This is a genomic window from Streptomyces sp. NPDC005931 (assembly GCF_042871235.1).
Taxonomy (GTDB): Bacteria; Actinomycetota; Actinomycetes; order Streptomycetales; family Streptomycetaceae; genus Streptomyces.
Map to the genome: position 1 here is coordinate 261,074 of NZ_JBIAIG010000002.1, position 56,059 is coordinate 317,132.

The window sequence follows — 56,059 nt, forward strand, 5'->3', positions numbered from 1 at the left end:
GGGGGAGACAGGGGCGACGCACCGGCGTGCGTCCCGGGCGCGGGACGCGCCGTACCAGTGCAGGCCCAGGGGACGACGAGGCGGCGCCGTACCGGGGGCACCCCGGGCGCGGGACACGGTGACGTACCGGCGCCGGTCCTGGGCACGGGGCCGTGGAGGCGGACGGCGTAGTGCCCGGCGCGTCGACCCGGGGGCGCTGGACGCACCGGCGCGCGCCGTGGGTGGGGACGCGCGATCATCGGGGCATGGACGTCACTCTTCACCTCGCCCAGGACCCCGAGGCCGACGCACTGCTGGGCCGCAGTCCGCTCGCCGCGCTGACCGGCATGCTGCTCGACCAGCAGATCCCGATGGAGTGGGCCTTCAAGGGCCCGGCGACGATCGCGCGGCGACTCGGCGCGGAGGACCTGGACGCCCACGAGATCGCCACGTACGACCCCGAGGCGTTCGCCGCCCTGCTGTCGGAGAAGCCGGCGGTGCACCGCTATCCGGGGTCGATGGCGGGGCGCATCCAGCAGTTGTGCCAGTACCTCGTCGAGCACTACGACGGTGACGCCGAGGCCGTCTGGCGGGGTGTCGACACGGGCCGGGAACTGTTGCGCCGCCTGGAGGAACTCCCCGGCTTCGGCCGCCAGAAGGCACAGATCTTCCTGGCCCTGCTCGGCAAGCAGCTCGGGGTACGCCCCACGGGCTGGCGCGAGGCGGCGGGCGCCTACGGCGAGGAGAAGTCCTTCCGCTCCGTCGCGGACATCACCGGACCCGAGTCCCTGGCCAAGGTACGGGCCCACAAGCAGGAGGTGAAGGCCGCGGCCAAGGCGGCGAAGGCCGCACAGTCGGGGACTGCGGGGAAGACGGCCGACGGCCGGAAGGGCAGGTGACCCGGCCGGGTCGAGGCATCACGGGGGTGGACGGCCCCTGCGGGCGGCCGTCCCGGTCACCGCAGCCGGTGTCCCCGTTCCCAGGAGCCGGCCGGTCCTGCGCCGGACGGGGCGGCTCCTCCCCTGCACGCGCCCGCCCCTGCGGCCCTGCACGAGGCCGGTCCTCCCCTGCGCCCGACCGGTGCGTCGTCTGCGCCAGACCGGTCCATCGTCGCGCGGGTGGTCCAAGTGGCGCCGTGGCCCCGGCGGGTTCCAGCATGGAGCATGACCGAGCCACCCACCGGCTCCCCCTGGGAACCCGAGCGCGGCTCCCGGGACGGCCACACCGCCGGCCCGCACGAGGCCAGGCCGCACGCCCCCCGTGCCCCGGGCTCCCCCGGCCCACCGGCCCCGCACGGCCGCGCCCCAGAACCGGGCAGCACCCCGCACGATCCGTACGAACACGCCCCGACGGACCCTCACGGCCCACGGGGCCCCCGCGGCCACGCACCGACCGAGCCCTCACGGGAGCCGGAACGGCCCCGGGACCCGGAGCACACGGAGGAGGCCGAGGACGAAGAGGAGCCCACGGACGAAGAGGAGGCCGAGGACATCGACGACCCGGCCGACTCCGAGGACCCCACGGACTCCGAGAGTCCCACGGACTCCTGAGCCTCAGGACACCGGAAACCCAAGGGCTCGGAAGATCCCTGGCCAGTGGCGGACTCGTCACCCGCCAGCACGCCATGCACGCCATGCACGCCAGAGAACGCACATCACGCGAGGCACGCGTACCACACACAGACTCGCAGTCTCCGATGACCCGTACGCCCACGCCGCCGCCGGAATGCCGATCGAGGCCCGCCCCGGCCCGATGACCGCATCCCACAGCCGCTCCGGTCATGCCCATGATCCGGTATGCCCTGCTTTCAGGCGTCTTTTTCAACGTCGTACTCCGGCGCCATGGCTGCGCCCGGAACGTCTTGACCGGTAGGCTTTCCGTGTGATCTTCAAGCGCATCGGAAACGGCCGGCCGTACCCCGACCACGGCCGGGAGAGCACCCGGCAGTGGGCGGACGTCGCGCCGCGCCCGGTCCGCCTCGATCAGCTCGTGACGACCAAGCAGCAGCTCGACCTCGAGACCCTCCTCGCCGAGGACTCGACCTTCTACGGCGACCTCTTCGCGCACGTCGTGAAGTGGCGGGGCGACCTGTACCTGGAGGACGGCCTGCACCGCGCCGTCCGCGCGGCACTCCAGCAGCGCCAGGTGCTGCACGCCCGCGTCCTCGAACTGGACTGACGGCCCGGGCCAGTCCCTCGACGCACCCCTGACGGGTCCGGTTTGACCCTTTCGGGTAGGACTGTGCGCAGTCGGATGATCATCTAGTAGGCAGAGCTGTCCGGGCGCACTACGCTGCGCTCATGAGCATGCTGACTCCTCCCGGCATGGGCGGCCAGTACCGGATCACGGGTGACAAGTACCCCCGGATGCGCCGGCCCCGGCGGCGCGGCAGGCTCGTGGTCCTCACCGTCACGTCCGTCGCCGTGCTCGGCGTGGCCGGGTGGGGGACGGTCCAGCTCGTCGACGTGTTCACCGGCGGCGGCGACCCCGCCGCGGCCGTCGGCACCAAGGCGGCCTGCGCCGCCGAGGCGAGCCCGTCGCCCCGCCCGAAGGCCCTGCCCGAGCCGGGACGGATCACCGTCAACGTCCTCAACGCCACGACCCGCGGCGGCCTGGCGAAGAAGACCGCCGACGAGCTGAAGAAGCGCGGCTTCTCCATCGGCGAGGTCGGCAACGCGAGCAAGCAGTACGACAAGAAGGTCAAGGGCACCGGCGTGCTGCTCGGTCCCGCGTCCGCCCGCGACACCTCGCTGGCCGTGCTCGGCACCCAGCTCACCGGCGCCGAGCGCCGCACCGACACCGTCCGCAAGGGCACCGAGGTCGACCTGATCATCGGCGAGCGCTTCACCCGGCTGACGGCGAAGGCGGACGCCGACCGGGCGCTGGCCGCACTGACCGAGCCGAAGCCGGCGCCCGCCGCGAAAAAGGGCTGCTGAACAAGGGCGCCGCGGGAGGCGCGGGGCGTGCCTACTCGGCCGCCCCGTACATCCGGTCGCCCGCGTCGCCGAGGCCGGGCACGATGTAGCCGTGCTCGTTCAGGCGCTCGTCCACCGAGGCCGTCACGACCGTCACCGGGGTGCCCGCCAGGTCGCGTTCCATGACCTCGACGCCCTCCGGGGCGGCCAGCAGCACCACGGCGGTCACGTCGTCCGCGCCGCGCTTGATCAGCTCCTGGATCGCCGCGACCAGCGTGCCGCCGGTGGCGAGCATCGGGTCCAGGACGTACACCTGGCGCCCGGAGAGGTCCTCCGGCATCCGGGTGGCGTACGTCGAGGCCTGGAGCGTCTCCTCGTTGCGGATCATGCCGAGGAAGCCCACCTCTGCGGTCGGCAGCAGCCGGACCATGCCGTCCAGCATGCCGAGGCCGGCCCGCAGGATCGGCACCACCAGCGGGCGCGGGTGGGAGAGCTTGACGCCCGTGGTCCGGGAGACCGGCGTCTGGATGTCGACCTGTTCGGTGCGCACGTCGCGCGTGGCCTCGTAGGCGAGCAGGGTGACCAGCTCGTCGGCGAGACGGCGGAAGGTCGCGGAGTCGGTGCGCCGGTCGCGCAGCGTGGTGAGCTTGTGGGCGACCAGGGGGTGGTCGACGACGTGGAGACGCATGTCCCCACAGTAACCGGGCCTGATGGGCCCGGCGTCCACGTGCCGGGCAAGCCCCCGGACCCGCCGCCACCCGATCGCTGGCGTCAAACGACCCGTCCGGGGGAAAGTGGGAGGGACGGACTGGGGTGGTGAACCGATGCCTGAGCAGGATTCCCGAGAAGATCCGTCGCCGCGCCGGATCTCCGACGCGGCCGACACGGAAGCGGAGACGGAAGCCGAGCGGCGGCGCCGCCGCGCCCGGTTCCTGCGCGAACTCGCCGAGGCGCGGGAGCTGCGCGCCCGTGTCCAGCCGCGCCGCGCCAAGGCGGCCCGGCTGCGCCATGCGATGCGCATGCGCACCTTCCGCTGGTAGACGGCCACGCGCGGGCGCTGCCGGGTGCGCGGATCGGCGGGACCGGGAAGATCGCGGCACGCGCGCGTGTTCACCGTGGTGGTCATGGGGGAACGGCGCCCGCGGCCGCGTACGATCCGCACGTGGCGGCAACGAGTGCGCTGGTGAGTCCTCACGGGCGTACTCGGCGGCGTGCGGTCGAAACTGCCGGACACAGGGAGCCGAAGACGTCCCCTGATGGCCTTGTTTCTGCCACGATTCCGAGTGGGTGGGACTCGCAAGCGGTATCAAGCACTTCCCGCCCGCAACCTCCGCCGGGGGGACCTCCAACCGGCACGCCTATGACCAGTGGGAGAGTCACGGTGTACTTCGCCGCACTGCTCGCGCGCACCGAAGACGGGTGGGAAGCGAGCGACACAGAGCTCGACGATGTGGAGACCCTGTCGGATCTGGCCGACCTGGCCCGGGAAGCCTCTCCCGACGAGGACACGGTGCTCGTACTGATCGAGCAGGAGGACGGCTGGTTCGGCGTCGTCCGCGTGGACGGCGAGGAGGACCCTCGTATCTACGTCTCCGACGCCGCCGCCGCCGCACGCAGCAGCTACGGCGAGATCCTGCTCACCGACGAGCTGCTCGGCCGGGAGCCCGGGGACGACGGCGCCGACCTGGACGCCCTCGACCTCGACGGCACGGAGGACGGTGAACCGGACGACGACGCCGACGACGGCGCCGCGGCCTCCGGCTCCGCCGACGCCGTGCCGCGCGGGCCGGTCGGTGACGCCCAGGTCCTGGAGGACCTGGGCGTGAGCGAGAAGGAGCTGCGTTCGATGTCCGAGGACGCCCTCACCGAGATCGCCGAGGCCCTGGGCGCCTCGGAGGTCCTGGAGACCGTCCGCTGACCGGGCGGACGGCCGCGCGGACCGTGCCGCAACCGCCGGACGCACCGGTGGCGCCCGATCCGGTGCGCGACCGCTGGCGGGGCGCCATGCGACTCGCCCTGGACGAGGCCGAACGGGCCGTCCGGGGCGGGGACGTGCCCGTCGGTGCGGTCGTGCTGGCACCGGACGGCACCACCGTGCTCGCCGCCGGGCACAACGAGCGCGAGGCCGTGGGCGACCCCACCGCGCACGCGGAGGTGCTCGCCGTGCGGCGGGCAGCCGCGAGGCTCGGGGAGTGGCGGCTGTCCGGCTGCACCCTCGTGGTCACGCTGGAGCCGTGCACCATGTGCGCGGGCGCGATCCAGCAGTCCCGGGTGGACCGGGTCGTCTACGGCGCACGTGACGAGAAGGCGGGCGCGGTCGGCTCCCTGTGGGACGTCGTGCGCGACCGGCGGCTCAACCACCGGCCCGAGGTGATCGAGGGCGTGCTCGCCGAGGAGTGCGCCCGGCTGCTCACGGAGTTCTTCCGGGACCGGTGAATACCGATTTCGAACCACGCCGCACCTTGCGGTAGGGTCTCCCTCGGTAGCGTGTCCGAGCGGCCGAAGGAGCTCGCCTCGAAAGCGAGTGTGGCGCAAGTCACCGAGGGTTCAAATCCCTCCGCTACCGCTCGTGAAGGGCCCCGTCGTCAGGCGGGGCCCTTCGTGCGATCATGGCCGCGCTCGAGGCGCGTGGGACATCGGCGCACATCGTGACAGGGGAAGCGACAGGGAGGCCGCGATGGCGGTGAACGCGAAGAAGGCCGCCGTCTACGTCCTTGCGGTCTTCGCGCTGTACGTGATCATCACGGACCCGGCCAAGGCGGCCGACTACGTCCAGATAGGCTTCGAAGGCATTTCGGACGCCGCGAACGCCATCGGCGACTTCATGACCTGGCTGGCCAACGGAGGAAAGTGATGATCCGCCACCTGGTGCTCTTCAAGCTGAACGAGGGCGTCGAGCGCGACGACCCGAGGGTCGCGAAGGGCGTGGAGGCCTTCCGCTCGCTCGAGGGCAAGATCCCGGAGATCCGGTTCTGGGAGTGTGCCTGGAACATCAGCGACCGGCCCATCGCCTACGACTTCGCCATCAACTCGGCCTTCGACGACCCGGCTGCGCTGCGCCGCTACGTCGAGCACCCCGAGCACCAGGCGGGGGTCGGGATGTGGCGCGAGTTCGCCACCTGGGTGATCGCCGACTACGAGTTCTGACCCTCCGCCTCCCGGAGCCCTCCGCCGTGACGGCGGGGGGCTTTCGTGTGTTTATGGCCAGATTTGCCTTCAACACGGAATATGCGGTGCTTGCACACAGTGAGCCTGTCTTGTGATGCTATGACCGCTTTTGACGGATGAGTTGACGGGCCGTCGACGAACGATTCGACCGATGAAGAGGTGGCGTTGACCGTGTCGGCCAGTACTGCGCCGCCCCAGGACGAGGTGTCCTCCGCCCCGTCCCCGGCCAAGCGCCGCGGCGCCGACACCCGGGCGCTCACCCAGGTGCTGTTCGGTCAGCTCAAGGAGCTGGAACCGGGCACGCCGGAGCACGCCCGAGTACGCGCGGCGCTCATCGAGGCCAACCTCCCGCTCGTGCGCTACGCCGCCGCGCGCTTCCGCTCCCGCAACGAGCCGATGGAGGACGTCGTCCAGGTCGGCACCATCGGGCTGATCAACGCCATCGACCGCTTCGACCCGGACCGGGGCGTGCAGTTCCCGACCTTCGCGATGCCTACGGTGGTCGGCGAGATCAAGCGGTACTTCCGGGACAACGTCCGCACCGTCCACGTACCGCGCCGGCTGCACGAGCTGTGGGTGCAGGTCAACGGCGCGACGGAGGACCTCACGACCGCCTTCGGGCGCTCCCCCACTACCGCCGAGATCGCCGAACGGCTGCGCATCACCGAGGAGGAGGTGCTGTCCTGCATCGAGGCCGGGCGGTCGTACCACGCCACCTCGCTGGAGGCCGCGCAGGAGGGCGACGGGATGCCCGGGCTGCTGGACCGGCTCGGCTACGAGGACCCCGCACTGGACGGCGTCGAGCACCGGGACCTCGTACGGCATCTGCTGGTCCAGCTCCCCGAACGGGAGCAGCGCATTCTGCTGCTGCGGTACTACAGCAACCTCACCCAGTCGCAGATCAGTGCGGAACTCGGGGTCTCGCAGATGCACGTGTCCCGGCTACTGGCACGTAGCTTCCAGCGGCTGCGATCCGCAAACAGGATCGACGCGTAACCGGAAAGAGCGAATCACCCACCGGTGTTCTAGTCTGCCTTTTCCTGCCGATAGGCCGTCAGACCCCTTGTTTCCAGGGCCTATTCGCGTCTCAGATGTCGACATGTCACTACAGCGCGTTGCCGACATGTGACATTCTGCCGGAAGCGCGTTTGCCGGGGCTTCGGCTCCGGTATTCAGGTGAAGGCTGCGTTCCTCAGACGGGAGCGCTCGCCGCGACCGTCCCGCGACCCAAAGGGGGTGGCATGTCCGCAGACCAGGGCAGCTCGAAGGTGCTCACGCTCGCGGAGAGCGAGACAGCTCCCAATGCTCTCGACGCACTCGGCCCCATCGATGACGTCCCGGCCCTCGCGGCCGCGCCCGCTCCGGCCCTCCCGGACACGGCGGCCATCGACACCCGCACCCTGTCCCGCTCCCTGTTCCTGCGGCTCGCCGCACTCGACGAGGACAGCCCGGAGCGTGCCTACGTCCGGGACACCCTGATCGAGCTCAACCTCCCGCTGGTGCGCTACGCCGCGGCGCGCTTCCGCTCGCGCAACGAGCCGATGGAGGACATCGTCCAGGTCGGCACCATCGGGCTGATCAAGGCGATCGACCGCTTCGACTGCGAACGCGGCGTGGAGTTCCCGACGTTCGCGATGCCGACGGTGGTCGGCGAGATCAAGCGGTTCTTCCGCGACACGTCGTGGTCGGTGCGGGTGCCGCGCCGGCTCCAGGAGCTGCGCCTGGCCCTGACGAAGGCCAGCGACGAGCTCTCCCAGAAGCTGGACCGCTCCCCGACGGTCACCGAACTCGCCGCCGTGCTGGGCGTGTCGGAGGAGGACGTCGTCGACGGGCTCGCGGTCGGCAACGCGTACACGGCCTCCTCGCTGGACTCCCCCGCCCCGGAGGACGAGGGCGGCGAGGGATCGCTCGCGGACCGGCTCGGCTACGAGGACACGGCGCTGGAAGGCGTGGAGTACCGCGAGTCCCTCAAGCCGCTGCTGGCCAAGCTGCCGCCCCGGGAGCGCCGGATCATCATGCTGCGCTTCTTCGCGAACATGACCCAGTCGCAGATCGGCGAGGAGGTCGGCATCTCCCAGATGCACGTCTCGCGCCTGCTCACCCGCACGCTGGCACAACTGCGGGAGGGGCTCATCTCGGACTGACGCACGACCGGCGCGCAAGGCGCCGGTACCCGTCCCGCCCGCGGCCCCCGCGGATCCGGGACCCGTCCCGACTCGGACTCGTGGCCGCCGGGGCGCCCCTGACGGGCGCGACGGCGGCCGCGCCGTGTCCGTAGTGCTTCCGTGTTACTTCAGCGCCAGCCAGGCCACGGCCGCGACGATCGCCACGGCGACGACGACGCCGACGATCAGGCCGATCCGGGGACCGCCCGACGCGGCGGCCTGCCGGCCCTGGGGAACCTCGTCGACGAACGCGCGGAACATCTGGGTGCTGCCGGCCGGGTCGTGATGGCCCTGCGGGCCCTGGGTGTTAGCCATGCCCCGAGACATTAGCGAATCGGGGGTGGGCCGCCCAAGCGGGGGCCAGGAGTGCGCGACGTGCGGGCCCGCCCCCCGGTCCTCGCCCGCGACCTGGACGTTTACCGCCCCCATAGACGCCTTTGCCAAGTTTTGGCCGCAACCCCGACGGCTTTTGTTTGCCTGCAGCAACCATTCAGTTCTATGGTTGCCCTAAGCAACGAAGTGGGAGGTGCCATGGCCGAGCGGGCGCAGTACGAGGAGCTGGTCCGGCAGTTCAGCGCCTTCGGTGCCGTGAAGCGCGAGATGAACCGGATCATGCCGGCCGACTGCCACAGCGGCTCCGCCGGTGTGCTGGCGCTGCTGGGACGGCACGGCCCCATGCGGCTGAGCAGGCTCTCCGAGCTGCTCGCCGTGGACCTCTCGGTCACCAGCCGGCACGTCGCCCATCTGGCCGAGCGCGGATGGATCGAGCGCGCCCCCGACCCCGCCGACAGGCGTTCCCGCATCCTGCACGTCACCCCCGCCGGCCGGGACCGGCTCGACGAACTGTTCCGGCGGACCACGCAGTTGCTCGCCGAGCGCCTGGGCGACTGGACCGACGAGGAGGTCGGCACGCTCACGCTCCTCATGGCACGGCTGCGGGACAGCTTCAACGACTGCCGGCCCGCGTCCCGCCCGGCGTCTCCCGCTCCCGAAGGCACCACCCGTACACCCGCGACCACATAAGAGAAGGAAGCCCATGGCAACGACCACACCAGCCGGTGTGCGGGCTCATGCCAAGCACGGGGGAGGCTCCTCCGAAGGCCACGCTCCGATGACGCACCGGCAGATCATGGAGGCACTGTCGGGCCTGCTGCTCGGCATGTTCGCCGCGATCCTGTCCTCCACCATCGTCTCCAACGCCCTGCCCGAGATCATCACCGACCTCGGCGGCGGACAGAGCGCCTACACCTGGGTCGTCACCGCCTCGCTGCTGGCGATGACCGCCTCCACGCCGCTGTGGGGCAAGCTGGCCGACCTGGTCAGCAAGAAGGCGCTCGTCCAGATGGGACTGGTCATCTACATCGTCGGCTCGGTCGTCGCCGGCATGGCGCAGAACCCCGGCATGCTGATCACCGCCCGGGTCATCCAGGGCCTGGGCGCGGGCGGTCTGACCGCACTGGCCCAGATCATCATGGCCGCGATGATCTCCCCCCGGGAGCGCGGCCGCTACTCCGGCTACCTGGGTGCCACCTTCGCCGTCGCGACCGTGGGCGGCCCGCTGGTCGGCGGCGTGATCACCGACACCGCATGGCTCGGCTGGCGCTGGTGCCTGTACGTCGGCGTGCCGTTCGCGCTCATCGCCCTGGTCGTGCTCCAGAAGACGCTGCACCTGCCGGAGACCAGGCGCCGGGTCGGCGTCGACTGGGCGGGCGCGTTCTTCATCACCGCGGCCGTCAGCCTGCTGCTGGTCTGGGTCACCTTCGCCGACGACAAGTACGCCTGGCTGTCCTGGCAGACGTCCGCCATGGTGGGCGGGGCGATCGTCCTGGCGCTGGTCTTCGTGTTCGTCGAGACCCGGGCCGCGGAGCCGATCATCCCGCTGGGCCTGTTCCGCAACCGCACCATCACGCTGGCCTCGGTGGCCTCGCTGTTCGTCGGCATCGCGATGTTCGCGGGCACCGTCTTCTTCAGCCAGTACTTCCAGCTCGCGCGGGACGAGTCGCCGACCATGTCGGGCGTGCTGACGATCCCGATGATCGCCGGCCTCTTCGTCTCCTCCACCGCCTCCGGCCTGATCATCACCCGGACCGGCAAGTGGAAGGCGTGGCTGGTCTCCGGCGGCGCCCTGCTGACCGCCGGTCTCGGCCTGCTGGGCACCATGCGCCACGACACTCCGTACTGGCACATCGCCGTCTACATGGCGGTCATGGGCCTCGGCACCGGCATGATGATGCAGAACCTGGTGCTCTCCACGCAGAACCAGGTCGCCCCGCACGAACTCGGCGCCGCCAGCTCGGTGGTCACCTTCTTCCGGTCCCTCGGCGGTGCGGTGGGCGTCTCGGCGCTCGGCTCCGTGATGTCGACCCGGATCACCCACTACGCCGAGGACACCATCGGCACGCTCAGCCCCCGGGAACAGGCGAGTGCCGCCGAGGCGCTCGGCTCCGGCCGGCTGCCCGACATGGACCTGCTGCCCGGGAACATCCGCACCTGGCTGGAGAGCGCCTACGGGCACGGCATCGCCGACATCTTCCTCTACGTCGCCCCGGTCGCCCTGCTCGCCTTCCTGGTGACCCTGTTCATCAAGGAGGTCCCGCTGCGGACCACCGGCGCGCTGGCCCAGGCGTCGGAGACACAGGTGTCGGAGACGCCGGAGACCACGGCTTCGGCAGCGAAGGCGCCGGAGGCGCACCACCGGGGACACGGTCGCGGCCGTGACTGACCGCCGCGGCCGTGACTGACAGGGGACGCCCCGGACCGCTCGGCAGGCGCCCCGGCCACCACCTCCGGCGCCGACGCGGAGGAGACCTCTGGAGGCCGGCGTCCCGGTGCGCGGTGCGTGCGGGGCACCGAGAACGCGCCGCGCACCGGGGCCGCCGTCACCCTGTTCTCCCTGGCCGGGCGTCAGCCGGGCCGCTCGGTCACCCGTCCGGCGGGTCCTGCGCGGTGGACGCGCCCCGAGGCGGGCTCGTACGTGCTGATCGCCTCCGCCGACGGGCACCGGCAGCAGGCGTCCGCCGTCGTGGTGAAGGGTGAGCCGGTCGCGTGCGACATCCGGCTCGGCGGGACACCGGTGGCGGACCGGGAGCGGTGCGGACCGCGGAGGGCGGACTGCCGGTGCGGGGCGCCATGGTGATCGTGACCGACGGGCGGGGCGACCTGCCGGCCACCGGCACCACCGGTGAACAGGGCGGGTTCTCCTGCGGTGAGCTGGTGCCGGGGACGGTGACCGTCGCCGTGAACGCCGGCGGCTACCGGCGGCGGCGCTGCCCGTCGAGGTGGGTGGCGCCGGGGTCACCCGGCTCGAGGTCGGGCTGGAGGCCGGCGCGCGGGTCCGGGGTGTCGTCCGGGCCCCGCACGGTCCCCTGGCCGACGCCCGGGTGTCGCCCGTCGACGCGGCGGGCAACGTGGTCGGCACGGCCACGACCGGAGCGGACGGGCGGTACGCCTGCGCCGATCTGGACGGCGGCGAGTGCACCGTCGTCGCCACCGGCTGTCCGCCGGTGACCAGCACGCTGACGGTCACCGGTGCCGGCGTCGACGGCCACGCCATCGCACCCGCCCACCCCAGCGAGCAGCCCTGCCCCAGGCCGCGGTGGACGGGCGCACTCCGACGAGCAGCCCTGCCCCGGCCCGCGGTGGACGGGCGCACTCCGGAGGCGGGGCGCGGCCCCCGCCGCGGTCCGGTCTGCGGGCACCCGGTAGCGGGATGCGCCGGGCCCCCGGTGTCAGGTCCGGCCGGTCGAGGACCCGTCGGCCGTGCGGGCCACGAGCAGGCCGCACAGGTCCCGGAGCTTGACGTTCCGGTCCTGTGAGACGCGCCGCAGCCGTTCCAGTGCCCGGGCCGCGTCGATGCGCTCGCGAGCCATGAGGATGCCGATCGCCTGGTCGATGACGCTGCGCGAGAGCAGCGCGGTGCGCACGTCGGCGGCCGACTGCTTGCGGCGCTCGACGTGCAGCGCGGTGTTGATCGTGTCCGCCGCCCGGGCCACGAAGGCGCGGGCCGTCTCCCGGCCGGCGGCCAGCTCTCCGGGCCGCTCGGCGTAGAGGTTGAGCGCGGCGCCGGTCGACTCCCCGTCGACGTTCATCGGGATCGCCAGCACACTGCGCACCCCGGTGGACAGCGCGTAGCGCGTGTACGCGGGCCAGCGGGTCTCCGCGGCGAGGTCGGGGGCGTATTGCTCGGTGCCGCTCTCGGCGGCCGCCACACAGGGCCCCGAGCCGTTCTCGTACTGCCGCTGGTCGAGTCCGCTCGGCAGGCCGCTGCTGCCCGCGAGGGTCAGCAGCCGGTCGGCGCGGCGGACCGTGATGCTGCATGCGGCGGCACCCGGCACCTCCCGCACCGCCCGGTCGGTCAGGTCGCGCAGCAGCGTGTCGAGACCCTTGCTGCGCACCATCGCCTGGTCCAGCGTGTCGGGTGTCTCGGAAGTCATGACCGTACGGATATCCCGTCGGCGCTCATTGACTCCCCGGGGACGCGGAACCGGCCGTCACGGCTGGGTGTGGGTGTCCACGATGCGGCGGGCCAGGTCGCGCAGTTTGACGTTCTCCCGCTGCGAGGCCCGCACCAGGCTGTCGAAGGCGCCGGACGCGTCGATGTTCATGCGCTCCATGAGGATGCCGGTGGCCTGGCCGATCAGATCGCGGGTGCGCATGGCCTCGGTGAGCTGCTCGCGCACGGTCGCCGCGTCCAGGGCGAGGCCGACGTGCGTGGTCAGCAGCCGACCGATCCACGCGGCCTCCTCGTCGAAGGCGTGCGGTTTGCGGGCGTAGGCGGTGAGGACGGTGAGCCGGCGCCGGTCGGCGCGCAGCCGCAGTGACAGGGCGGACCTGAGGCCCAGCTCGGACAGCAGGTCCCCGGCCTCCTCGGCCCGGCTGTCCGCGACGGCGGCCACCGGAGTGGTCCACAGCCGCTCCCAGTACGGCTGCTGTTCGCGTGCGGCGGGCAGGTCCTCGGCGGAGCGCACCACCTCGTCGGTCCAGGCGAGGGTGCGGCGCCGGTTGCCGCGCTCGATCTGCGAGATGCCCGCGTGCTCGGCGCCGGGCATCAGGTCGACCGCGAGGCGGACCGCGGTGTGCAGGGTGCTGTGCGGGGTGGGTGTCTCGTGCAACTGGCGGGCCGCCGCCGTGAGCGCCTCCGCCAGATGCAAGCCGGCTGGAAAACGGGGCAAATCAGAAAACCGGGACGCAGCCACCACGAACCTCTTCGGCATGCACGGCGATACGGCCGTGCGCAGGAGAGCTCCGCAGCACATTCCCGACTGCGAGCACAGGACGCACAGCACTTTAGCTGCTCGGTTGCCGCGAGGTGACGCGCGCAGGAGGGGCCGCCGGGCGTCCGCCCGCGGACCCGGGCGTTCCGGTCCCGGCGGATCACCGGCCGGGCGACCGCTTTCCCCCGGACCCCCCGGCATGGTGCAATGGTCCGACGGGTCAGGAAGTGGCCTTACCGGAATCCGGACGAACGTCTGCCAGGTGAGTGCTGTGACCTTCCGCCCGCATCCCCCGGAGCCCCGTGACGCGGCCGACCGCATCCTGCTCCCGCTCCCCCCGGAGATCGATTTCTGCAACGCGACCTCGCTCCACACACTGATCATGTCCGTGGCCCGCACCGGGCACGGCCCACCACGTGTCCTGGTCCTCGATCTCAGCGCGACCGACTTCATGGACTCCCAGGGCGTCCGCCTCATCAATGACGTACGTCACCTGCTGGCCCCCGGCACCCGGGTACACGTGGTGGCCCGGCCGGACGGTGTCGCGAGCCGTGTGATGGAACTGACCGGACTGCGCCGGGACGTCCCCGTGTACGACAACCTCGCGGAGGCCATGGCGGCCTAGGCTGACGGGCATGGCACCCAACGTCGCGACGAACACCCGTGTGTCCCGGGAAGAGCTGCTGGACTTCGTACGGCCCCGGCACCGCGCGATCCTGCTGACCCGGCGGGCCGACGGCGGCCCCCAGGGGTCACCGCTGACCTGTGGCGTCGACGACGCCGGCCGGATCGTGGTGTCCACCTACCCCGAGCGCGCCAAGGCCCGCAACGCGAAGCGGGATCCGCGGGTCTGCCTGATCGTCCTGAGCGACGACTGGAACGGGCCCTGGGTGCAGATCGACGGCACCGCCGAGGTCGTGGACGCGCCGGAGTCCGTCGAGCCGCTGGTCGAGTACTACCGCAACATCGCCGGGGAACATCCCGACTGGGACGAGTACCGGGCGGCGATGCTCAAGCAGGGCAAGTCCCTCATCCGGATCGCCCCGCAGCGCTGGGGTCCGGTGGCGACGGGCGGGTTCCCGGCGCGGCTGGTGGAGGGGGAGTAGACGCCGACGTTTTCGGACGCGCGAGCGTTCGGCGGCACGGTCGGTGCGGCCGGTCCGCCGGTGCCGCCGGCCCCCGGGTGCGGCCGGCTCCCGTGTGCGGCCGGTCCGCCGGTGCCGGTGCCGCCGCCGTCTAGTCCCGGCTGCGGGCGACCATCGCCTCGATGCCCGCGACCAGCAGGTCCAGGGCGAAGGCGAAGTCCCGTTCCAGCATCTCCTCGACCGTGTCGCCGCCCCGGGCCTCCATGATCCTCGTCGACTCCTCGATGACCTCGGCGGCGTCCGGGGCGCGGGTCACCGCGCTCACCGCCTGACGGTGGTACTCGTCGGGGGTCAGACCGGTCTCGGCGACCCGCGCGAAGAAGTGGCCCTCGATCGTGCCGTAGCCGTACACGAACTGGAAGACCGCGGAGATGGCCCCGGTGAGCCCGTGCTCGGGCAGGCCCGTCTTGCGGATGACCCGCTGGACCACCCGTGAGAAGGACAGCCAGTTCGGTCCGATGTTGAGGAAACTCCCGGCCAGCGGCGACAGCCAGGGGTGCCGCACCAGCAGCGCCCGGTACTCCCGGGCCAGCGTGCGCAACTGGTCGCGCCAGTCCTCGTCGGTGGCCGGGTCGGGCAGCCGCAGCTCTCCGAAGGCACGGTCCAGGGCGAGTTCGAGCAGGTCGTCCTTGGTGTCGACGTACCAGTAGACGGACATCGCCGTCACGTTCAGCTCGGCCGCCAGGCGGCGCATCGAGAACTTGGCCAAGCCCTCCGCGTCCAGCAGACGGACGGTGACCCCGGTGATCCGGTCCCGGTCGAGTCCCGAGGGCTGTCCGCCCCCGCGCCCGCTCCGGGACGCCTTGTCCTCCAGCCAGACGCTGGGCCGCGCCCCGCGCTCGGACCGCTGGGCTGCCCTCACCATGGCGCACCTTCCTCGACTTGCCGACGCCGGTCATGCTAGGCCGCCCTGTCCCGGGTGCCGGTCCGGCCCTCAGCCCTTCACCGTGGAGTCTGCCCGGTCCGCGCGGTGCAGCAACGCCGCCGCCACCAGTCCGCCGAGCAGCACGGCGAGCGCGCCCACCAGCTGGCTGGTCTCCAGCCCCGAGGAGAACGCGTCGGTGATCCGGCTCCGCTCGCCGTCCGAGTCCGCCGCGGTCAGCGCCGCCGGGAGGGAGCTCGCCGCCACCGGGATCAGCGCGGCGAACCGCGCGTTGAGCACCGCCCCCAGGACGGCGACGCCCAGCCCGTTGCCGAACTCGGCGAGCGTGCCGTTGATTCCGGCGCCGACGCCCGCCTTCTCCCGGGGGATGGCGCTCATGATCGCGTGCGCCATGGCCGGGTTGGCGACCGCGCATCCCACACCGATCAGGACCAGGCCGAGCAGGGTCCCGACGTAGCCGTGCCCGGTCAGGGTGGCGACGGACACCAGGCCGCAGGACATCAGCGTCATGCCCAGCGCGATGGAGACCGGCGCCCCGAGCCGCGCCGTCCACTTCGCCGAGACGCCGGTGAAGTTGAGGACGACGACGGTCAGCGCGAGCGGCGCCGTGCGCAGACCGGCCTCCAGGGGGCCGTAGCCCAGGACGAACTGGAGGTGCTGGGTGAGCAGGAACAGCGCGCCGCCCATGCCGAAGGTGATCAGCACGGCACCGGCCACCGCGCCGGTGAACCGGCGGTCGGTGAAGAAGTGCAGGTCCAGCATGGGATGCGGGACCCGGCTCTCCCAGTACGCGAACACCGCGAGGGCGACGGCCGCGGTGGCCGCCGTGGCGAGCACCCGGCGTGAGGTCCAGCCGTGCCCGGGGCCGGAAATGATCGCGTAGACCAGGGCCGCCATGCCGATCGTGGACAGCAGGGCGCCGAGCAGGTCGGGGCGGTCGCCGCGCGGGTCCTTCGACTCGGGGACCAGCGCCACGACGGCGAGGAGGCCCAGCGCCGCGACCGGCAGGTTGATCAGGAGATCGCGCCCCACCGGAAGTGGTCCAACACGAAGCCGCCGACCAGCGGGCCGGTGGCGAAGCCGAGCGCGTTGACCGCGCTCCAGACGCCGATCGCCCTGGGCTGCTCCTCGGGCGTGAAGATCTGCATCGCCACGGCGAGCGTCGTGGTGAGCAGCAACGCGCCGCCGACACCCATGCCGGCCCGCGCCGCGACCAACTGGCCCGAGGTGCCGGCGAATCCGGCCACCACCGAACCGGCACCGAACAGCGCCAGGCCCGTGATCAGCATCTTCTTGCGGCCATAGCGGTCGGCGGCGCTGCCGGCGCTGAGCAGCAGGCCCGACTGCACCAGTGAGTACGCGTTGATCATCCACTGGATGTCCGAGGTGGACGCGTCCAGTTCACGGGTGAGCGAGGGGATCGCCACGTTCAGGACGGTGTTGTCGAGCAGCACGGTGAGCTGCGCGAGGCAGATCACGCCGAGGATCAGCCAGCGTTGCGGGTGGCCCCGGAGGCGCGCCGGATCGGGGGCGGGGGCGGGGGCACCGGGGGCCGGCTCCCGGGAGGACACGGTCATGCTATACACCGTAGAGTAACTCCCTCGGCGTACAACGCGGCTGCGAGGAGGGTGGTGGCAATCCGCCACCGAGGGCATCCCGCCACCGCCCTCCCCGCCGGGGCGTCGGGCTCGCCCCGTCAGCCGGCCGCCTTCCGTGTGAGGTCGTAGAACGTGGCCGAACCGGCCGTCACCCGCTCGAAGTTCTCCCGCACCCAGGCCGAGATCTGTGCGGCGGAACCGGAGTTGCCGCCCCCGCCACCCGTGCCGCCACCGGCGACGAAGTAGTGGATCCTCCCCTCCGCCACGTACTGCCGGAACTGGTCCAGAGTCGGGGACGGGTCGGTGCCGTTGAAGCCGCCGATCGCCATCACGGGCTCGCCGGTGGCCAGTTGATAGCTCGCGGCGTTCTGGGCGCCGATGGCGGCCGCCGCCCAGGTGTGGTCACCGGCTCCGGTCTCCAGCAGTTCCCGCGCCTCGGCGTCGACAGCGGCACCACCGAGAAGACCGCCCGGGCCACCGGCCCGGCCGCCACCGGGCAGGCCCGCCCCGGCACTGCCGCCGGTGCCGTCCTGCCGGCTCGGGGCGGCACGGCCGCCCTGACCGGTTGCGCCGTCCTGACTGGTTGCGCCGTCCTGGCCCGCCGGGCCGCCGGGGAAGCCTCCGGCGCCGTCGCCGCCCGCGTCGGGCGGGGTCGGGCCCTGCTGGTTCCGGCCCTGTTGGTTCCGGCCCTGCTGGTTGCGGCCGTCGCCCGGGAAGCCGCCGCCCGGACCGCCGCCGCCCGTCGTGCTCGCGCCGGCCGGGCCCGCGGTGACGATGGAGCCGGTGTGGCCCTTTTGGAGCGTGCTGAGGGTGTACGCGGTCGGACCCGCCAGCGCGGACGCCAGGCCCAGTCCCACCACCGCGAGGCCCGCGCGGCGCCCGATCCGGCCCGCGAGGACCAGCCCGAGCGCGGCGACCAGGCCACCGGCCAGGACCAGCCACTTCAGCCCGGGCAGGTAGTCGGGCGTGCGGTTGAGCAGGACGTACCCCCAGGCCGCGGTGGCCGTGGCGGCGGCCGCGAGGGCGAGCGCGGCCGGGACCGCCTGCCGTCGCCGCCACAGGCCCACCGTCCCCATGCCGATGACCACGGCCAGGTAGGGGGCGAGGGCCACCGTGTAGTACTGGTGGAAGATTCCGGCCATGCAGCTGAAGACCACCGCTGTCACCAGCAACGAGCCGCCCCACACCAGGAAGGCGGCGCGGTCCGGGTCGGTGCGGCTGGCCCGGCGGGTGAGGACCAGGCCCGCGACGAACAGGATCAGCGCGGCGGGCAGCAGCCAGGAGATCTGCCCGCCGATCTCGGAGGTGAACATGCGGTCCCAGCCGGTCTCGCCCCACCGGCCACCCCCGCCGCCCCCGCCGCCCCCACCGCCGACGCTGCCGGTCTCCTCGCCGTTGAGCCGGCCCAGGCCGTTGTAGCCGAAGGTCAGCTCCAGGAAGCTGTTGTGCTGTGAGCCGCCGATGTACGGGCGGGACGACTCCGGCCACAGCTCGACGACCGCCACCCACCAGCCGCCGGAGACGACCAGCGCGAGGGTCGCCAGTGCCAGTTGTCCCAGCCGCCTGACCGGCCGCACCGGGGCGCACACCCCGTAGACCACCGCGAGGACCGGCAGGATCAGGAACGCCTGGAGGGTCTTGGTGAGGAAGGCGAAGCCGAGTACGACCCCGGCCCACACCAGCCACTTCGTGCGGCCGTCCGCCACCGCCCGCACCACGAGATGGCAGGCGAGGGACATCAGCAGCGCCAGCAGCGCGTCCGGGTTGTTGAACCGGAACATCAGCGCGGCGACGGGCGTGAGCGCGAGCACCACGCCCGCGAGCAGCCCGGCCGCCGCCCCGAAGCGGCGGCGTACGGCCGCGTACACGACGGCGACGGTGCCGACGCCCATGAGCACCTCGGGCACGAGGATCGCCCAGGAGTTCAGGCCGAACAGCCTCACCGAGAGCGCCATGGGCCACAGCGAGGCCGGGGGCTTGTCGACGGTGATGGCGTTGGCCGCGTCCAGCGAGCCGAAGAAGAACGCCTTCCAGGACTGGCTGCCGGCCTGGACCGCCGCCGAGTAGAAGGAGTTCGCGTAGCCGGAGGCGCTGAGGTTGCAGAGGTAGAGCAGGCCGGTCACCAGCAGCAGGGCGAGGAGGGCCGGGCGGGCCCAGCGGGGGTCCTCGGGACGGCCGCGCCACAGTCTGCGGGCGAGGGGCTGTCCGGGTTCGCCGGGGGCGGGGCCGGGTGCGGGAGCGGCGCGCCGGGACACCGCCGGGGGTGGCCCCCAGGTGGCGGCGTCGGCCGGGAGCCGCCCCCGGGTGCCGGCGTCCTCGGGGAGCTGTCCCGGAGCGCCGGCGTCCGCCGGGGGACTCGGCCGGTCGTGCTGCGTGGTCATCGGGGGTCCCTCGGGTCGTGGTCGGACGGGCCGGGCGTTCGGGTGGGGAGGGGCCGGCGCACCGGCGGCAGCCGCAGCGCGGCGTCCTCCCAGGGGCGGCCGGTGCCGTGGGCGCGGGGTGGTCCGCAGTCCCCCCGGGTGCCGACCGGGTCGTGGAGCGGGTGTACGGCGCCGGGCGCGGACTGGTCACCGGCCCTGAAGGCGGGCGCCGACAGTTGCGCGCCGGGGGCGCCGTGCTCCGGGAACACCCACGCGCGGAAGAGCAGGAACCGCAGGACCGTCGCCGCGAGGTTCGCCGCGACGAGCACCGCCAGCTCGGTGGAGTGCTCCGGTTCGGTGGTCGCGGCGTCGAGCGCGGCGAGGGAACCGCTGGTCAGGGCGAGGCCGAGGGCGAGGACGACCAGTCCCTGCGCCTGGTGCCGTACGACACCTCGGCGCCCCCGCACGCCGAAGGTCAGCCGCCGGTTGGCGGCCGTGTTGGCGATCGCGGAGACCAGCAGCGCCAGCCCGTTGGCGGCCTGCGAGCCGGTGAGGACCCGGAAGCCGCTGTAGAGCAGCAGGTAGAGCAGGGTGGACAGGACGCCGACGGCGCAGAAGCCGACCAGTCGGCGGGCCAGCCCGTGCGGCACATCCGCGATCCGGCGGTCGCGGGGGTCGTCGCCGAAGGGCCGGGCGAGCCGGTCCAGCGGCAGCGAACCGGTGGCCAGCGCCCGGCCGATCCGCCACACACCCTTGAGGTCGTCGGCCGCCGTCCGCACGATGCGCACGGTGGAGTCGGGGTCGTCGACCCAGTCGACCGGCACCTCGTGGATCCGCAGCCCCGCGCGCTCGGCGAGCACCAGCAGCTCGGTGTCGAAGAACCAGCCGGTGTCCTCCACCAGCGGCAGCAGTACCCGGGCCACGTCACGGCGGATCGCCTTGAAGCCGCACTGCGCGTCGGAGAAGCGGGCCCGGAGCGAGCCGCGCAGGATCAGGTTGTACGAGCGGCTGACGAACTCCCGCTTGGCGCCCCGCACCACCCGCGAGCCGCGGCTGAGCCGCGAGCCCGTGGCGAGGTCCGAGTGACCGGAGATCAGCGGCGCCACCAGCGGCAGCAGGGCGTTGAGGTCGGTGGACAGGTCCACGTCCATGTAGGCGAGGACGGGGGCGTCCGAGGCCGACCAGACCGTCCGCAGCGCCCGCCCGCGCCCTTTCTGCTCCAGCCGGACGGTCCTGACCTGCGCGATCTCGGCCTGGAGCCGGCCCGCCACGTGCGCGGTGGTGTCCGTGGAGGCGTTGTCGGCGATCGTGATGCGGAACGCGTACGGGAAGGTGCGGGTGAGGTGCTCGTGCAGTCTGCGGACGCACGGCCGGAGGTCCTTCTCCTCGTTGTGGACGGGGATCACGACGTCCAGGACCGGGGTGCCGGCTCCGGCGGCCGGGAGGTGCTCCCGCACCGGCAGGGTGCCGGGAGAGGAATCGGTTCGCATGGAACCGACTCTCCTCAGGCGTCCTGTCGCGCCCGTGTGGTGCGGCTGTGCCCTGCCTGTGAGTGCTCCGGCCGGGCCGCCGGGTCCGTCGACGGGGGCGCGGTGGCGGGCAGACGGAGCGTGAACACGGTCCTGCCGGGCACGCTGTCGACGGTCACGCCCCCGCCGTGCGCGGTCGCGACGGCCTGCACGATGGCCAGCCCCAGACCCGTGGAACCGGTCGCGCGGGTACGCGCCGAGTCGCCGCGCGCGAACCGTTCGAAGACGTGCGGCAGCAGCCCGGGCGGGATCCCCGGCCCGTCGTCCACCACGTCCACGCGGAACCGGCCGCCGTCCCGGCGCACCCGGGCGGTGACGGTGGTGCCCGGCGGGGTGTGGGTGCGGGCGTTGGCGAGCAGGTTGACCAGTACCTGCTGGAGGCGGGCGGCGTCGGCGAGCACCGGGGCGGGTTCGTCGGGCAGCTCCAGCCGCCAGCGGTGGTCCGGTCCGGCCGCGCGGGCGTCGCCGACGGTGTCCACGACGAGCGGGACGAGATCGGTCTCCTCGAACCGGAGCGGCCGGCCCGCGTCCAGGCGGGCGAGCAGCAGCAGGTCCTCCACCAGCAGGGTCATCCGGTCGGCCTCGGACTCGATCCGCCGCAGCGCGTGCCGGATGTCGGGGTCGACCTGCTGCCGTCCGCGCCGGGTGAGTTCGGCGTAGCCGCGGATGGAGGCGAGCGGGGTCCGCAGTTCGTGGCTCGCGTCCGCGACGAACTGCCGTACCCGGGTCTCGCTCTGCTGGCGGGCGTGCAGCGCGCCGTGGATGTGGTCCAGCATCCGATTCAGCGCGGCGCCGACCCGGCCGACCTCGGTGTGCGGGTCGCACTCGGACTCCGGGACGCGTTCCTCGAGGTTCACCTCGCCGCTGTGCAACGGCAGTTCGGACACGCGGGTGGCGGTGACGGCGACCCGGCGCAGCGGCCGGGTGGCGAGGCCGACCAGCACGTACCCGGCGATGCCCGCCGCGACGAGCCCCGCGCCGGTGACGCTGACCTCGACCAGGACGAGGGTGCTGACGGTGGCGTCGGTCTCCGCGGTCGGCAGGGCGACGTAGAACGAGCCGTTCCGGCCGGTCCGGTACTGCACCCGGTACTCGCCCAGCCCCGGGAGGTGCGCGCTGTGCGCCCGGCCGTCGCGCGGGACGGTGCCGAGCGCCACCAGCTGGGCGACGGTGAGCGCCGCGGCCTCCGGGTTCTTGACCCCGTCGTCCACCCTGCCCTCGCTGACGATCCCGTCGGTCACCCGTCCGGCCTCGACGGTGGCGCCGAGCGTGCCGATGCCCTGCGGGCCCTTGGTGACGAAGGCGAGCGGATCCTCACCGGTCATGCGCTCGGGCAACGGCAGGCCGTCGGTCGGCGGGCCCGCCGCCCGCATCGCCACCTCGTCCACCCGCCTGTCCAGCTGGTCGTACAGATGGGAGCGCAGGGCCAGCGTGGTGACCGTGCCGATCACCGTGCACACCACCGCGATGAGCACCAGCGACGCGACGACGAGCCGCGTCCGCAGGGTGCGCGGCCGGCCGGCCCGCCACCGGGGACGCGGTCGCCGCCGCCCGCTCACGAGCCGGCCGGCCTGATCAGGTAGCCGGCACCGCGCCGGGTGTGGATCATCGGCTCCCGGCCGGCGTCGATCTTGCGGCGCAGATAGGAGATGTACAGCTCGACGACGTTCGCCTGCCCACCGAAGTCGTAGCTCCAGACACGGTCGAGGATCTGCGCCTTGCTGAGCACGCGCCGGGGGTTGCGCATCAGGAAGCGCAGCAGCTCGAACTCGGTCGCGGTCAGGTGGATGCCGTCCCCGGCCCGGGTGACCTCGTGGCTGTCCTCGTCGAGGGTCAGGTCACCGACGACCAGCCGCGACTCGGACCAGCGGTCGGCCGCACCGGAACGCCGGATCAGCCCGCGGAGCCGCGCGACGACCTCCTCCAGGCTGAACGGCTTGGTGACGTAGTCGTCGCCGCCCGCGGTCAGGCCGGCGATGCGGTCCTCGACGGCGTCCTTGGCGGTCAGGAAGAGCACGGGCACGTCGGGCAGGTCGCGGCGCAGCCGCCCGAGCACGGACAGCCCGTCCAGGTCCGGCAGCATCATGTCCAGCACCACGGCGTCGGGCCGGAACTCGCGCGCGGTCCGCAGGGCACCCTGCCCGTCCCCCGCGCCGCGGACCTGCCAGCCCTCGTAGCGCAGGGCCATGGACAGCAGCTCGGTGATCGACTGCTCGTCGTCCACCACCAGCACCCGGACGGGGCTCCCGTCCGGCCTCAGCAGTTCGGTGCGCCCCTGGGGCGAGGTCGTGGTCATACCGGACACGATGGCGGGGCGCCCTGAGAGCGGTCTTGCGGCAGTCTGTGTTTTCCCTGAGAAACAGCCAGGGGGTTCCCCGCCGGGGGCCCATGCCCAGAAGGTTCCAGCGTCCAGGGGGTCCTCGGGGAGGCGGAATCACTCCTCCAGCCCGAAGAGCCGGACGGCGTTGTCGTGGCACACCGCCCTCAGCCACGCCTCCCCGAGCCCCAGCCGCTCCAACGCGTGGAGCTGGTGGAGGTACGGGTACGGGATGTTGGGAAAGTCCGAGCCGAGCAGGATCCGGTCGCCGAGGGCGGCGAGCCGGGGCCGGGCCGGTACGGGGAACGGCGCGAAACGCTCACCGAAGTCGGTGAAGGCCATCGTGGTGTCCAGACGTACCTCCCCGTACCGCTCGGCGAGGTCCAGGAAGTCCTCGTACTCGGGCATGCCGAGGTGGGCCACGACCAGCCGCAGCCGGGGATGCCGCGCCAGCACCCGGGCGATCGGACCGGGCCCGGTGTGCTTGCCGGGTGCGGGCCCGGAGCCGCAGTGGATCACCACGGGGACGCCCGCCTCGGCGAGCAGCCCCCAGGCACCGTCGAGCAGCGGGTCGCCCGGGTCGTAACCGCCCACCTGCACGTGCGCCTTGAAGACCCGCGCCCCGGCCTCGACGGCCTCCCGGACGCAGTCCTCGACGCCCGGCTCGGGGAACAGCGTCGACGTGTGCAGGCAGTCGGGTGTGCGGCGGGCGAAGCCGGCCGCCCAGCCGTTCAGCCACCGCGCCATGCCCGGCTTGTGCGGGTAGAGCATCGCCGTGAAGGCGCGCACGCCGAACTCCCTCAGCAGCGCGGTCCGTTGCTCCTCCTCCGCCCGGTAGGTGATCGGCCACTCGACCCCGCCGGTCAGCGGCCCGAGCGCGTCGAAGTACGCCCACACCTTGCGCAGTACCCGCTCGGGCATGAAGTGGGTGTGCACGTCGACGAGCCCGGGCAGCCCGAGTCGTTCCCAGAAGCGCCGTACGTCCAGGGCTTCGGCACGGCTGTCGAGGTGAGCGCTCATCCCGACACGATCACCTCTGCCCACGCTCCGGGTCCACCCCGTGGCCCAGCGGCACCGGGACAGGGCGGGCAACCGACAGGGCGGGAAACCGGGGCGGGGCACCGACGCATCGGGACCGGGTACGGGGCATTGGCGCCTCTCGGCAGAAGCAGCGGACGTCACTCCCCGGCGGGGAGCAGGCCACCTCACCCCCGCGCCCCGAAGCAGGGACACCTCACCCCCGCGCCCCGAAGCAGGGACACGTCACCCCCCGCAACCCGGAGCAGCCATCCTCACCCGCGCGACCGGAAGCACGACCACCTCACCCCGCGACCAGCCGCGACCAGCCGCGGCCGCGCCGACAGCCGCCTCCGGCAGCAGGGCGCCGACACCCGCCTCCGGCAGCAGGGCGCCGACACCCGCCGCGACCGGGTCAGAAGAGCCCGTCCTGCACCCCCGCACGCTCGCGCAGCGCCCTGACCGGCACGTCGAACTCCCGGTCCCCAGCCGGCACCAGGCCCCACCCGGCCAGCAACCGGGTGTCCAGGACCACGACGCCGCGCCCCGTCGCCAGATGCAGATCCGGCCCGGCGGCGGCCACCAGCTCCCCGCTCACCGAACCCCCCGCGACCAGCTCGCCCACCTGGCCGACCGCGGCCGGTACCCCGGCCAGCCCGAACGTCTCGACGTGGTCCACCGCCCGGAACGGCTCACGGACCAGCGACTCCGGCCAGCCGCCGAGCGCGACCGCGCCCGCGTGCAGCCGGGCGATCTCCCCCGCCCGCTCCGCCGCACCGGCCGGGAGGGCCGCACGCACGGCCCGCTTGTCGGCGTAGGCAATCCGGTCCGGTACGCCGAGCGCCGCACGCAGCAGTTCCTCGGTGCGCCGGGCCGCCATCAGCGGACCGGTCCCCAGCCAGCTGAAGCACACCGCCCCCTGCTCCAGCAGCCGCGCCGGACCCCGCTCCACGGCGGTGATGCCGACCTTGGTCATCCCGGCTCCGAACCACGCGAGATAGACGCGGTAAAGCCGCGGATCGTCCGCGATCTTGTCGGCGGCCACGGAGTGCGCCCGGTCCAGCCGCGCGCACTCCTCGCAGCGCGCCCCCGTGCTCCGCCCCGGCACGACCGCACCGCGCGGACACGCATGCCCCCGCGCCCCCACACAGGTCCGCACACCCCCTTCCACGACCCCGAAGGCCACCTGCTTCCCCCAGGTCAGCGCGCTGCGCCGACCGCCGTCCCACACCAGCTCGGGTCCGTCCGCCGACCAGCGCAGCCCCGAGCACCGCCATGCCTGTGCCATCTCTGTCGAGACTAGGCGCCACCACTGACAACGCCGCCCTGCGGCGGTTCGGCCTTGCGGCCCCGCCCGCACACCGGCCCGCCCTGCCCCACACCGGCCCGCGCAGCCCGCCCGATCCACCGAGGTGCCGACCAGCGCGCCTGATGCCAACCTGGACGGTGAGCCGCACCGCTCGGGGACAGTCGAAGGACAACCGAAGGGTCGGGCACATGGCGAGCAACGTCGGCAGGACACACCAGCATCGGGCCGGATGGGAGGCGGAGAGCACCTGGGCGACGGGCTGGACGGTGGCCGCGGCCGTCCTGATGACCTTCGGCGGCATCATGGCCGTTTTCCAGGGCATCGCCGCCATCGCCGAGGACGACGTCTTCGTCGTCACCCAGAACTTCAGCTACGAGTTCAGCCTGACCGGCTGGGGCTGGGTCCATCTCATCCTCGGCGCCCTGGTGGCGGCCGCGGGAATCGCCCTGATGCGGGGGGCGACCTGGGCCCGCGCGACAGGGGTCGCCCTGGCCGGGCTGAGCATGATCGCCAACTTCGTGTGGCTGCCGTACGCGCCGGTCTGGTCGATCGTGCTCATCGTCATCGACGGCTTCATCATCTGGGCCCTGTGCGCACCGCGCCGCGAGTCCCCGGCCTAGTACGGCCCCTCCGCCCGGGCCATGGCAGGCAACCGCGCGGCGCCCTCCCCCACATGGCACACCGTCTGGCCCTGGCTGGTCCAGCGGCCGGCATGGCCGCCATGGTCACCGCCTACTTCCTGCTCCCCCTGGACCGGCTCGGCCCGCGCCGGCCGGTCCTGAGCTGGATCCTCCTGGGCCTGGCCCTGGCACTGGTGGCCGGTCTGCTGCTCCGGCAGGTCCTGTGCGTGCTGCTGGGCCGCCGCGACACCCGCCCGGGTCTGGTCATCCCGCTGCTGATGTGCCTGTCCGTGCTGGTCTTCGCGAGCGCCTACCAGGCCCTGGCGCAGCGCCCGGGGGAACTCGACGGCATCCGCACCCGGCTGGACGCCCTCTACTTCACGATGGTCACCCTCGCCACCATCGGCTACGGCGACATCACCCCGCACGGCCAGGCGGCCCGCCTGGTGACCGTCCTCCAGATCCTCTACACCCTCGTCTTCCTGACCGCGGCCGCCACGGCCCTGAGCCGCCATCTGTCCCACGCGGTCCGCCACCATGCGGATCCCGACCGGAACCGACCGAATCAGCATCACCGGGCGCGCGACTTCCGTAGGGTTTCCGGCCGTGACGACGTTGGAGCGCCGGTCCCTGGTCGCTGCCTTCGGTTCCCTGCTCGTCAGTGTCGTGGCGTGCGGGGCACTGGCCTGGCAGCTCCTCATGCCGTCCCGCAGCACGGCCCAGGACCACGACGGCCGCCGCGAGCCTCCGCGCGGGGCAGGGCGGCCGCCACTGGTCGCTCCCGAGCCGAGCGAGCCACCCGGCCGCCTCCAGCCGAGAGGTGATCAGCCGCTCCACGTCCCCCGTCCGAGCGACAACGATCCGCACAGCACCGCGCCCCCGTCCACACCGAAACACCAGAGGCCCCGGATCTCTCCGGGGCCTCTGGTCTGTGCGCACTCGGCAGGATTCGAACCTGCAACCTTCTGATCCGTAGTCAGATGCTCTATCCGTTAAGCTACGAGTGCTTGTTCTGTTTTTTCGCCGCTCCCGGCCCTTCCGGCCCGCTCGCGGCGACAGGAAGAACATTACATGACTGCCGCCGCCATGTGAAATCCGTTTGCCGCACCCTTTGTGACCTGCGGAAACACCCAATGAAGGGGTGAGGGCCGGGCAGCCGGGCCGAGCTACGACGAAGCCCCGGTCGGGTGGACCGGGGCTTCGTGTTCGGGGCGGAGGCGGAGGGATTTGAACCCTCGATGGGCTTTAAGGCCCAAACCGCATTAGCAGTGCGGCGCCATAGACCGGACTAGGCGACGCCTCCCCGCACAACCTTCGCGCGCGAGCGCGGGTGGGTGGTGCGTGCCGATGATGACACAGTCGTGCGGGGTGTCACCAATCGCCCCCCACGGTACTAGGCCGGGAGGCCACAGGGCAAAGCCCTTCCGCGGGCACGTCGTCACCGGTTCGCCGCGCAACGTCGTGGGCGGTGGCGCGTTGTTCAGGGCATGTCGCACTCGATCCGTCGCATCCGCCGCCGGGGCGCCGCCCGGCCCGCCCCGCAGCCCGCACCCCGGCACAGGGCCGGGCACGCCGCCCCGCTCACCGTCCGGGCCGCGCTGCGGCGGTTCGCCGTCGTCGCCGTGGCCTTCACCGCCTCGCTCACCGGTGTCGCCTCGCTGTCCGCGGCGCCGGCGGCGGCCGGCCCTCCGACGCCCCGGCACGACCGCCACCACCTCACCGTCACCGTGCGCGACGCGGGCGGCGGGACGGACGGTACGTACGAGGTGTACTGCCGGCCCGGCGGCGGGAGCCATCCCGACCCGCGCGGCGCCTGCGCCGCCGTCGAGCGGAACACACGCTGGGGACGGGACGCCTTCGCCCCGGCGCCGGACGACCGCGTGTGCAGCATGCAGTACGGCGGCCCCGCCACCGCCCGCGTCACCGGCACCTGGGCCGGGCGTCCCGTCGACGCCACGTACAGCCGCGTGGACGGGTGCGAAATCGCCCGCTGGGACGGGCTCGTACCGCTGCTGCCCGATCTGCGCCCGGCGGCACCGGGCCCGACCGGCTGACCGCTCCGAACGGAGCCGGGGAACCACCCCGCCGACGGACCGCCCGGCCGCCGGGAACCACCGGCCCGAAGGGACCTCCCGGCTGACGGGAATCACCGGCCCGAAGGGACCGCCCGATTGCCCGGTCCGGCCCGGACGACGGGGCCGGGCGGTCCCGGGGTGCGGTGGGCGTGAAGGTCCCGCGAAGGCTGCCGGAGGCGTCGGCGCAGGCCGTCGCGGGTGGTGGGCGATCCGGGCGTCACACCGCCGTCACCTCCTCGTGCGACGTCCCTCTCATCCGGCGTCGCGAGCGCAACCCCAGCCCTTAGACTCCCTCGCGTGACACGCTGCGGGCCGGTTGGCAAGATGGCCCGAGCGGTCGGCACGTCGCGTAACAGGGAGGAAGCGTCTCGTGAGCAGCAGGCCATCCCGAGGCGCTGCTCGCCTCGCAGCCATACTGGACGCGCTTCCCGACGCCCTGGTGCTGGTCAACGCCAACGGGACGGTCGTCAACGCCAACACCATCGCCCTGGAGGCCTTCGAGACCCCGGGCACGGCCCTGGTGGGCCGGGGGCTCCTGGATCTGCTGCCGCAGTTCGACTCCAAGCTCATCCCCGGCTCCATGCGGCGGCCCGACCACATCGACCCGCGGGCCCGCACCAAGCCGACCCGGATGATCGCGCGGCGGACCGACGGAACCGAGTTCCCGGTCGAGGTCACCAGTGCGAATCTGGAGAACGGCCAGCAGGCGTACGACGGTTACGGCTACACCGGCGACGAACTGCTGATGCTCGTCGTCCGTGACCTGTCCGGCACCGTGGACACCGAGGCCGAGCTGGCCCGTTCGCAGCGGCAGACCGAGATGATCCTGCGGGCCGCCGCCGAGGGCGTCGTCGGCACAGACACCGACGGGCGGATCGTCCTGGTCAACCCGGCCGCCGCCCAGATCCTCGGCTACCGCGCCGGCGACCTCGGCGGACGCGAACTGCACACCCTGGTGCTGCACTCCCGCGCCGACGGCTCCCCCTTCCCGTACGACGAATCCCCGCTCGCCGACACCCTGCGCTCCGGGCGCAAGCACCGGGTGCGCGGGCAGGTGCTGTACGCCAAGAGCGGCGACAAGATCCCGGTCGACCTGACGACCTCGCCGGTGCGGGACGGCGACCAGCTCGTCGGCGCCGTCATGACCTTCACCGACCGGCGGCCCCACGACGCGCTCGTCAAGGAGAAGGAGCAGGCCGAGCAGCGGCACGCCGAGGAGTTGGACCGCCTCGCCGAGGAACACGCCTCCGAGCTCACCGCCCTACGGCAGGGCCACGTCACCGAGCTGGAGAAGCTGAGCGAGCGGCACGCCGAGGAACTCGCCGCGAACGAGGAGCGCTACGCCGCGCTCGGCGAGCGGGAGAAGGACCGCTACGAGGCCCTGGCCGCCCGGTACGAGCAGCTTCTCACCCTGCTCGGACAGTCGCTGCGGGGCCCGCTGGAGGAGCTGCGCCGCGAACTGGCCGCCCTCGCCGCCGACGACGCCGGGCAGCTGTGGCCCGAGGCCAATCAGGTGCTCCACCACCTGTCGGCCGGCTATTCGCGCATCACCACGCTCATCGACAACGTGCTCGGCTACCAGCGGCTCGACGTCGGCGCGGAGGAGATCGCCCGTACGAAGGTGATGCTCGACGCCGTCGTCGCCGCGGGTGTCGACGGTGCCGTGGAGCTCATCGGGCCGGGGCGGGTGCAGTTCGCGGTGCACGCGCCGCCCATCGAGGCCGAGGTCGATCCGCGGCTGCTCGCGACCGCGCTGGCGCACCTCGTCGCCGACGTCGCGGGCGTGGACGCCACCGGAAACACGCCCGTCTCGGCGGGCGGCTACCTGGACAACACCGTGGTGGTCGCGGCGGCGCAGCGCGGCGAGGTCGTACGCATCGAGGTGCGCGGGCCGTACAGCGGCGGCGACCCGGTGCACGAGCCCATCGTGCGCGGAATCGTGCGGGCCCACGGCGGTGTGCTCCAGACGCACGAGGTGCCGGGGATGAGCGGGAGCGCGTTCGTCCTCGAGGTGCCGATCGGCGGCGGGGCGGGGGTCGTCCCGGCGACCGGAGCGCCGGTCGGGACGGCGGTCGCGGTGCCGGGCGGGGAGACCTCCGGCGCTGCCGCTGCCGCGGTGGGTGCCGATGCGGCCTCCGGCGGGCAGACGGCCGGCGGACAGGTACCCGGTGGACAGGCTCCCGCTGGGCAGGCTTCCGGTGGGGGGCGGCGCCGGGCGCGGCGGGCGTCGGTGGACGCGTTCCTGGAGAGCGAGGTGCCGGGGGCCGGGGCGAACGAGGAGTCCGGTGCGGACGGTGCGACGCCCACCGGCCGGCGCAGGCGGCGGGCTGCGGCGCAGGAGCCCGCGCAGCTTCCGGCCCAGGCGCCCGACGAGGGCGTGGTCGCGTCCGGCGGGACGGGGCGCCGTCGGCGCGGACGGCCGGCCGAGGAGACGGAGGCCGGCGGCGCGGTGGTGCCCGCCGGTGCCGGGGTCTCCGAGGGCGCGGTCGTGACGGCCGCCGAGCACGCGGCGGGTGCCGCCGCCTCCAACACGGGGCTGGGCGGGACCGTACCGCCGCAGGGAGTGCCCGTTCCGTCGGGGCAGCGCCCCCGGCACGGGGCGGGTGAGCAGCACGCGTTGCCTCCGGCGCTTCCGGCGCCGGCCGGATCACCCCAGGGGCAGGTCCAGGTCGCGGGGCAGCTCCCGGTTCTTGCCCAGGGGCAGGCGGACGCGCCGGGCCAGGAGCAGGGGCGGGGACCGGCGCAGCCCACGGGGCGGCGTCGGCGGGCGCTGGCCGCCGCGACCGAGCGGGCGGCGGCGCAGGAGGCCGCGCCCCGCACGGTGTTCGCGCTGCCGCCGGCCGAGGCGGACCAGGAGCAGGCGGGCGGGACCGGGCAGGCCGAGGCGGTCGGGCAGATCCCGCCGGGTGCCCCTGCGCCACAGGCCGCGCAGGCCGTTCAGGGCGTGCAGGCCGTTCAGGGCGTGCAGGAAGTTCAGGCGGGTCAGACGGGTCAGGCGCACGGCGTCGGTTCGGGTGCGCCGGGGGTGCCCGGAGGGCCTGCGGTGCCCGGGCAGGGGGCCGTGCCGGTCCAGGGGGCCGTGCCGGTCCAGGGGGCCGCCGCGACCGGTGATGCCCTGATCGACGGCCGCCACGACGCCGTTCCGCACGACCAGTCCGCCGACCACACGCCACCGCAGCCGCATCCCACCAGCGCGCCCACGGGCCGCCGCCGACGGGTGGTCGCCCAGCCGACGGAGGGTGCCGTCGGGGCGACCGCGCAGGGACAACCGGCAACGGCACAGACGCAGGGGTCGCAGGCACAGGGGCCGCAGGCGCGGGCCGTTCAGGCACCGGGGATTCCGGTGCAGGGAGCCCCACAGCAGGTGACGCCCGTCCAGGGGACGGTGGGCCAGGGCACCGTGGCTCAAGGGACCCCGAGTCAGCCGGTTCCGGCGCAGGGTCTTCCCCCCGCCCAGGCCGTTCCCGGCGTGGCCGTGCCGCCGACGGCCATGCAGGCGGTGCCTGTTCAGGGCGGGGTCCCGCAGGGCGCCCAGGTAACGCCGGAGCCCGCCCCGCAGACGGGCGTGTCCGGCCAGGGAGCGACCGACGGGGCTCAGGCGCAGGCAGGCCCGGTGCCGCAGCCGGGGGCCGGCGTGGCGCCCCACGGGGCACCCGTCCCGGCACAGGGCGCACCGGTGCCGCCGCCGGAGGCCGCCGTTCCTCCGCAGGGCGTCGCCGTGCCCCCGCAGGGCGTTGCGGTGCCCGCGCAGGGCGTTGCGGTGCCCGCGCAGGGCACCCCGATTCCCGCGCAGGGCACCGCCGTTCCTCCCCAGGGCGCACCCGCCTCGCCGCACGCGGCCGCCGTTCCTCCGCAGGGCGTCGCCGTGCCCCCGCAGGGTGCGGCCGCCGCTTCCCAGCAGGTTGCTCCCGTATCTCCCCAGGGCGCTCCCGTCCCACCGCAGGGCACCCCCGCACCTCCACAAGCCGCCCCCGTCCCACCACAGGGCACCCCCGTACCACCGCAAGCCGCCCCCGCCCCGGCACAGGGAGCCGCCGCTCCGCAGCACCACACCCCCGCCGGCCCGGTGCCGGGCCGGGGCACCATGGGGCAAGGGGTGCCGGTAACCGTTCCCGGGCACGACACCGTGGGGCAGGGCATGCCGGTGGCCTTCCCCGGGCCGGCGCCGCAGGCACAGACACCGGCCCCCGGCACGCAGCCGCAACCCCAGGGCACCCACGCGCAGTTCCAGGACGGAGCCGCCGTCGGGCGGCCGTTGCCGCCGCAGGGCGGGGCCGCGGAGCAGCCGGCCGTCGCGCAGCCGCTCCCCGCCGAGGCGTCGCCGGGACAGGCCACCCCGCCCGAGGGGACCCCGGCACCGCAGTCGTGGCCCGCCGCCGGGGACACATCCGGCGCCGGCACTCCCGTACCCCCGGTGAGCCGACCGCGGCACGCCCACCCCGCGGGCGCCCCGCTGCCCCCCGAGGGCGCGGCGGTGCCGGGGCAGCGGGCGGCACAGCCGTTGCCGGCCGAGGCAGCGGCACCGGTGGACCCCAACTCGACGCAGGGCCGTGCGATCAGCGTGCGGACGCTGGGGCAGGGCGTGCCGTTCACCCGGCAGGCCGCCCAGGTGCAGCAGCCCATGCCGTCGGCCACGCCTCCGCCGCACCAGCCGGGCGGATCCGGCCGCCGGCGCAAGCTCGGTACGCGGCCCGACCCGGCCCCGGGCCCGGAGCAGGCCGCGCACCCGCACCCGCCGGCGGACACCGCCCCGGCCCAGCCGCAGGCACCGGCACAGCAGCCGCCGGCCCAGGCCCAGCCGCAGCACTCGCTCGCGGGGCAGTCCCGGCTCGCACCCGCGACGGAGGGCACCGGACGCTCGTACGCGATAGGCGCGCCGGACGCGGACGCCGCCGAGGGGCCCGAGCCGCTCGACGGGCCGGGTGGAGCCGTCGAGGTGGCGGACACCCCGCGTCCGCAGCCGATGGACGACGAACTGCCCCCGGAGCCGCTGGACAACCCGCGCAGGCTGCTGGTGTGGCCCGCCCCGGACGTGTCCACGCAGCAGGCGCTCAGCGACCGCGGCTACCGGCCGGTCATCGTGCACTCGCGCGAGGAGGTCGACGCGCAGATCGCGGCCTTCCCCGCCGCGCTGTTCGTGGACCCGCTGACCGGGCCGATCACCCGCACGGCGCTTCAGTCGCTGCGGCAGGCGGCGGTGGCGGCCGAGGTGCCGGTGCTCGTCACGGCCGGGCTGGGACAGGCCTCGCGCGACGCCGCGTACGGGGCCGACCCCGCCGTGCTGCTCAAGGCCCTGGCGCCGCGCGACAGCGAGCAGCATCCGCCGCGGGTGCTGCTGATCGACGAGCACGCCGAGATCGCGCTGGCGCTGACCGCGACGCTGGAGCGGCGCGGGATGCAGGTGGCGCGGGCGGCCGGTGACGCCGACGCGGTGGCCCTGGCGGGGCAGTTCCGGCCCAACCTGGTGGTGATGGACCTGATGCAGGTGCACCGGCACCAGGCGGGGATCGTGGACTGGCTGCGGGCGAACGGGCAGCTCAACCGCACCCCGCTCGTCGTCTACACCGCCGCCGTCGATCCCGCCGAGCTGCCCCGGCTGGCCTCGGGAGAGACCGTGCTGTTCCTCGCGGAGCGGTCGACCAGCGACGAGGTGCAGAGCCGGATCGTCGACCTGCTGGCCCGGATCGGCACCAACTGAGGCCCGGTGGCCCGGATCGAAACCGGCCGAGGCCCGGTGGCCCGGATCGGCACCAATCGAGGCCCGGTGGCCCGGATCGAAACCAGCCGAGGCCCGGTGGCCCGGATCGGCACCAACCGAGGTCGGGCACTTCCGGGGCCGGGCGTAACAACGGGTGCGCCGGGCAGTGAGCGGGACCGAGTCCCCCCACTGCCCGGCGCGCGTCCGAGACCTCCGGTGGTACCGGAGCCGGGTGCCGACCGTCAGAACCGGGTGACGTCCAGCTCACCCTCGGCGTACTGCCTGCGCAGCACCTTCTTGTCGAACTTGCCGACGCTGGTCTTCGGCACCGACTCGATCACCGTCCAGCGCTCGGGGAGCTGCCACTTGGCGATCTTGCCCTCGTCGGCCAGGAAGGCGCGCAGGGTCTCGAAGTCGGCGGTGGAACCCTCCTTGAGGACGACCGTGGCCAGCGGGCGCTCGCCCCACTTGTCGTCCGGGACGGCGACGACGGCGGCCTCGGCGACGTCCGGGTGGGCCATCAGCGCGTTCTCCAGCTCCACGGAGGAGATCCACTCGCCGCCGGACTTGATGACGTCCTTGGCCCGGTCGGTCAGGGTGAGGAAGCCGTCGGGGGAGATGGTCCCGACGTCGCCCGTCTTGAGCCAGCCGTCCTCGCTGAACTTGTCGGCGGGGCGCAGCGGTTCGGCGCCGGAGCCGTTGTAGTAGGCGCCGGCGATCCAGGGACCGCGCACCTCCAGCTCGCCCGCGGACTCGCCGTCCCAGGGGAGGCGCTCGCCACCGGGTCCGGTGAGGCGCGCCTCGACGCTCGCCGGGAAACGGCCCTGGGTGAGGCGGTAGGCGAACTCCGCCTCGGTGCCCACGGCGTCGGCCGGCGGGCGGGCGATGGTGCCGAGCGGGGAGGTCTCCGTCATGCCCCAGGCGTGGCAGACCCGCATGCCCAGGTTGTCGAACGCCTCCATCAGCGAGGGCGGACAGGCCGAGCCGCCGATGGTGACCTGGGTGAGGGTGGAGACGTCGCGGGGCTTCGCGGTCAACTCGGCGAGCAGGCCCTGCCAGATGGTCGGGACGGCGGCGGCGTGGGTCGGGCGCTCGCTCTCGATCATCTCGGCGAGCGGGGCCGGCTGGAGGAAGCGGTCCGGCATCAGCATGTTCACGCCGGTCATGAAGGTGGCGTGCGGCAGGCCCCAGGCGTTGACGTGGAACTGGGGGACCACGACCAGCGAGGTGTCCTGGTCGGTCAGCCCCATCGACTGGGCCATGTTGACCTGCATGGAGTGCAGGTAGATCGAGCGGTGGCTGTACACCACGCCCTTGGGGTCGCCGGTCGTGCCGGAGGTGTAGCACATGGCCGCGGCGGAGCGCTCGTCCAGCTCGGGCCAGTCGTAGGCGGTGGGCTTCCCGGCGATCAGGTCCTCGTACTCGTGCACCTGCGCGGACGCGCCCGCCAGCGCGGAACGGTCACCGGGCCCGGAGACGACCACGTGCTCCACCGTCTTCAGGTGGGGCAGCAGGGGAGCCAGCAGCGGGATCAGCGAACCATTGACGACGACCACCCGGTCGGCGGCGTGGTTGACGATCCACGCGAGCTGCTCCGCCGGAAGGCGGAGGTTCAGGGTGTGCAGGACCGCGCCCATGGAGGGGATCGCGAAGTACGCCTCCACATGCTCGGCGTTGTTCCACATCAGGGTCGCGACCCGGTCGTCGCCGACGACGCCGAGGTCCTCGCGCAGGGCGTGGGCGAGCTGGGCCGCGCGGGCGCCGATCTCCGCGTAGGTACGGCGGTGCGGGTCGCCCTCACCGGTCCAGGTGGTCACCTGCGATGTCCCGTGGATCGTCGACCCATGGGTCAGGATCCTCGAGATCAGCAGCGGTACGTCCTGCATGGTGCTCAGCACGGCGTCCTCCTGGGCGACATTGCCTACGCGGCGGTAAGAGTTGCGCTGATTCTGCGCACATACCGCGTGGTATGTCACTAGGGGAGCGGATGATCGATCAACCGTCAGAGCCCGACGATACGCCTCATCATCGAACAAGTCCCAGCTCAGCGTCGTCCCGCAGCTTGCCGAGCGCCCGCGATACGGCGGATTTCACGGTGCCCACCGACACTCCGAGAAGCTCCGCCGTCTGGACCTCGCTGAGATCCTCGTAGTACCGCAGCACGACCATCGCCCGCTGCCGGGCGGGCAGCCGCATGATCGCCCGCCACATCGCGTCGCGCAGCGCCTGCTGCTCGGCCGGGTCGTCGCCGCCGGGCGCCGGATCCGGCTCGGGCAGTTCGTCGCAGGCGAACTCGTCGACCCTGCGCTTGCGCCACTGCGACGTCCGCGTGTTCAACAGCGCCCGGCGCACGTAGCCATCCAGCGCCCGATGGTCCTCGATGCGCTCCCAGGCGACGTAGGTCTTGGTGAGCGCGGTCTGCAGCAGGTCCTCCGCGTCGCTCGGATTCCCGGTCAGCGACCGGGCGGTACGCAGGAGCACCGGCCGGCGGGCCCTCACGTACGACGCGAACGACGGGTACGGGAGGGTCTGCGTCGCTGGGGCAGCGGCGTTCGAAGCGCTGGTGCAGACGGGTGTGGTCATGGCTCAACGCTAGGAGCGCACCCCGGCCCGCGGATCGGCCGCAGGTCCCGAAGCGGAGTCCCCCTCAGGTTGTAGGGGCGGGGTCGGCTGCACCTCCTGAAGGTGGACGAGGAGGTTCGTGCGCATACGGGTTCACCCCTGGGGGAGGGCCGGGCGGAACCCGGGGGGCCGACGCTCCCCGCCCGCGCCGGCCGCCTGCGCGGCGGCACCGAAGCGCCGCCGCGCGGGCGCCTCGCACTCCACGAGCACACCCGTGATCCTTCGGAGCCGGCGGCCCCCTCACCCCCTCACCACAGCGGAGAGAAACTGATGGCCACGTTGCCGTCGCCCTGGTTGACGGACGTGGCCGCGGAGCCGTTGACGTGGGACGTGGTGCTCTCGTTCGAGGCACCGGCACCGGCGGCCTGCTGCTGCGCGGCGGAGAAGGTGCCGAAGTTGTCCCCGCCGACCCCGCTGTCCACGGCACCCGCCACCGCCGTGTCGGCCGCCGCGGTCGATCCGACGTCCGGGAAGGCGCCGTTGCCCGCCGCGGCGACGCCGCCGAAGAGGGCGGCCGCGAGAGGAAGGGCGGAGACGGCCGCGAGGACGCGGGCGGTACGGATGCCTGCCATGATCTGTTCCCTTCAGCGGGTCCAACGGTCCGAGTCGCCGTCGCGATCAGACTTGCCCGAGGGAAACCGACGAACCCCCCGAAGGGCGTCATTCGCACGCAAGCGTGAGGACCAGGAAGTAAACCCCTTCCTGCCACGCACGTCCCACGGCCCCCGGCCTCCCGGCCCCAAACCCAGGCCGCCCAACAGGCGAAGCGTTCCGGCAGCCTCCGCGCACTTTTCCGCACCCCGCGGGCACCCCTCTCCCACTCCTTCCCTTTTTCGAACGCATGTACGAAAATGGGCTCCATGGCCACCACCGACCGGCAGGCCACGACGTTGGCCCTCGCACACGCCCTGTCAGCCGCCGAACGCGGACTGGCCGTCATCCCCCTGTCCCGGACGAAGCTCCCGGCCCTGGGCTCCCCGCACCGCGACGACCCCGGCCCCACCCCCTGCCACGGTGAGTGCGGCCGCTTCGGCCACGGGGTGTACGACGCCTCGACCGACCCCGCCCGTATCCGGGAGATGTTCGCCGCCGCACCCCGTGCGACCGGTTACGGCATCGCCTGTGGCCTGCCCCCGCACCACCTCATCGGCGTCGACCTGGACACCAAGACCGGCACGGACTCCTCGGCCGCCCTGCGTGAACTGGCCCTGCGCCACCTGTTCACGATCCCCGCCACGGTCGTCGTGCTGACCCCGAGCGGCGGCCGGCACCTGTGGCTCAGCGGCCCCGCCGACGTGGTCGTGCCCAACTCCGCGGGCCGACTCGCACCCGGCATCGACATCCGGGGCGCCGGCGGCTACCTGGTCGGCCCCGGTTCCCGCACCGAACGCGGCGCGTACACCGCCGCGCCGGGCACGGGCCGTCTGGCGCCCGCCCCCTGCCCGCCCGCCCTCCTGCGCCTCCTGCTCCCACCACCCCGCGCGCACCACCCCACGCCGGCGTCGGCCGGCGGGCACGGCCAGGGACTCGTCCAGTTCGTGCTGGCGGCCCACGAGGGGCAGCGCAACACCCGCCTGTTCTGGGCGGCCTGCCGTGCCTACGAGGACGGCATCGGGCCCGCCCTGGTCAGTCCCCTGGTCGACGCCGCCCTCGACACGGGCCTGTCCGAACGCGAGGCCCGCGCGACGATCGCGTCGGCGGCGCGGATGACGGGCCACCGGCCCTGACTCCACCCCGCCGCCCGGCTCCGAGAACCGAAAGCGCGCCGCTACCCTCGCCCGCCGACAGCCACGGTCCGAACGTCCGCCGCGGGGGCCGCACCAGGACGCGGCCGTAGACCTTGTGGCCGACCAGCTCCACCCGCAGCCTGACCGACGCATCGACATCCGGAGCCTGCCGGATCCTGACCTTGCTGTGCTCCAGCATCAGACCGTCGGCGTCGACGACGATGCCCGGCCTGGATCAACGTCAGGGTCTTGCCGCACATGTCCGTGTCGATCACCAGGCTGCCGTGCGCGATCACCGCCTGGGTGAAGTCCAGCGTCACCTCGCAGAACTCCGTCACCAGTTACACCCGGCGTGGCACCACCCAGGCACCCGTGCGACGCACCGGACTGGACTTCTGGTCGATCCGCAGGACGTCCTTGGCCTCCGCCACGGCTGCGCCGGTGTAGGCCGACACGGGTGGCAGGTCGGGGTCAGCGCGGTCAGCTCAGCGAGGGTCCGGTCCGACAGCGCGGCCTCCAGGCGCTCGTCCAACTCGGCCGCGGTCAGCCGACCGTCCCCCGCCGCGACGCGCAGCACGTCACCGCCCGGTCCCGGTCGGCATGAGAGGCCCGCAGCTCGGGCGAGGGGGCGGGGCCGGAGCGAACCACCTGGTCGTCGCGGCCGGCGACCGGCCGGGCGTAGTGCCGGGTGATGACGCTCGCGTTCAAGCCCCAGCCACGCTCCACTCCGCCGGGCGCGCTTCCCGGCTCCGGGCGCTGCCGCCGCCGACGCGCAGCCACAGAAGTAGCAGTGCGGGTGAGCGGATCGGGGTGCAAGCGGTGCGGTGACTCCGGCTCGCCTCAAAGGTTAAGATCCGCTGCCACCTGCGGAAAGCCCGCTCAGGCGGGCCTCCGGGAGGTACGGCATGGGTGGAAGGGCGGCGTCGCCACGCGGGCTCGCCCGATGGACGTGCGGCATGCTCGCCTGCTTCGCGCTGGTGACGGTGGCCACCGATGTAGCAGGCTGGCACAAATACCAGGTGCTACTGGCACCACCGCTGAACGGGCCGGATGAAGGCGAGGAGTTGGTCAGTGCCGACATGTGGTTCGGGAATCTGACTGGGTGGTGGCAGGCGGCGTTCCTCGCGACCATGCTCCTGTTCCTCGTCTGGCTCGACAACGTGCGCACTCTCGCAGACACGCTTTGGCCCGAGGGGCAGCGCCACCACCGTGCTTGGGTGCTCTTCGGCTGGCTGGTTCCACTGGCGCAGCTGTTCGTACCGAAGATGTTCATCAACGACGTGTGGGCTGCCGCCCAGCCGGCGAGGCGACGCCGCCGCGGCAATCCCCTGCTCACCATGTGGTGGCTCACCGTACTCGCCGCAGGCGCCTGGGCCACGGACGGCTACTCGGCTCTGAAGCAGGCCGCAACAGCGGGCGAAGCCCGCCAGGCCCTGCGGCACGTGATGCTCAGCGACGGTCTGCGCATCGGAGCCGCCGCGCTGACCATCGCCGTCGTCTGGCGGCTGAGCGGCTCGCTGCACCAGGCGAGGGACGGCGAAGCCTCGGCGGATGCGCACGTGGCAAGGCGCGCTCCGCGTGCGTGCCCGAACGGGGGGACCAGCGGTCGCTCAACGACACCGCCAACGGCGGAGGCCCCCGACTGACTTAGCCGGTCAGGGGCCGTTCACCTGCGGTGGGTGTGGGATTTGAACCCACGGTGACTTGCGCCACGACGGTTTTCAAGACCGTTCCCTTAGGCCGCTCGGGCAACCCACCCGGGCCGCCGCCCAGCTGGGCCGGGCGGGGCGGCTACAGCCTACCGGCCCGGGGCAGCGCGCGGGGCCCGCGGGCCGCTGGGTCCACAGGCTGTGGAGCCGTTCGACGGGTTCCACCCGTGCGACTGCCCGGCCTGTCGCCACCGGTTCGGGCGGTGGCGGCACCGGCGGGTGCTCCGCGTCCCTGTCCGCCGGTGAGCAGGGGAGCGACCGGTGCAACCTCAACGTCTCGGTCAGCGGCTCGAACAACTGGACCGTGACGATGAACGTGCCCACCCCCGCGAAGGTCCTGTCCACCCGGAACATCAGCGCCTGCCAACCGAGCAGCCAGACCCTCGTTGCCAAGCCCAACGGCAGCGGCGACAGCCGGGGCCGGACCATCCAGCACAACGGCAACCACACCCGGCCGGTGTCCTGCAGCACGGGCCTGATCCCGCGCACCCCGCGCACGCACACCGGCCCCGCTGCCCGTGAGGGCGGCGGGCCGGGTCGGATCCGGTGCCCCGGGGCGGGTCAGCTGTCGCCGACCCGGGAGCCCAGGGTGAGCTCCGTGGTGCGCTCCTTGCCGTCGCGCTCGTAGGTGAGCGTCACCTTGTCACCCGGCTTGTGGGTCCAGATCTCCCCGATCAGCGTGGGACCGGAGTCGATGACGCGGTCGTCCAGCTTGGTGATGACGTCGCCGGGCTTCAGTCCGGCCTTGTCGGCGGGGCCGCCCGGGTCGACCGCCTCGGAACCGCCCGCGCCCTGCTCCGTGATCTTCGCGCCGCCGGTCGAGTCCTCGAGGGAGACCGAGGCGCCGATCTTCGCGTAGACCGGCTTGCCCGTCTTGATCAGTTCCTGGGCGACGTACTTGGCCTGGTTGATCGGGATGGCGAAGCCGAGGCCGATCGAGCCGGCCTGCCCGGTGCCGAAGCCGCCGTTTCCGGTCGACTGGATCGCGGAGTTGATGCCGATGACGTTGCCCTGCGCGTCCAGCAGCGGTCCGCCGGAGTTGCCCGGGTTGATGGAGGCGTCGGTCTGGAGCGCGCTCATGTACGACGCCTGGCTGCCGCTGCCGTCGCTCGACGCCACGGGCCGGTTCTTCGCACTGATGATGCCGGTCGTCACCGTGTTGGAGAGCCCGAAGGGTGCGCCGATCGCGATCGTCGAGTCGCCGACGGCCACCTTGTCGGAGTCGCCCAGGGTGAGTGGCTTGAGGTCGGCGGGGGCGTTCTCGAGCTTGATGACCGCGACGTCGTAGCCCTGCGCGTTGCCGACGACCTCCGCGTCGTACTTCTCGCCGTTGGGGAAGGTCGCCGAGACCTTGCCGCCGTCCACGGCCTCCGCCACCACGTGGTTGTTGGTGACGATGTGGCCCTGGGTGTCGAAGACGAAGCCGGTGCCGGTGCCGCCCTCGCCGCTGCGGCCCTCGGCCTCGATGGTGACGGTGCTGGGCAGCGCCCTGGCGGCCACGCCCGCGACCGTGCCCGGGTCGCGCTTGACGCTGCCGCCGCTGGTGGCCGCCGAGACGGTCGTCGAGCTGTTGCTGTCGTTCTCCTTGGCCAGGGTGTACCCGAGGCCGCCGCCCAGGCCGCCCGCGACCAGCGCGGCCGCGAGGACCGCGCCGATCAGGCGTCCGCGCCCGCCGCCGTTCTTGGGCGCCGGCGGCTGGTAGGAGGCACCCCAGCCACCCGCGCCGTGTCCGGCACCGCCGTCGCCGTACGACGGGGTGCCCGGCGGCGGGGGCGGGGGCCAGGAGGCGTCGGGAGCGGACGGGGAACCGGCAGGGCCGGTGCCGTGTACTCCGTGGCCGCCCTGGTCCGGGGCCGGGTGAGTCCCGTGGGCGCCGTATGCCGGCGGCGCGCCCGGAGCGCCGGTCGGGGCCGCGGGGGGCGCCTGGGTTTCCCCGTACGGAGCCGGGTGCTCCTGGTGCGGCGGAGCAGCGGGAGCATCCACCGGCGCGGGCGGTGCCGACGGGGCCGGGGGTACCGCGGTGCCCTCGTTCTCGGTGCTCACAGCTCTTCTCCTCGATCCACGGCTGTCGTTCCACGTCACGCTCGGTCACGCCCGGTCACGCGCGTTCACGGGTCCGGCGCGAGCAGCGGTGTACGTCGCATCGCACGTCTCTTTGTATGACGTCAGCTTTTCCCACGGGCCGTCAGGGCACCATAAGCCGTTCCTGTGAACCCGGGGCCATTCTTTATATAGGGCATCAGCGAATTAAGGGGCGCCACTTGGATGCCTCCACCGGACGTCCGCACCGTCACCGCCGTCCTGGCCGGCCCGACCGCACGTATACCCGCGCGCGGTGGCACCATGACGCGGTGACCCACGCACGCCAGCACCCGACCCAAGTCGTCGCCCACCGCGGGGCCTCCGAGGACGCCCCGGAGCACACCCTGGCCGCGTACCGCAAGGCGATCGAGGACGGCGCGGACGCGCTCGAATGCGACGTCCGTCTGACCGCCGACGGTCATCTCGTGTGCGTTCACGACCGGCGCGTCAACCGTACGTCCAACGGCCGCGGCGCGGTCTCGACCCTGGAGCTCTCCGACCTCGCGGCCCTGGATTTCGGCTCCTGGAAGACCCGTGACGAGGAGCCGGACTGGGAGCACCGCCCGGAGGACCGCGAGGCCACGTCCGTCCTCACCCTGGAGCGGCTGCTGGAGCTCGTCGCCGACTCCGGGCGCCGGGTGGAGCTGGCCATCGAGACCAAGCACCCCACGCGGTGGGCGGGCCAGGTCGAGGAGCGGCTGCTGGTCCTGCTCAAGCGGTTCGGGCTCGACGCCCCGGCCACCGCCCAGGAGTCCCCGGTGCGTGTGATGAGCTTCTCCGCGCGGTCGCTGCACCGCGTACGGGCCGCCGCGCCGACACTGCCGACCGTCTACCTCATGCAGTTCGTCTCCCCCCGGCTGCGCGACGGACGACTGCCCGCCGGTGTCCGGATCGCGGGTCCGTCGATCCGGATCGTGCGCAGCCATCCCGCGTACGTCCGGCGCCTGAAGGACTCCGGCCACCAGGTGCACGTGTGGACCGTGAACGACCTCGAGGACGTCGACCTCTGCGTGGGTCTCGGCGTGGACGCCATCATCACCAACCGCCCCCGTGCGGTGCTCGACCGGCTCGGCCGCTGAGACGAGCGGCTGCACGGCTCTTGACCTGGCGCCGTGATCCGGCGCATCCTCACCTCTCGGCCACACCGACGAAATCCAGCCACACGGTCACAGGGAGTGCCCCGGCGCGTTCGCTGCGTACTCGATCGTGTCGAATGCGTCACCACACAGGGACTGGCCGGTTTCCGGTTCAGGCCATTGGGGCATCCACACCGTGGCGTGGGGCGAAGGAGGTCTCGGGGGTGGCGTTGGTGGTGGCACAGGAGGTGCCCACGTCGTCGTGCATGGCCGTGCCCCATGGCCCTGCGGGCGTGGGGGAGGCGCGGCACCGGATGCGCGCGCAACTGCGCGACGGTGGCGTGGCGGAATCGGTCGTCGACGACGCCGTACTGATCCTTTCCGAGCTTCTGAGCAACGCGTGCAAGCACGGCAGACCGCTGGGCGACGCCCTCGCCGGTGACGGTGACGTCCGTGCCGCCTGGCGCGTGGACGCGCGGGGCAGGCTCGTCGTCGAGGTGACGGACGGCGGCGGCCCGACCCGCCCTGCGCCGGCCACCCCGTCGGTCACGGCGCACGGCGGCCGGGGGCTGAACATCATCACGGCGCTCGCCGACGACTGGGGCGTACGCGACGAGGTGCCCGGCGAGGTCACGGTGTGGGTCGTCGTCCACGACGACGTGTTCGACCCGGACGCCGGCCACCGGCGCGACGACTTCGCGGCGCGCGTCACGGCCCCCGCGGTGTCCGAGATACCCGGACTGGATTTCGCGGACGCCTTCGACGACCTGGACTGACGGCGGCACCGCCGCGTCCGCGCGGGCTGCGGGGCCGGCGGTGACGGCGGCGCTCCCGCAAGGTGCCCGGACCGGCGTCCGCGCGATCGGACGGTCGGCGCGCTGTCCACCGGACCCCGTCCGCGGTGGCGTGAACGGCTAGGCTCCCGCCCGTACGAGACGAGCCGTAACCGGGAGACACCCACGATGGCCAAGAAGCGACCCCAGACGAAGGCCAAGCGCCCGCAGCTCAGGGACGGAGAGATCCCGGTCGTCGGCGCCCGCGAGCCCTGCCCCTGCGGCAGCGGCCGCCGCTACAAGGCCTGCCACGGCCGGGCCGCCGCGCACGCCGTGACCGAGCTGGTGCACCGCCCGTTCGAGGGCCTGCCGGGCGAGTGCGACTGGGTGGCGCTGCGCGAGCTGGTTCCGGCGGCCACCGTCGAGCTGCCGCTCAAGGACGGCCTGCCCGAGGGCGTCCCGTCGGTCACCCTGGCCACGGTGCTGCCGATGGCCTGGCCCGCCCTGCGCCGCGACGACGGCTCCGTCCTCCTCGGCCTGCAGAACGACACCGCCTCGGGCGACATCAGCCGCGACCTGGCCGACACGCTCACCCGCGCGCTCGACGCCGCTCCCGGCACGCCCGTGCAGGGCCGCCGCGCCCCGGCCGACGGCCCCCGCCTCCAGGACCTGCTCGACCCCGACGGCGCGTTCGAGCCGGTGGTGCACAGCGGCTTCGAGTTCTGGGTGCCGGACACGGAGAACGCCACGCCCGAGGTGACCGCCTCCCTGGAGCGGGCCAACGCCGCCGCCATCCCGACCGTCAGGCTGTCGGGCGTGGACGCCGCGTACTGGTGCGAGACGCCGGAGAAGAACCACCTGCGGTGGGTCATGCCGCATCCGGAGGAGCAGCTTCTGGACGCCTTGGCGCGACTGCACGCGGCGGGCCGGTCCTCCCTCGGGGAGGGGACCCGTCTGGTGGGCTCCTTCCGTGCGCACGGGCTCACCGTCCCGGTCTGGGACCTGCCGAGCGGGGTCGGCGCCGAGGACGTGGAGAAGCCGGCGGCCGAGTTCGCCGAGCGCCTGGCCGCCGCCCTGGCCACGGAGGCGCCCCTGACCGCCGACGAGCGCCGCGCGCGCGGGGGCCTCACCAACCGCCAGGTCACGCTCAGCTGAGGCCCGGTCCCGCGGTCGGGTGTGCTGACCGACCGATCAGCACACCCCGCCCCTCGGGAACCACTGGTTCCGGCCGCAACTCCCGGCACGGGCAGCCGTTTCGGTGACCGGAAAAGCCGAGATGGAATTTGCGAACCGCCGATCTCTTGTTACCGTTCGAGTAGCCCGGTTGCTGGTGCATCCCCCGTCGCCAGCAACCGGGTCTTTCCGTGCCCGGCGCCGTTCACGGAACGCGTTCGCCCGTCAACTGCCCGTTCCGGAAGGGGAGTTGCCTCCCGGACCGAGCAGCACGGGCCCCTGACCGGCCGAGACCGCGACATCCGCGACTCACCCGGCGGCGCGCCGTACGGATGCTCCCCGTGCCCTCCGCGTGCCCTCTCCCGGGTGTCCGCAGATCCGCCGTCAGACTCTGGGGCGTCGGGGCGTCCGGGCGGTGTCCCCCGCGCGGTGCGTCCGCGCCCTCGGGACGCCCGGGTCCCAGGCGCTCACACGGCGCGCGGAGCCGCCCGGAATCGGACACACCGGCACGCCTCCCGGCGCAGCCCTCCGTCCGCGGGCAGACGACCGGCCCTGTCGACACCGGTCAGGGCGACATCCGCGGGCGGCGGCCGACTCCGCTGCCCGGGCCGCCTGGAGCGCACCGAACACGGCCGGCGCGGACCCGCCGTCCCGGGACCACCACGATGCGGCGTCAGCACCACCACGCCCGCCGGCACCTACATCTCGGGCGCGCTCACACCCGTACGCGTGAGGGCGTCGACCACGGCGTCCACCACGGCCTCGACGTCGGGCACCCACGGCGAGGCCGATCCGGGCAGCGGCGCCCGCTCCCAGCGGATCCCGCCCTGGCCGGTCTCGGACGGGGGCAGGGCGAGGTAGCCGCCCTCGCCGTGGAAGCGGAGGGAACCGGGGACGAAGTCCTTGGCGTACAGCAGCTCGCCCAGCTGCTCCATGGAGTACGGCTTCACGAGGATCGCCCAGCGCGCCGGCGAGGCGACGACCGGGCCGAGCCGGACACCGAGGCGGTCGAGCGCGCCGAGGGCACGGGCGGCCGGCAGGGCGGGCAGGGAGACCGCGCAGGGGGCCCTGTCCCCGGTGGCCAGGATGATCGGCGCCGTCGGGCGGTTGGTCCACCACCAGCGGACCATACGGGCGTCGGTCGTCGCCGCGAGCAGGGCGGGGTCGAAGGGATGGGCGCCCGGCACCGTGCACTCCGGGTCGGGGCAGCCGCAGCGGGACCGCCCCTGCTGGTCCGCCGCCGCACCCGGGAGTACGGGCCACCGCCACTGGGCGGCGAAGGTCAGGGCCGCGCCGATCAGCTCAGGCGTCCCGCCACCGCGCCGGGGCAGGAGCCTGCGTCGCCTTCCGAGGATCTCGCGCATGAGCGCTCGTTCCTTTCCGTTGCACGCCTGGCAACACCGTGGTCCACATCACATCATGTGTCGATCACTTCACTGTGCGTACCTGTTGGCGCATCACACCGCCGCCCCGGGCAAGGGGAACCCCGTCGATCGAGCAGGGGCTGCCTCCGCGGCACTTCCACCCATACTGCGTCTATCAGAAGCACGGGCGTGGCGAGGGGTGGCGAAGTCTGGCGTTTGCCGTCGCGCGTATTTCTCTCCGCCTCCACCGCGGGAGGATGGGGCACGGTCGTCGGTGGTTAGGACGCCCGGCTCCGGCGCCAGGTTCCGGGTGCTTCTCAACCACCCCTGGCCTTCACCGAGTACGTACCCCACACGACCGTTGTGACGCTCCGTCGAGCAAGCCCAGTCGACCGCAATATGCCTCCCCCTGAGGGAGTTTCAAGCCAAGTTTGATTTTCGGCAAGAGGTCTGCGGGGAGTTCCCCGAAACCCCACGGACACCACGAATCCCAGCAGGACAATGCTGGACATCTCCTCACGAGTACGTGTACATGTGGAGACACTGCTGGCGACGCAGAATGACATGGGGGTTTGCGATGCTTTTGAGCAGTACGCACCGTCCGGAAAGCCGGACGTCATGAACGCCCCGCATCCGTCGAAAGTGGCTGGAATCGATTCCACGGTTCCCGCGCCCGCACACACTGTCGCGTCCGCCGCGGCGCATTCCTCCCCGGCCGCCCCGCCGAACCCCCAGAACGCACCGGGCGCACTCCTCCAGGACCGTCTCGCCGGATGGGTCTCGGACCTGACGACACTTCACGAGCTCACCGAGCGCCTGGCCCGCACCGGCTCCCTGGACGAAGCGCTCCACGAACTGCTGCGCGCCGGAGCCGCCCTGGTGGGCGCCCGGCGCGGCCTCCTGGTGCTGGAACCGGGCGACGGTCTCGGCCCCGACACCACCATCGGCCTGGGCCTGGCCCGCGCCGACCTCGGTCACATCGAGACGGTCCCGCGCGCCTCCCTGTCCTACGGCAGGATCCTCGACGGGCTGCCCGGCGCCGACCACGGCATCGCCGAGCCCGACCTGTTCGCCGAGAAGGGCCTCGACCCGCGCCACCGCGAGGTCGCCGCCCGCCTCGGCTACGCCGCCAGCTACGCCCTCCCCCTGGCCACGGAGACGGCGGGCCGCCTGGGCGCCGCCGTCTGGCTCTACGACGAGCCGGCCGAGCCGTCGGAACGCCGGCGCCACCTCGTCGGCCTCTACGCCCGCTACGCCGCCGAGCACCTGGCCCGGCTGCTGGAGCTGCACCGCACCCGCGCGTGCATGGCCACGATGTCCGAGGAACTGCTGCCCTCGCGACTGCCCCGGGTCCCCGGCGTCCAGCTCGCCGCTCGGCACCGCACCGGCCCGCGCGGTGGCGGCGACTGGTACGACGCGCTGCCCCTGCCGGACGCCGCCCTCGGCCTCGCCGTGGGGTCCGTCACCGGCTCGGGGCCGAGCGCGGTCGCCGCGATGGGCCGGCTGCGGGCCTCCCTGCGCGCGTACGCCGTGATGGAGGGCGAGGACCCGGTCGCCGTCCTGTCCGACCTGGAACTGCTGCTCCGGCTCACCGAACCGGCCCGCTCGGCCACCGCCCTGTTCGGCTACTGCGAGCCCGCGCTGCGCAGGATCACGCTGGCCGGCGCCGGGCACAGCCCGCCACTGCTGCTCGGCGAGCGCCGCACGGAGTTCGTGGAGACGTCGGTCTCGGCCCCCCTGGGCATGCTCGCCTGCTGGGAGGCGCCGAGCGTGGAGGTCCAGGCCGAACCGGGAGAGACGGTTCTGCTGTACACCGACGGGCTGCTGCACCGCACCGGCGACCCCACCGACCGCGCCTTCGCCCGGCTGCACGCGGCGGCGGCCGGCGTGCCGGTGGCACTGCGCCGCGACCCGGGGGCGATCGCCGACCACGTCCTGCGCACGGTCCTGCCGGACGGCACGGACACGGCGGACTCCCCGGAGGACGTGGTGGTCCTGGCGGCGCGGTTCGAATAGGCCGCGGGGCGCCATGGGCTCGGCCCGCGGTAACAGGTCATCGCGCCCGGGGGCCGTTTCCGCGCGACCGTACGATGGGTGTCGGTCCAGTGCCGTACCCAAGGAGGATGACCGTGGCGGAGGAGCTCCCGGAGACCCCGGAGACTGCCGAAGAGGAGCCCGTCAAGCAGCGCAAGAACGGCCTGTACCCGGGCGTGTCCGACGAGCTGGCCGAGAACATGAGGAGCGGCTGGGCCGACACCGAGCTGCGCGACCTGGAGCCGATCCCCCAGGCCGCCCGGACCGCCGCCCGCCGCGCCGCGCTGTCCGCCCGCTTCCCGGGCGAGCGACTGGTCGTCCCCGCGGGCAACCTGAAGACCCGCTCGAACGACACGGAGTACCCCTTCCGCGCGTCGGTCGAGTACGCCTACCTCACCGGCAACCAGACGGAGGACGGCGTCCTCGTCATGGAGCCCGTCGACGGCGGTCACAAGGAGACGATCTACCTCCTGCCGCGTTCCGACCGTGAGAACGGCGAGTTCTGGCTCGACGGCCAGGGCGAGCTGTGGGTCGGCCGCCGCCACTCCCTCACTGAGTCCGAGAGGCTGTACGGCATCCCCGCCTCCGACGTGCGCGAGCTGCTCGGCGCCCTGCGCGAGGCCACCGGTCCGGTCCGCGTCGTGCGCGGCCACGACGCCGGCATCGAGGCCGCGCTGACCGACAAGGTCACCGCCGAGCGCGACGAGGAGCTGCGCGTCTTCCTCTCGGAGATGCGGCTGGTCAAGGACGACTTCGAGATCGGCGAGCTCCAGAAGGCCGTCGACTCCACCGTGCGCGGCTTCGAGGACGTCGTGAAGGTCCTCGACCGGGCCGAGGCCACCAGCGAGCGCTACATCGAGGGCACGTTCTTCCTGCGCGCCCGCGTCGAGGGCAACGACGTCGGCTACGGCTCCATCTGCGCGGCCGGCCCGCACGCCACCACCCTGCACTGGGTGCGCAACGACGGCCCGGTCCGCTCCGGCGACCTGCTGCTGCTCGACGCCGGTGTGGAGACGCACACGTACTACACCGCCGACGTGACGCGCACGCTGCCCGTCGCCGGCCGCTACACCGAGCTCCAGAGGAAGATCTACGACGCCGTGTACGAGGCCCAGGAGGCCGGTATCGCGGCCGTGAAGCCGGGCGCCAAGTACCGCGACTTCCATGACGCCTCGCAGCGCGTGCTGGCCGAGAAGCTGGTCGAGTGGGGCCTGGTCGAGGGCCCGGTCGAGCGCGTCCTCGAGCTCGGTCTCCAGCGCCGCTGGACGCTCCACGGCACCGGCCACATGCTCGGCATGGACGTGCACGACTGCGCCGCCGCGCGGACCGAGACCTACGTCGACGGCACCCTGGAGCCGGGCATGGTGCTCACCGTCGAGCCGGGGCTCTACTTCCAGGCCGACGACCTGACCGTGCCCGAGGAGTACCGGGGCATCGGCGTGCGCATCGAGGACGACATCCTGGTCACCGAGGACGGCAACCGGAACCTGAGCGCCGCGCTGCCGCGGCGGTCGGACGAGGTCGAGGCCTGGATGGCCGCTCTCAAGAGCTGACACGGAGGGCGAAGGGCCGGGTACCCGCGGGTACCCGGCCCTTCGTGTGCCGGTCGTCCGCGACCGGTGGCGCGGGGCGGCCGTCCGCGGGCCGCACACGCCCGCGCTCCTTGGGAGCGCGGTATGCACGCGGAGGCCGTGGACGGCCTCCGGTCCGGTGCCGGGTCGGATGGGCACCCGGGGGCGAACGGCTCGGGCCGCCGGTCGGGCTCGGGAGGGCGCTGCTCGAGGCCGTGCGGGTCGGCCGGCCGACCCGGACGCGGGGTCCCGGGGCTCGGGCACCCGGGTCGCCGCGCTGCCGCCGGCCGAGGCCGAACCGCCGGGTGCGGTGGCACGCGCGCGTGCGCCCGTTTCGGCCTGCGGCCCGGCCCGGCAGTCCCCGGACGTTGGCGCCTTCCCGCGGTGGCCGCGCTGCTGGCGCTGCGGCGGGCCGTGGCGACGGCGTCCTCACGCGCGTACGACCACGTGCGGCGGGGCCGGCTGGTGGAGCGGCGGCATGGTGGTGCCGTGGACGAGCGGGGCGCGGGTCGTCATCCTGCCGGGCGCGGCGGTGGTGAACTGCGGCCGCCGCGCTCACCGGCCGGGCACGGCACGGCTTGCGCTAGACGGCGATGAGCGGGGCGTCCTTGCGCCACTTCAGGATCTTGTCGAAGCTCACCACCGCGCCGCCCCGGCCCGGCTTGTTGCCGATGTGGACGTGGTCGGCGAGCTCCTGGATGAGACACAGACCGCGCCCGTGCTCCGCGTCGGCGGCCGCGGGGCGCACCGGTCGGTGCGAGCGGCCACCCGTGCCGGCGGGGAAACCGGGTCCCGCGTCGGCCACCTCGATGCGGCACTTCTCCCCGTCGAGGTAGGCGGTGACCCGGTACGCCTCCGAGGAACCGCCCCGCGCGCCGTCCCCGCCGTGCTCGACGGCGTTCGCGCACGCCTCGCTGAGGGCCACGGAGAGGTCGTAGGAGATGTCGGGGTCGACCCCCGCGGTCTCCATCGTGCCGAGGAGCAGGCGCCGGGCGAGTGGCACGCTGGCAGCTTCGCGCCGCAAGTGCAGTGACCACCAGATGCTCATGCTCCAGCCTCCTGGCCGCGGCTCGACATACCGTTACGTATTGCCCTGAGTACTCACTTGTAAGCGTGAAGTTGAGGTGACGCCGCCCATACGGCGGGTGTGTCGTGCCACCGATCGGTGTATTGGGGCGGTCCGCCGCAGACACGACCTTCCGGCCGTACCGCATCTTGCGGACCTGCCGTACGGCGGCCATGGGGCCAATGGGATGATGAGGCAGCCATGACTGCCCCCCACCCGCGCACGGCGCGCTCCGGAGGAGGACTCCGGTTCCTGCGGGCCGCGGTGTTCGCCGCGGTCTGCGTCGTGCTGGCCGGAGCGGGGCACACACTGGCGTCCTGCGCCGCCGTTCCGCTGTGGACGCTCGGCGCGGGATTCCTGGGCACGGTCCTGGTGGCCGCCCCGCTCGCCGGGCGCACCCGCTCGCTGCCGGGGACAGCGGCGCTGCTGGCGGCCGGACAGACGGTGCTGCACACGCTGTTCGGCCTCGGGCAGCACGGCGCGACCGCCGCACCGTCCGCTTCCTCGGCGTCCTCGGCGTCCTCGGCGTCCTCAGCGTTCGCCCTCTCCGACGCCGCACTGGTCGAGCAGGCCGCGCGGCTGGTGTGCGGCACCACGGCAGCGGCGATCAGTCCCACGCAGGCCCAGCGGATCCTCACCGACGCCCGCATCGCTCCCGGCGGCACGGCCGCCCACGCGGCGCACACCCCCGCGGACGCCCTGTCCTCCGCGGCGGGCTCCTCGGCGTCGCTGCTCCCGTCGCTGCCGATGCTGCTCGCCCACCTCCTCGCGGCCCTGGCGGCGGGCTGGCTGCTGCGCCGCGGCGACCTGGCCCTGCTGCGGCTCGTCGAGCTCTCGGCCCAGGGCATCGCCGAGGGCGCCCTCGTGCGGTCCCTCCGCGCGGCGCTCGCCCTGGTGCGCGCCCTGCGGGCCGGACTCCCGGGCACCCCGGCAGCGGGTCCGCGTCCGCCGCGCACCGCCCTGCTCGCGCCCCCGCGACCGCGCACCCTCGCACTCCAGCACACGGTGATCCGCCGCGGCCCGCCGGCCGCCGCAACCGCGCTCGCCCTCGCCGCCTGACGCGACGCCACCTCCGCTCCGCCACCGTCGGAACCTCTGCCCCCGGAACCTCCGGGCCCGGGGTCCTGCAGGTCCTCCCGGGGGAGAGAGGGGCGCCCGCGTGCGGCATGCGCGCGTGCGGCCCGTTCCGCGTGCGCCCGGCCCGGGAGCCGCCGTCCCCGACGGACGGCCCCGCCGCGTGCGCGCCTCTCCCACCGTCAGTGAACCTCCAACGAAGCGGAGTGCTTCTGCCATGAAGGCTTCCCGTATCGCCGCCGCCGGCGCCGTCGCCGGTGCCGCCGTCCTCGCCCTGTCCACCCCCTGCTTCGCACACGTCTCCGTGCAGCCCGAGGGCGAGGCCGCGAAGGGCTCCTACGCGGTCGTGAACTTCAAGGTCCCCAACGAACGCGACAACGCCTCCACCACCAAGGTCGAGGTGAACTTCCCCGCCGACCACCCGCTGGCCTCCGTGATGCCGGCACCGGTCGAGGGCTGGGACATCAAGGTCACCAAGGCCCGGCTGAACAAGCCGATCGAGCAGCACGGCAAGAAGATCACCGAGGCCGTCACCAAGGTCACCTGGACCGCCGACGGCGACGGCATCCGGCCGGGCTTCTTCCAGAAGTTCCCGGTGTCCGTGGGCACGCTGCCCGAGGACGCCGACGAGCTCGTCTTCAAGGCACTCCAGACGTACTCCAACAAGGAGGTCGTCCGGTGGATCGAGGTGCCGCAGAAGGGCCAGGAGGAGCCCGACAAGCCGGCGCCGGTCCTCACCCTGAGCGAGGCCGCCGAGGACGGCCACGGCGCCACCGACGAGAAGGGGGACGAGGCCGCCGACGACGCAGAGTCGGCACAGAACGCGTCCGCCCGGACCGAGGCGGCGTCCTCCGACTCCGACGACTCCGCCACCGACACCACCGCGCGGGTGCTGGGCGTCGTCGGCATCGTGGTCGGCGCCGCGGGCGTCGCCTACGGCGTACTCGCCGGGCGGCGGCGCACCACCGCCTGACCCCCTTTCGCGGCGCGCACCGGGGCCCCCGTGGACCCTTGGGCCCCGGTGCGCGCCGGAGCACTCACACCCGGGACACCTTTCATGCGCAACAAGAATCTGGCGGCAGCGGCCCTGCTCGCCGTCGCCTTCCTCACCCTCTCCGCCTGCGGCGGCGACACCGACAGCGGCAAGCCCGTCTCCGTGGTCTCCGAGGAGGCCGGCTCGGACAAGGCGGCCACCGTCCTCGACAAGCCGTTCGAGAAGCCCGACCTCGTCCTCACCGACACCCACGGCAAGAAGTACGACTTCCGCAAGGAGACCGCGGGCCGGCCCACGCTGATCTACTTCGGCTACACGCACTGCCCGGACGTCTGCCCGCTGACGATGAACAACATCGCCGTGGCCAAGAAGCAACTGCCCGAGGACCAGCAGGACGCACTGCGGATCGTGTTCGTCACCACCGACCCCGAGCGGGACACCTCCGCCGCGCTCGGCTCGTGGCTCAAGGGCATCGACTCCCAGGTGGTCGGCCTGACCGGCGACTTCGCCACCATCCAGGCCGGCGCCCGCACCCTCGGCATCTCGATCGACCCGCCGCGCAAGGACGACAACGGCAAGACGGTCTCCGACCACGGCACCCAGGTCATCGCGTTCTCGCCGAAGACCGACGGCGGCTACGTGCTCTACGGCGAGGACGCCACCGTCGAGGACTACACCAAGGACCTTCCCAAGATCATCAAGGGGCAGAACCCGTGAGGCGGCTCCCGCTCGCGGCCGCGGCGCTCACCGGGGTGCTGTCCCTGACGCTGGTCGGCTGCGGCGGCTCGGACGGGCCGGACACGACGGCCGCCCCGGACTCCGGCTCCGGCGGCGGGAAGCCGGTCCTGTCCGTGAGCGGCGCCTACATGCCGCAGCCGGTGTCGGACCTGGCGGCCGGCTTCCTCACCATCACCAACAAGGGCGGAGCGGCCGACCGGTTGACCTCGGTCGACAGCGACGTCGCCGGACAGGTCACCGTGCACGAGACCGTCGACGGGTCCATGCGGGAGGTCGACGGGCTCGACATCCCGGCGGGCGGGCGGCTCGTGCTCAAGAGCGGCGGCAACCACCTGATGTTCGAGCAGCTGAAGCAGAAGCCGAAGCAGGGCCGGAGCGTCTCCGTCGAGCTGCGCTTCGCCCGTTCCGAGCCGGTCACGGTCGAGATGCCGGTGAAACCGGCCACCCACACCCCGAAGAGCGGACACTGAGGGAGAGACGCCCGTGCCCCAGACCATCGCCCGCCGCGTGCGGATCCTGGTGCTGCTGCTCCTGGCCGCCGCCGGCGTCCTCTTGTCCGGGGCCGCCCCGGCCTCGGCGCACGCCGCGCTGACCGGCAGCGACCCCCGGCAGGGGACGGTGGTCGACACGGCACCCGCCCAGGTGTCGCTCACCTTCTCCGAACCGGTGGCGGTGGGCGACGACGCCCTGCGCGTGTTCGACCCCCAGGGCGAGCGGGTCGACAAGGGGGCCCCGGCCAGCCCCGGCGGCACCACGTACTCCGTGCGTCTGCTCGGCGGGCTGCCGGACGGCACGTACACCGTGACCTACCAGGTGGTGTCGGCGGACAGCCATCCGGTCGCCGGTGCCTTCACCTTCTCCGTCGGCGCCCCGTCCAAGACCTCGGTGGCGCTCTCGGGGCAGGGCGGTGACGCGGGCGTGGTCGGGTGGCTCTACGGCCTCGGACGGTACGTGTCCTACGCGGGGTACGTCGTGATGGTCGGCGGGGCGGCCTTCGTGCTGGCCTGCTGGGGGCGCGGCTCCGGGGTGCGGGCGGTGCAGCGGCTGGTCGTCTCCGGCTGGCTGGCGCTGACCGCGGCCACCCTCGCCCTGCTGCTCCTGCGCGGCTCCTACACCGGTTCCGGGAAGGTCGGCGACGTCTTCGACCTGTCGCTGCTGGGGGACGTGCTCCAGACGAAGACGGGGGCGGCGCTGGTGTCCCGGCTGCTGCTGCTCGCCGCGGCGGCGCTGTTCATCGCGGTGCTGTTCGGCGCGTACGACAAGCGGGAGGACGAGGAGAAGCGGGACCTGACCTTCGGGCTCTCGATCGGGGGGACGGTCGTGGCGGCGGGGCTCGCCGCGAGCTGGGCCATGTCCGAGCACGCCTCCACGGGGCTCCAGGCGGGCCTGGCCATGCCGGTGGACGTCCTGCATCTGCTGGCCGTCGCCGCCTGGCTCGGCGGGCTCGTCACCCTGCTCGTTGCGCTCTACCGGGCGCCCGCCGAGACGCCGGTCGGCTCCACGGCCGTCCGGCGGTTCTCCCGGGTCGCCTTCGGGAGCGTGGTGGCACTGGTCGTCACCGGGGTCTACCAGTGCTGGCGGCAGCTCGGCTCCTGGTCGGCGTTCACCGACACACGGTACGGGCAACTGCTGCTCGCCAAGATCGGGCTCGTGGTGGTCCTGGTCGGGGTCGCCTACGTCTCGCGGCGGTGGACGGCACGGCTGGCGGAGGCGGGGGCGTCCGCGGTGCCCCGGGGGACGAAGGAGCTCGCGGAGGCGGTGACGGGCAGGAAAACCGGTGAGGTCAGGGACGGAGCGGTCGGCGGGGGCGCCGGGCCCGAGACCGGCGCCGGGGCCGGAAGTGGCGCCGCCAATAGCGGTGCCACGGCCAGTAGTGGGAGCGCGCGGGAAACGGCGACCGCCGGGTCCTCCGGGCCCGACAGCGGCGCCGGGGCCGGAAGTGACGCTGCGGAGGGTAGCGGCGCTGCGGAGGGTAGCGGCGCCGGGGCCGGAGCCGGAGCCGACAGCGGCGGTGCCCTGACCGGAAGCGGTCCCGGGGCCGGCGGGACGACCGAAGCGGACTCCG

49 protein-coding genes, 4 tRNA genes and 3 pseudogenes (1 of these 56 only partly in view) are annotated in these 56,059 nt (G+C 73.3%); 34 read left to right on the forward strand and 22 right to left on the reverse strand.

Features of this window, described 5'->3' with window-relative positions; genetic code table 11:
- Positions 1–245 precede the first annotated feature (245 nt).
- The 4 genes from ACFYOV_RS05135 (at position 246) to ACFYOV_RS05150 (ending at position 2,915) form a co-directional block, all read left to right on the forward strand.
- Entirely contained in the window at positions 246–878 is a 633-nt protein-coding gene (locus ACFYOV_RS05135; RefSeq protein WP_389082975.1) for an HhH-GPD-type base excision DNA repair protein, read from the forward strand.
- 264 nt (positions 879–1,142) lie between these two features.
- Positions 1,143–1,529: a hypothetical protein gene (locus ACFYOV_RS05140; protein ID WP_389082977.1), complete on the forward strand. Its 387-nt coding sequence runs from the start codon at positions 1,143–1,145 to the stop codon at positions 1,527–1,529.
- Between the two features lie 331 nt (positions 1,530–1,860).
- Positions 1,861–2,157, forward strand: coding sequence for a type II toxin-antitoxin system VapB family antitoxin (locus ACFYOV_RS05145; RefSeq protein WP_004929488.1), 297 nt, complete (start codon positions 1,861–1,863; stop codon positions 2,155–2,157).
- 146 nt (positions 2,158–2,303) lie between these two features.
- A complete protein-coding gene (locus tag ACFYOV_RS05150) occupies positions 2,304–2,915 on the forward strand; it encodes a LytR C-terminal domain-containing protein (protein WP_389084056.1) in 612 nt (203 codons plus the stop codon).
- A 31-nt stretch (positions 2,916–2,946) separates the two neighbouring features.
- Here the strand turns inward: ACFYOV_RS05150 and upp are convergent, their stop codons facing one another.
- Positions 2,947–3,582 carry a uracil phosphoribosyltransferase gene (gene upp / locus ACFYOV_RS05155; RefSeq protein ID WP_389082981.1) on the reverse strand — a complete coding sequence of 212 codons (636 nt, stop codon included), beginning with the start codon at positions 3,580–3,582 and terminating at the stop codon, positions 2,947–2,949.
- A gap of 136 nt (positions 3,583–3,718) precedes the next feature.
- On the opposite strand from upp, the gene ACFYOV_RS05160 reads away from it, so the two are divergent.
- The 8 genes from ACFYOV_RS05160 to ACFYOV_RS05195 all read left to right on the forward strand — a co-directional run bounded on the left by ACFYOV_RS05160 (position 3,719) and on the right by ACFYOV_RS05195 (position 8,206).
- Complete coding sequence (locus tag ACFYOV_RS05160) at positions 3,719–3,934, forward strand: hypothetical protein (protein ID WP_389082983.1); 216 nt, start codon at positions 3,719–3,721, stop codon at positions 3,932–3,934.
- Between the two features lie 341 nt (positions 3,935–4,275).
- Positions 4,276–4,812 carry a hypothetical protein gene (locus ACFYOV_RS05165; protein ID WP_389084058.1) on the forward strand — a complete coding sequence of 179 codons (537 nt, stop codon included), beginning with the start codon at positions 4,276–4,278 and terminating at the stop codon, positions 4,810–4,812.
- An 86-nt stretch (positions 4,813–4,898) separates the two neighbouring features.
- Entirely contained in the window at positions 4,899–5,330 is a 432-nt protein-coding gene (gene tadA / locus ACFYOV_RS05170; RefSeq protein WP_389084061.1) for a tRNA adenosine(34) deaminase TadA, read from the forward strand.
- A 45-nt stretch (positions 5,331–5,375) separates the two neighbouring features.
- Positions 5,376–5,460, forward strand: a tRNA-Ser gene (locus ACFYOV_RS05175).
- A 111-nt stretch (positions 5,461–5,571) separates the two neighbouring features.
- Positions 5,572–5,748, forward strand: coding sequence for a hypothetical protein (locus ACFYOV_RS05180; RefSeq protein WP_389082986.1), 177 nt, complete (start codon positions 5,572–5,574; stop codon positions 5,746–5,748).
- A complete protein-coding gene (locus ACFYOV_RS05185) occupies positions 5,748–6,041 on the forward strand; it encodes a Dabb family protein (protein WP_389082988.1) in 294 nt (97 codons plus the stop codon). The genes ACFYOV_RS05180 and ACFYOV_RS05185 overlap by 1 nt, the downstream gene beginning before the upstream one ends.
- Before the next feature lie 186 nt (positions 6,042–6,227).
- Positions 6,228–7,058: an RNA polymerase sigma factor SigF gene (locus ACFYOV_RS05190; protein ID WP_389082991.1), complete on the forward strand. Its 831-nt coding sequence runs from the start codon at positions 6,228–6,230 to the stop codon at positions 7,056–7,058.
- A 245-nt stretch (positions 7,059–7,303) separates the two neighbouring features.
- Positions 7,304–8,206, forward strand: coding sequence for an RNA polymerase sigma factor SigF (locus ACFYOV_RS05195; RefSeq protein ID WP_389082993.1), 903 nt, complete (start codon positions 7,304–7,306; stop codon positions 8,204–8,206).
- Positions 8,207–8,350: 144 nt separating this feature from the next.
- Here the strand turns inward: ACFYOV_RS05195 and ACFYOV_RS05200 are convergent, their stop codons facing one another.
- Positions 8,351–8,542, reverse strand: coding sequence for a hypothetical protein (locus tag ACFYOV_RS05200; protein ID WP_389082996.1), 192 nt, complete (start codon positions 8,540–8,542; stop codon positions 8,351–8,353).
- A gap of 216 nt (positions 8,543–8,758) precedes the next feature.
- Between ACFYOV_RS05200 and ACFYOV_RS05205 the strand changes: the two genes are divergently transcribed.
- Positions 8,759–9,250: a MarR family winged helix-turn-helix transcriptional regulator gene (locus ACFYOV_RS05205; protein WP_389082999.1), complete on the forward strand. Its 492-nt coding sequence runs from the start codon at positions 8,759–8,761 to the stop codon at positions 9,248–9,250.
- 88 nt (positions 9,251–9,338) lie between these two features.
- Positions 9,339–11,802: pseudogene (locus ACFYOV_RS05210) on the forward strand (MFS transporter); the annotation flags it as partial.
- A 153-nt stretch (positions 11,803–11,955) separates the two neighbouring features.
- Here the strand turns inward: ACFYOV_RS05210 and ACFYOV_RS05215 are convergent.
- Together ACFYOV_RS05215 and ACFYOV_RS05220 are read right to left on the reverse strand one after the other, a co-directional pair.
- The gene (locus tag ACFYOV_RS05215; RefSeq protein WP_389083001.1) at positions 11,956–12,660 is read right to left on the reverse strand and encodes a GAF and ANTAR domain-containing protein; all 705 of its coding nucleotides are present in this window, start codon (positions 12,658–12,660) and stop codon (positions 11,956–11,958) included.
- Between the two features lie 57 nt (positions 12,661–12,717).
- Positions 12,718–13,440 (reverse strand): ANTAR domain-containing protein, encoded by a 723-nt coding sequence (locus ACFYOV_RS05220; protein ID WP_389083004.1) that lies wholly within the window; start codon positions 13,438–13,440, stop codon positions 12,718–12,720.
- Positions 13,441–13,711: 271 nt separating this feature from the next.
- Between ACFYOV_RS05220 and ACFYOV_RS05225 the strand changes: the two genes are divergently transcribed.
- Entirely contained in the window at positions 13,712–14,065 is a 354-nt protein-coding gene (locus ACFYOV_RS05225; protein ID WP_389084063.1) for an STAS domain-containing protein, read from the forward strand.
- A 10-nt stretch (positions 14,066–14,075) separates the two neighbouring features.
- Entirely contained in the window at positions 14,076–14,546 is a 471-nt protein-coding gene (locus tag ACFYOV_RS05230; RefSeq protein WP_389083006.1) for a PPOX class F420-dependent oxidoreductase, read from the forward strand.
- Between the two features lie 130 nt (positions 14,547–14,676).
- Here ACFYOV_RS05230 and ACFYOV_RS05235 read toward each other — a convergent pair whose 3' ends face one another.
- The 8 genes and pseudogenes from ACFYOV_RS05235 to ACFYOV_RS05270 form a co-directional block, all read right to left on the reverse strand.
- Positions 14,677–15,450 (reverse strand): TetR/AcrR family transcriptional regulator, encoded by a 774-nt coding sequence (locus ACFYOV_RS05235; protein ID WP_389083009.1) that lies wholly within the window; start codon positions 15,448–15,450, stop codon positions 14,677–14,679.
- A gap of 69 nt (positions 15,451–15,519) precedes the next feature.
- Positions 15,520–17,045, reverse strand: a pseudogene (locus ACFYOV_RS05240) (MFS transporter).
- Positions 17,046–17,164: 119 nt separating this feature from the next.
- Positions 17,165–19,447 carry an ArnT family glycosyltransferase gene (locus ACFYOV_RS05245; RefSeq protein ID WP_389083011.1) on the reverse strand — a complete coding sequence of 761 codons (2,283 nt, stop codon included), beginning with the start codon at positions 19,445–19,447 and terminating at the stop codon, positions 17,165–17,167.
- Positions 19,444–20,916, reverse strand: a complete 1,473-nt coding sequence (locus ACFYOV_RS05250) for a dolichyl-phosphate beta-glucosyltransferase (RefSeq protein WP_389083014.1) — start codon at positions 20,914–20,916, stop codon at positions 19,444–19,446. Before ACFYOV_RS05250 ends, ACFYOV_RS05245 begins: the two co-directional genes overlap by 4 nt.
- Before the next feature lie 14 nt (positions 20,917–20,930).
- Entirely contained in the window at positions 20,931–22,514 is a 1,584-nt protein-coding gene (locus tag ACFYOV_RS05255) for an ATP-binding protein (protein WP_389083016.1), read from the reverse strand.
- Positions 22,511–23,251: a response regulator transcription factor gene (locus ACFYOV_RS05260; protein ID WP_389083019.1), complete on the reverse strand. Its 741-nt coding sequence runs from the start codon at positions 23,249–23,251 to the stop codon at positions 22,511–22,513. Before ACFYOV_RS05260 ends, ACFYOV_RS05255 begins: the two co-directional genes overlap by 4 nt.
- Before the next feature lie 138 nt (positions 23,252–23,389).
- Entirely contained in the window at positions 23,390–24,292 is a 903-nt protein-coding gene (locus ACFYOV_RS05265; protein ID WP_389083022.1) for an amidohydrolase family protein, read from the reverse strand.
- Positions 24,293–24,704: 412 nt separating this feature from the next.
- Entirely contained in the window at positions 24,705–25,577 is an 873-nt protein-coding gene (locus ACFYOV_RS05270) for a DUF2797 domain-containing protein (RefSeq protein ID WP_389083024.1), read from the reverse strand.
- Positions 25,578–25,786: 209 nt separating this feature from the next.
- Between ACFYOV_RS05270 and ACFYOV_RS05275 the strand changes: the two genes are divergently transcribed.
- Complete coding sequence (locus tag ACFYOV_RS05275; protein ID WP_389083027.1) at positions 25,787–26,218, forward strand: hypothetical protein; 432 nt, start codon at positions 25,787–25,789, stop codon at positions 26,216–26,218.
- Positions 26,219–26,271: 53 nt separating this feature from the next.
- A complete protein-coding gene (locus tag ACFYOV_RS05280) occupies positions 26,272–27,042 on the forward strand; it encodes a potassium channel family protein (RefSeq protein WP_389083029.1) in 771 nt (256 codons plus the stop codon).
- Positions 27,043–27,152: 110 nt separating this feature from the next.
- Here the strand turns inward: ACFYOV_RS05280 and ACFYOV_RS05285 are convergent.
- Together ACFYOV_RS05285 and ACFYOV_RS05290 are read right to left on the reverse strand one after the other, a co-directional pair.
- Positions 27,153–27,225, reverse strand: a tRNA-Arg gene (locus tag ACFYOV_RS05285).
- A 205-nt stretch (positions 27,226–27,430) separates the two neighbouring features.
- Positions 27,431–27,521 (reverse strand) — tRNA-Ser (locus tag ACFYOV_RS05290).
- A gap of 184 nt (positions 27,522–27,705) precedes the next feature.
- Here ACFYOV_RS05290 and ACFYOV_RS05295 point away from each other — a divergent pair.
- The gene (locus ACFYOV_RS05295) at positions 27,706–28,272 is read left to right on the forward strand and encodes an SSI family serine proteinase inhibitor (protein WP_389083032.1); all 567 of its coding nucleotides are present in this window, start codon (positions 27,706–27,708) and stop codon (positions 28,270–28,272) included.
- A 391-nt stretch (positions 28,273–28,663) separates the two neighbouring features.
- A complete protein-coding gene (locus ACFYOV_RS05300) occupies positions 28,664–33,991 on the forward strand; it encodes a PAS domain-containing protein (RefSeq protein ID WP_389083034.1) in 5,328 nt (1,775 codons plus the stop codon).
- A gap of 242 nt (positions 33,992–34,233) precedes the next feature.
- On the opposite strand, the gene ACFYOV_RS05305 is transcribed toward ACFYOV_RS05300, so the two are convergent.
- The 3 genes from ACFYOV_RS05305 to ACFYOV_RS05315 form a co-directional block, all read right to left on the reverse strand.
- Complete coding sequence (locus ACFYOV_RS05305; RefSeq protein WP_389084066.1) at positions 34,234–35,877, reverse strand: long-chain fatty acid--CoA ligase; 1,644 nt, start codon at positions 35,875–35,877, stop codon at positions 34,234–34,236.
- Between the two features lie 139 nt (positions 35,878–36,016).
- Positions 36,017–36,574 carry a SigE family RNA polymerase sigma factor gene (locus ACFYOV_RS05310; RefSeq protein ID WP_389083036.1) on the reverse strand — a complete coding sequence of 186 codons (558 nt, stop codon included), beginning with the start codon at positions 36,572–36,574 and terminating at the stop codon, positions 36,017–36,019.
- A gap of 287 nt (positions 36,575–36,861) precedes the next feature.
- Entirely contained in the window at positions 36,862–37,185 is a 324-nt protein-coding gene (locus tag ACFYOV_RS05315) for a hypothetical protein (RefSeq protein WP_389083039.1), read from the reverse strand.
- A gap of 288 nt (positions 37,186–37,473) precedes the next feature.
- Between ACFYOV_RS05315 and ACFYOV_RS05320 the strand changes: the two genes are divergently transcribed.
- Together ACFYOV_RS05320 and ACFYOV_RS05325 are read left to right on the forward strand one after the other, a co-directional pair.
- The gene (locus tag ACFYOV_RS05320) at positions 37,474–38,340 is read left to right on the forward strand and encodes a bifunctional DNA primase/polymerase (RefSeq protein WP_389083042.1); all 867 of its coding nucleotides are present in this window, start codon (positions 37,474–37,476) and stop codon (positions 38,338–38,340) included.
- Positions 38,341–38,598: 258 nt separating this feature from the next.
- Positions 38,599–38,787 carry a hypothetical protein gene (locus ACFYOV_RS05325; RefSeq protein WP_389084142.1) on the forward strand — a complete coding sequence of 63 codons (189 nt, stop codon included), beginning with the start codon at positions 38,599–38,601 and terminating at the stop codon, positions 38,785–38,787.
- Between the two features lie 96 nt (positions 38,788–38,883).
- On the opposite strand, the gene ACFYOV_RS05330 is transcribed toward ACFYOV_RS05325, so the two are convergent.
- Positions 38,884–39,048, reverse strand: a complete 165-nt coding sequence (locus ACFYOV_RS05330) for a hypothetical protein (protein WP_389084144.1) — start codon at positions 39,046–39,048, stop codon at positions 38,884–38,886.
- Between the two features lie 248 nt (positions 39,049–39,296).
- Here ACFYOV_RS05330 and ACFYOV_RS05335 point away from each other — a divergent pair, with 248 nt between their 5' ends.
- On the forward strand, positions 39,297–39,986 hold the full coding sequence (locus ACFYOV_RS05335) for a DUF4328 domain-containing protein (RefSeq protein WP_389083044.1): 690 nt from the start codon (positions 39,297–39,299) through the stop codon (positions 39,984–39,986).
- Positions 39,987–40,013: 27 nt separating this feature from the next.
- On the opposite strand, the gene ACFYOV_RS05340 is transcribed toward ACFYOV_RS05335, so the two are convergent.
- Positions 40,014–40,098, reverse strand: a tRNA-Ser gene (locus ACFYOV_RS05340).
- A 144-nt stretch (positions 40,099–40,242) separates the two neighbouring features.
- Here ACFYOV_RS05340 and ACFYOV_RS05345 point away from each other — a divergent pair.
- Positions 40,243–40,521 (forward strand): annotated as a pseudogene (locus ACFYOV_RS05345) (1,4-beta-xylanase); the annotation flags it as partial.
- A gap of 89 nt (positions 40,522–40,610) precedes the next feature.
- Here the strand turns inward: ACFYOV_RS05345 and ACFYOV_RS05350 are convergent.
- Positions 40,611–42,092: a S1C family serine protease gene (locus ACFYOV_RS05350; protein ID WP_389083047.1), complete on the reverse strand. Its 1,482-nt coding sequence runs from the start codon at positions 42,090–42,092 to the stop codon at positions 40,611–40,613.
- A 308-nt stretch (positions 42,093–42,400) separates the two neighbouring features.
- On the opposite strand from ACFYOV_RS05350, the gene ACFYOV_RS05355 reads away from it, so the two are divergent.
- The 3 genes from ACFYOV_RS05355 (at position 42,401) to ACFYOV_RS05365 (ending at position 45,135) form a co-directional block, all read left to right on the forward strand.
- Positions 42,401–43,210: a glycerophosphodiester phosphodiesterase gene (locus tag ACFYOV_RS05355; RefSeq protein WP_389083049.1), complete on the forward strand. Its 810-nt coding sequence runs from the start codon at positions 42,401–42,403 to the stop codon at positions 43,208–43,210.
- A 134-nt stretch (positions 43,211–43,344) separates the two neighbouring features.
- Positions 43,345–43,983, forward strand: coding sequence for an ATP-binding protein (locus ACFYOV_RS05360; RefSeq protein WP_389083052.1), 639 nt, complete (start codon positions 43,345–43,347; stop codon positions 43,981–43,983).
- A gap of 186 nt (positions 43,984–44,169) precedes the next feature.
- Entirely contained in the window at positions 44,170–45,135 is a 966-nt protein-coding gene (locus ACFYOV_RS05365; protein WP_389083054.1) for a DUF5926 family protein, read from the forward strand.
- A gap of 716 nt (positions 45,136–45,851) precedes the next feature.
- Here the strand turns inward: ACFYOV_RS05365 and ACFYOV_RS05370 are convergent.
- The gene (locus ACFYOV_RS05370) at positions 45,852–46,517 is read right to left on the reverse strand and encodes a bifunctional DNA primase/polymerase (RefSeq protein ID WP_389083057.1); all 666 of its coding nucleotides are present in this window, start codon (positions 46,515–46,517) and stop codon (positions 45,852–45,854) included.
- Between the two features lie 501 nt (positions 46,518–47,018).
- Here ACFYOV_RS05370 and ACFYOV_RS05375 point away from each other — a divergent pair.
- Positions 47,019–48,533 (forward strand): PP2C family protein-serine/threonine phosphatase, encoded by a 1,515-nt coding sequence (locus ACFYOV_RS05375; RefSeq protein WP_389083059.1) that lies wholly within the window; start codon positions 47,019–47,021, stop codon positions 48,531–48,533.
- A gap of 113 nt (positions 48,534–48,646) precedes the next feature.
- Entirely contained in the window at positions 48,647–50,104 is a 1,458-nt protein-coding gene (locus tag ACFYOV_RS05380) for an aminopeptidase P family protein (RefSeq protein WP_389083062.1), read from the forward strand.
- A gap of 601 nt (positions 50,105–50,705) precedes the next feature.
- Here the strand turns inward: ACFYOV_RS05380 and ACFYOV_RS05385 are convergent.
- Positions 50,706–51,170, reverse strand: coding sequence for an ATP-binding protein (locus tag ACFYOV_RS05385; protein ID WP_389083064.1), 465 nt, complete (start codon positions 51,168–51,170; stop codon positions 50,706–50,708).
- Between the two features lie 219 nt (positions 51,171–51,389).
- On the opposite strand from ACFYOV_RS05385, the gene ACFYOV_RS05390 reads away from it, so the two are divergent.
- From ACFYOV_RS05390 to ACFYOV_RS05410, 5 genes are all read left to right on the forward strand, one after another.
- The gene (locus tag ACFYOV_RS05390) at positions 51,390–52,247 is read left to right on the forward strand and encodes a hypothetical protein (RefSeq protein ID WP_389083066.1); all 858 of its coding nucleotides are present in this window, start codon (positions 51,390–51,392) and stop codon (positions 52,245–52,247) included.
- Between the two features lie 232 nt (positions 52,248–52,479).
- On the forward strand, positions 52,480–53,235 hold the full coding sequence (locus ACFYOV_RS05395; RefSeq protein ID WP_389083069.1) for a YcnI family protein: 756 nt from the start codon (positions 52,480–52,482) through the stop codon (positions 53,233–53,235).
- A gap of 84 nt (positions 53,236–53,319) precedes the next feature.
- Complete coding sequence (locus ACFYOV_RS05400) at positions 53,320–53,973, forward strand: SCO family protein (RefSeq protein WP_389083071.1); 654 nt, start codon at positions 53,320–53,322, stop codon at positions 53,971–53,973.
- Positions 53,970–54,464 carry a copper chaperone PCu(A)C gene (locus ACFYOV_RS05405; protein WP_389083073.1) on the forward strand — a complete coding sequence of 165 codons (495 nt, stop codon included), beginning with the start codon at positions 53,970–53,972 and terminating at the stop codon, positions 54,462–54,464. Before ACFYOV_RS05400 ends, ACFYOV_RS05405 begins: the two co-directional genes overlap by 4 nt.
- A gap of 13 nt (positions 54,465–54,477) precedes the next feature.
- Positions 54,478–56,059 carry the 5' portion of a copper resistance CopC/CopD family protein gene (locus ACFYOV_RS05410; RefSeq protein WP_389083076.1) on the forward strand. Its footprint extends 581 nt past the window's final position, so 1,582 of the gene's 2,163 nt are visible here — the first part of the coding sequence; it begins with the start codon at positions 54,478–54,480; its stop codon lies beyond the right edge, outside the window.

Excerpts from the sequence above, each read along its gene's own strand:
- ACFYOV_RS05135 (WP_389082975.1), top strand. The coding sequence starts at position 246 with ATGGACGTCACTCTTCACCTCGCCCAGGACCCCGAGGCCGACGCACTG.
- ACFYOV_RS05140 (WP_389082977.1), top strand. The coding sequence starts at position 1,143 with ATGACCGAGCCACCCACCGGCTCCCCCTGGGAACCCGAGCGCGGCTCC.
- ACFYOV_RS05150 (WP_389084056.1), top strand. The coding sequence starts at position 2,304 with ATGGGCGGCCAGTACCGGATCACGGGTGACAAGTACCCCCGGATGCGC.
- upp (WP_389082981.1), bottom strand. The coding sequence starts at position 3,582 with ATGCGTCTCCACGTCGTCGACCACCCCCTGGTCGCCCACAAGCTCACC.
- ACFYOV_RS05160 (WP_389082983.1), top strand. The coding sequence starts at position 3,719 with ATGCCTGAGCAGGATTCCCGAGAAGATCCGTCGCCGCGCCGGATCTCC.
- tadA (WP_389084061.1), top strand. The coding sequence starts at position 4,899 with ATGCGACTCGCCCTGGACGAGGCCGAACGGGCCGTCCGGGGCGGGGAC.
- ACFYOV_RS05180 (WP_389082986.1), top strand. The coding sequence starts at position 5,572 with ATGGCGGTGAACGCGAAGAAGGCCGCCGTCTACGTCCTTGCGGTCTTC.
- ACFYOV_RS05185 (WP_389082988.1), top strand. The coding sequence starts at position 5,748 with ATGATCCGCCACCTGGTGCTCTTCAAGCTGAACGAGGGCGTCGAGCGC.
- ACFYOV_RS05195 (WP_389082993.1), top strand. The coding sequence starts at position 7,304 with ATGTCCGCAGACCAGGGCAGCTCGAAGGTGCTCACGCTCGCGGAGAGC.
- ACFYOV_RS05200 (WP_389082996.1), bottom strand. The coding sequence starts at position 8,542 with ATGGCTAACACCCAGGGCCCGCAGGGCCATCACGACCCGGCCGGCAGC.
- ACFYOV_RS05205 (WP_389082999.1), top strand. The coding sequence starts at position 8,759 with ATGGCCGAGCGGGCGCAGTACGAGGAGCTGGTCCGGCAGTTCAGCGCC.
- ACFYOV_RS05215 (WP_389083001.1), bottom strand. The coding sequence starts at position 12,660 with ATGACTTCCGAGACACCCGACACGCTGGACCAGGCGATGGTGCGCAGC.
- ACFYOV_RS05220 (WP_389083004.1), bottom strand. The coding sequence starts at position 13,440 with ATGCCGAAGAGGTTCGTGGTGGCTGCGTCCCGGTTTTCTGATTTGCCC.
- ACFYOV_RS05230 (WP_389083006.1), top strand. The coding sequence starts at position 14,076 with ATGGCACCCAACGTCGCGACGAACACCCGTGTGTCCCGGGAAGAGCTG.
- ACFYOV_RS05235 (WP_389083009.1), bottom strand. The coding sequence starts at position 15,450 with ATGGTGAGGGCAGCCCAGCGGTCCGAGCGCGGGGCGCGGCCCAGCGTC.
- ACFYOV_RS05245 (WP_389083011.1), bottom strand. The coding sequence starts at position 19,447 with ATGACCACGCAGCACGACCGGCCGAGTCCCCCGGCGGACGCCGGCGCT.
- ACFYOV_RS05250 (WP_389083014.1), bottom strand. The coding sequence starts at position 20,916 with ATGCGAACCGATTCCTCTCCCGGCACCCTGCCGGTGCGGGAGCACCTC.
- ACFYOV_RS05260 (WP_389083019.1), bottom strand. The coding sequence starts at position 23,251 with ATGACCACGACCTCGCCCCAGGGGCGCACCGAACTGCTGAGGCCGGAC.
- ACFYOV_RS05265 (WP_389083022.1), bottom strand. The coding sequence starts at position 24,292 with ATGAGCGCTCACCTCGACAGCCGTGCCGAAGCCCTGGACGTACGGCGC.
- ACFYOV_RS05270 (WP_389083024.1), bottom strand. The coding sequence starts at position 25,577 with ATGGCACAGGCATGGCGGTGCTCGGGGCTGCGCTGGTCGGCGGACGGA.
- ACFYOV_RS05275 (WP_389083027.1), top strand. The coding sequence starts at position 25,787 with ATGGCGAGCAACGTCGGCAGGACACACCAGCATCGGGCCGGATGGGAG.
- ACFYOV_RS05280 (WP_389083029.1), top strand. The coding sequence starts at position 26,272 with ATGGCACACCGTCTGGCCCTGGCTGGTCCAGCGGCCGGCATGGCCGCC.
- ACFYOV_RS05295 (WP_389083032.1), top strand. The coding sequence starts at position 27,706 with ATGTCGCACTCGATCCGTCGCATCCGCCGCCGGGGCGCCGCCCGGCCC.
- ACFYOV_RS05305 (WP_389084066.1), bottom strand. The coding sequence starts at position 35,877 with ATGCAGGACGTACCGCTGCTGATCTCGAGGATCCTGACCCATGGGTCG.
- ACFYOV_RS05310 (WP_389083036.1), bottom strand. The coding sequence starts at position 36,574 with ATGACCACACCCGTCTGCACCAGCGCTTCGAACGCCGCTGCCCCAGCG.
- ACFYOV_RS05315 (WP_389083039.1), bottom strand. The coding sequence starts at position 37,185 with ATGGCAGGCATCCGTACCGCCCGCGTCCTCGCGGCCGTCTCCGCCCTT.
- ACFYOV_RS05320 (WP_389083042.1), top strand. The coding sequence starts at position 37,474 with ATGGCCACCACCGACCGGCAGGCCACGACGTTGGCCCTCGCACACGCC.
- ACFYOV_RS05325 (WP_389084142.1), top strand. The coding sequence starts at position 38,599 with ATGTCCGTGTCGATCACCAGGCTGCCGTGCGCGATCACCGCCTGGGTG.
- ACFYOV_RS05335 (WP_389083044.1), top strand. The coding sequence starts at position 39,297 with ATGCTCGCCTGCTTCGCGCTGGTGACGGTGGCCACCGATGTAGCAGGC.
- ACFYOV_RS05360 (WP_389083052.1), top strand. The coding sequence starts at position 43,345 with ATGCGTCACCACACAGGGACTGGCCGGTTTCCGGTTCAGGCCATTGGG.
- ACFYOV_RS05365 (WP_389083054.1), top strand. The coding sequence starts at position 44,170 with ATGGCCAAGAAGCGACCCCAGACGAAGGCCAAGCGCCCGCAGCTCAGG.
- ACFYOV_RS05370 (WP_389083057.1), bottom strand. The coding sequence starts at position 46,517 with ATGCGCGAGATCCTCGGAAGGCGACGCAGGCTCCTGCCCCGGCGCGGT.
- ACFYOV_RS05375 (WP_389083059.1), top strand. The coding sequence starts at position 47,019 with ATGCTGGACATCTCCTCACGAGTACGTGTACATGTGGAGACACTGCTG.
- ACFYOV_RS05385 (WP_389083064.1), bottom strand. The coding sequence starts at position 51,170 with ATGAGCATCTGGTGGTCACTGCACTTGCGGCGCGAAGCTGCCAGCGTG.
- ACFYOV_RS05390 (WP_389083066.1), top strand. The coding sequence starts at position 51,390 with ATGACTGCCCCCCACCCGCGCACGGCGCGCTCCGGAGGAGGACTCCGG.
- ACFYOV_RS05395 (WP_389083069.1), top strand. The coding sequence starts at position 52,480 with ATGAAGGCTTCCCGTATCGCCGCCGCCGGCGCCGTCGCCGGTGCCGCC.
- ACFYOV_RS05400 (WP_389083071.1), top strand. The coding sequence starts at position 53,320 with ATGCGCAACAAGAATCTGGCGGCAGCGGCCCTGCTCGCCGTCGCCTTC.